56 protein-coding genes (2 of these 56 only partly in view) are annotated in these 56,336 nt (G+C 75.3%); 42 read left to right on the top strand and 14 right to left on the bottom strand.

What is annotated here, in order from left to right:
• The 3 genes in view from EV188_RS12875 to EV188_RS12865 are tightly spaced (at most 18 nt apart) and all read left to right on the top strand, a layout consistent with a single transcriptional unit that may run on beyond the window.
• Nucleotides 1–365, top strand: the 3' portion of a protein-coding gene (locus tag EV188_RS12875) for a hypothetical protein (protein WP_133826663.1). Its footprint begins 517 nt before the window's first position; only the last 365 of its 882 coding nucleotides appear in the window; its start codon lies beyond the left edge, outside the window; the stop codon is at nucleotides 363–365.
• On the top strand, nucleotides 362–1,357 hold the full coding sequence (locus EV188_RS32975) for a hypothetical protein (protein WP_133826662.1): 996 nt from the start codon (nucleotides 362–364) through the stop codon (nucleotides 1,355–1,357). Before EV188_RS12875 ends, EV188_RS32975 begins: the two co-directional genes overlap by 4 nt.
• A gap of 18 nt (nucleotides 1,358–1,375) precedes the next feature.
• On the top strand, nucleotides 1,376–1,867 hold the full coding sequence (locus EV188_RS12865; RefSeq protein ID WP_133826661.1) for a nitroreductase/quinone reductase family protein: 492 nt from the start codon (nucleotides 1,376–1,378) through the stop codon (nucleotides 1,865–1,867).
• Nucleotides 1,868–1,871: 4 nt separating this feature from the next.
• On the opposite strand, the gene EV188_RS12860 is transcribed toward EV188_RS12865, so the two are convergent.
• Nucleotides 1,872–3,917 carry an HNH endonuclease signature motif containing protein gene (locus EV188_RS12860; protein WP_133826660.1) on the bottom strand — a complete coding sequence of 682 codons (2,046 nt, stop codon included), beginning with the start codon at nucleotides 3,915–3,917 and terminating at the stop codon, nucleotides 1,872–1,874.
• Nucleotides 3,918–4,023: 106 nt separating this feature from the next.
• Nucleotides 4,024–5,262: an alpha-hydroxy acid oxidase gene (locus EV188_RS12855; protein ID WP_133826659.1), complete on the bottom strand. Its 1,239-nt coding sequence runs from the start codon at nucleotides 5,260–5,262 to the stop codon at nucleotides 4,024–4,026.
• A gap of 182 nt (nucleotides 5,263–5,444) precedes the next feature.
• Here EV188_RS12855 and EV188_RS12850 point away from each other — a divergent pair, with 182 nt between their 5' ends.
• From EV188_RS12850 to EV188_RS12745, 22 genes are all read left to right on the top strand, one after another.
• Nucleotides 5,445–6,050 (top strand): hypothetical protein, encoded by a 606-nt coding sequence (locus tag EV188_RS12850; protein WP_133826658.1) that lies wholly within the window; start codon nucleotides 5,445–5,447, stop codon nucleotides 6,048–6,050.
• 211 nt (nucleotides 6,051–6,261) lie between these two features.
• Nucleotides 6,262–7,179 (top strand): methyltransferase domain-containing protein, encoded by a 918-nt coding sequence (locus EV188_RS12845; protein ID WP_133826657.1) that lies wholly within the window; start codon nucleotides 6,262–6,264, stop codon nucleotides 7,177–7,179.
• 116 nt (nucleotides 7,180–7,295) lie between these two features.
• Nucleotides 7,296–9,050, top strand: a complete 1,755-nt coding sequence (locus EV188_RS12840) for a PHA/PHB synthase family protein (protein WP_133826656.1) — start codon at nucleotides 7,296–7,298, stop codon at nucleotides 9,048–9,050.
• 211 nt (nucleotides 9,051–9,261) lie between these two features.
• Nucleotides 9,262–9,450: a hypothetical protein gene (locus tag EV188_RS12835; protein ID WP_133826655.1), complete on the top strand. Its 189-nt coding sequence runs from the start codon at nucleotides 9,262–9,264 to the stop codon at nucleotides 9,448–9,450.
• 114 nt (nucleotides 9,451–9,564) lie between these two features.
• Nucleotides 9,565–9,906, top strand: coding sequence for a hypothetical protein (locus tag EV188_RS12830; RefSeq protein WP_133826654.1), 342 nt, complete (start codon nucleotides 9,565–9,567; stop codon nucleotides 9,904–9,906).
• A gap of 7 nt (nucleotides 9,907–9,913) precedes the next feature.
• A complete protein-coding gene (locus EV188_RS12825; RefSeq protein WP_133826653.1) occupies nucleotides 9,914–10,321 on the top strand; it encodes a helix-turn-helix domain-containing protein in 408 nt (135 codons plus the stop codon).
• Nucleotides 10,318–11,172, top strand: a complete 855-nt coding sequence (locus EV188_RS12820) for an alpha/beta fold hydrolase (RefSeq protein WP_243741657.1) — start codon at nucleotides 10,318–10,320, stop codon at nucleotides 11,170–11,172. The genes EV188_RS12825 and EV188_RS12820 overlap by 4 nt, the downstream gene beginning before the upstream one ends.
• A 19-nt stretch (nucleotides 11,173–11,191) precedes the next feature.
• Nucleotides 11,192–12,829 carry a class I adenylate-forming enzyme family protein gene (locus EV188_RS12815; protein WP_133826652.1) on the top strand — a complete coding sequence of 546 codons (1,638 nt, stop codon included), beginning with the start codon at nucleotides 11,192–11,194 and terminating at the stop codon, nucleotides 12,827–12,829.
• A gap of 9 nt (nucleotides 12,830–12,838) precedes the next feature.
• Nucleotides 12,839–13,294 (top strand): hypothetical protein, encoded by a 456-nt coding sequence (locus EV188_RS12810; protein WP_133826651.1) that lies wholly within the window; start codon nucleotides 12,839–12,841, stop codon nucleotides 13,292–13,294.
• Nucleotide 13,295: 1 nt separating this feature from the next.
• A complete protein-coding gene (locus tag EV188_RS12805) occupies nucleotides 13,296–14,156 on the top strand; it encodes an Fpg/Nei family DNA glycosylase (protein WP_133826650.1) in 861 nt (286 codons plus the stop codon).
• A gap of 5 nt (nucleotides 14,157–14,161) precedes the next feature.
• The gene (locus EV188_RS12800) at nucleotides 14,162–15,364 is read left to right on the top strand and encodes a histidine kinase (protein WP_208114166.1); all 1,203 of its coding nucleotides are present in this window, start codon (nucleotides 14,162–14,164) and stop codon (nucleotides 15,362–15,364) included.
• 52 nt (nucleotides 15,365–15,416) lie between these two features.
• Nucleotides 15,417–16,301 (top strand): S49 family peptidase, encoded by an 885-nt coding sequence (locus EV188_RS12795; protein ID WP_133826649.1) that lies wholly within the window; start codon nucleotides 15,417–15,419, stop codon nucleotides 16,299–16,301.
• Nucleotides 16,302–16,369: 68 nt separating this feature from the next.
• Nucleotides 16,370–17,863 carry a hypothetical protein gene (locus EV188_RS12790; protein WP_133826648.1) on the top strand — a complete coding sequence of 498 codons (1,494 nt, stop codon included), beginning with the start codon at nucleotides 16,370–16,372 and terminating at the stop codon, nucleotides 17,861–17,863.
• A complete protein-coding gene (locus tag EV188_RS12785) occupies nucleotides 17,860–18,609 on the top strand; it encodes an ESX secretion-associated protein EspG (protein WP_133826647.1) in 750 nt (249 codons plus the stop codon). The genes EV188_RS12790 and EV188_RS12785 overlap by 4 nt, the downstream gene beginning before the upstream one ends.
• The gene (locus tag EV188_RS12780; protein ID WP_133826646.1) at nucleotides 18,606–18,953 is read left to right on the top strand and encodes a WXG100 family type VII secretion target; all 348 of its coding nucleotides are present in this window, start codon (nucleotides 18,606–18,608) and stop codon (nucleotides 18,951–18,953) included. The genes EV188_RS12785 and EV188_RS12780 overlap by 4 nt, the downstream gene beginning before the upstream one ends.
• A 199-nt stretch (nucleotides 18,954–19,152) precedes the next feature.
• On the top strand, nucleotides 19,153–20,010 hold the full coding sequence (locus EV188_RS12775) for a LytR/AlgR family response regulator transcription factor (RefSeq protein ID WP_133826645.1): 858 nt from the start codon (nucleotides 19,153–19,155) through the stop codon (nucleotides 20,008–20,010).
• Nucleotides 20,007–21,254 carry a DUF485 domain-containing protein gene (locus EV188_RS32240; RefSeq protein ID WP_208114165.1) on the top strand — a complete coding sequence of 416 codons (1,248 nt, stop codon included), beginning with the start codon at nucleotides 20,007–20,009 and terminating at the stop codon, nucleotides 21,252–21,254. Before EV188_RS12775 ends, EV188_RS32240 begins: the two co-directional genes overlap by 4 nt.
• 7 nt (nucleotides 21,255–21,261) lie before the next feature.
• A complete protein-coding gene (locus tag EV188_RS12765; protein ID WP_133826644.1) occupies nucleotides 21,262–23,001 on the top strand; it encodes a sodium/solute symporter in 1,740 nt (579 codons plus the stop codon).
• Nucleotides 23,002–23,227: 226 nt separating this feature from the next.
• Nucleotides 23,228–23,599 (top strand): DUF485 domain-containing protein, encoded by a 372-nt coding sequence (locus EV188_RS12760; protein ID WP_243741656.1) that lies wholly within the window; start codon nucleotides 23,228–23,230, stop codon nucleotides 23,597–23,599.
• Nucleotides 23,596–25,200 carry a solute symporter family protein gene (locus EV188_RS12755; protein ID WP_133826643.1) on the top strand — a complete coding sequence of 535 codons (1,605 nt, stop codon included), beginning with the start codon at nucleotides 23,596–23,598 and terminating at the stop codon, nucleotides 25,198–25,200. The genes EV188_RS12760 and EV188_RS12755 overlap by 4 nt, the downstream gene beginning before the upstream one ends.
• 96 nt (nucleotides 25,201–25,296) lie before the next feature.
• Entirely contained in the window at nucleotides 25,297–25,626 is a 330-nt protein-coding gene (locus EV188_RS12750; protein WP_133826642.1) for a rhodanese-like domain-containing protein, read from the top strand.
• A 17-nt stretch (nucleotides 25,627–25,643) separates the two neighbouring features.
• Nucleotides 25,644–26,681, top strand: coding sequence for a DUF4328 domain-containing protein (locus EV188_RS12745; RefSeq protein WP_133826641.1), 1,038 nt, complete (start codon nucleotides 25,644–25,646; stop codon nucleotides 26,679–26,681).
• Here the strand turns inward: EV188_RS12745 and EV188_RS12740 are convergent.
• Both EV188_RS12740 and EV188_RS12735 read right to left on the bottom strand, forming a co-directional pair.
• Nucleotides 26,610–27,164, bottom strand: a complete 555-nt coding sequence (locus EV188_RS12740; RefSeq protein ID WP_133826640.1) for a ferritin — start codon at nucleotides 27,162–27,164, stop codon at nucleotides 26,610–26,612. The two genes, EV188_RS12745 and EV188_RS12740, sit on opposite strands and share 72 nt — an antisense overlap.
• Nucleotides 27,165–27,182: 18 nt before the next feature.
• Nucleotides 27,183–28,550, bottom strand: a complete 1,368-nt coding sequence (locus tag EV188_RS12735; RefSeq protein WP_243741655.1) for a ferric reductase-like transmembrane domain-containing protein — start codon at nucleotides 28,548–28,550, stop codon at nucleotides 27,183–27,185.
• A gap of 391 nt (nucleotides 28,551–28,941) precedes the next feature.
• Between EV188_RS12735 and EV188_RS12730 the strand changes: the two genes are divergently transcribed.
• The gene (locus tag EV188_RS12730) at nucleotides 28,942–29,688 is read left to right on the top strand and encodes a class I SAM-dependent methyltransferase (protein ID WP_133827087.1); all 747 of its coding nucleotides are present in this window, start codon (nucleotides 28,942–28,944) and stop codon (nucleotides 29,686–29,688) included.
• 144 nt (nucleotides 29,689–29,832) lie between these two features.
• Here the strand turns inward: EV188_RS12730 and EV188_RS12725 are convergent, their stop codons facing one another.
• Nucleotides 29,833–30,771 (bottom strand): Rieske (2Fe-2S) protein, encoded by a 939-nt coding sequence (locus EV188_RS12725; protein ID WP_133827086.1) that lies wholly within the window; start codon nucleotides 30,769–30,771, stop codon nucleotides 29,833–29,835.
• Between the two features lie 165 nt (nucleotides 30,772–30,936).
• The gene (locus EV188_RS12720; protein ID WP_133826639.1) at nucleotides 30,937–32,160 is read right to left on the bottom strand and encodes an arginine deiminase; all 1,224 of its coding nucleotides are present in this window, start codon (nucleotides 32,158–32,160) and stop codon (nucleotides 30,937–30,939) included.
• Between the two features lie 90 nt (nucleotides 32,161–32,250).
• Here EV188_RS12720 and EV188_RS12715 point away from each other — a divergent pair, with 90 nt between their 5' ends.
• Entirely contained in the window at nucleotides 32,251–33,162 is a 912-nt protein-coding gene (locus tag EV188_RS12715; protein WP_133826638.1) for an SDR family NAD(P)-dependent oxidoreductase, read from the top strand.
• Here EV188_RS12715 and EV188_RS12710 read toward each other — a convergent pair.
• Nucleotides 33,159–33,974 (bottom strand): CPBP family intramembrane glutamic endopeptidase, encoded by an 816-nt coding sequence (locus EV188_RS12710; RefSeq protein ID WP_208114164.1) that lies wholly within the window; start codon nucleotides 33,972–33,974, stop codon nucleotides 33,159–33,161. The two genes, EV188_RS12715 and EV188_RS12710, sit on opposite strands and share 4 nt — an antisense overlap.
• An 82-nt stretch (nucleotides 33,975–34,056) precedes the next feature.
• Here EV188_RS12710 and EV188_RS12705 point away from each other — a divergent pair, with 82 nt between their 5' ends.
• Genes EV188_RS12705 through EV188_RS12695 form a run of 3 tightly spaced genes read left to right on the top strand, consistent with a single transcriptional unit; the run spans nucleotide 34,057 to nucleotide 36,050 of the window.
• On the top strand, nucleotides 34,057–35,247 hold the full coding sequence (locus EV188_RS12705) for an FAD-dependent monooxygenase (RefSeq protein WP_133826636.1): 1,191 nt from the start codon (nucleotides 34,057–34,059) through the stop codon (nucleotides 35,245–35,247).
• 24 nt (nucleotides 35,248–35,271) lie between these two features.
• A complete protein-coding gene (locus EV188_RS12700; protein ID WP_133826635.1) occupies nucleotides 35,272–35,703 on the top strand; it encodes a hypothetical protein in 432 nt (143 codons plus the stop codon).
• Entirely contained in the window at nucleotides 35,700–36,050 is a 351-nt protein-coding gene (locus EV188_RS12695) for a DUF3817 domain-containing protein (protein WP_133826634.1), read from the top strand. Before EV188_RS12700 ends, EV188_RS12695 begins: the two co-directional genes overlap by 4 nt.
• On the opposite strand, the gene EV188_RS12690 is transcribed toward EV188_RS12695, so the two are convergent.
• Nucleotides 36,022–36,855 carry a DUF2470 domain-containing protein gene (locus EV188_RS12690; protein WP_133826633.1) on the bottom strand — a complete coding sequence of 278 codons (834 nt, stop codon included), beginning with the start codon at nucleotides 36,853–36,855 and terminating at the stop codon, nucleotides 36,022–36,024. The two genes, EV188_RS12695 and EV188_RS12690, sit on opposite strands and share 29 nt — an antisense overlap.
• Before the next feature lie 134 nt (nucleotides 36,856–36,989).
• Here EV188_RS12690 and EV188_RS12685 point away from each other — a divergent pair, with 134 nt between their 5' ends.
• Genes EV188_RS12685 through EV188_RS12675 form a run of 3 tightly spaced genes read left to right on the top strand, consistent with a single transcriptional unit; the run spans nucleotide 36,990 to nucleotide 39,586 of the window.
• On the top strand, nucleotides 36,990–37,892 hold the full coding sequence (locus EV188_RS12685) for a hypothetical protein (RefSeq protein WP_133826632.1): 903 nt from the start codon (nucleotides 36,990–36,992) through the stop codon (nucleotides 37,890–37,892).
• A 33-nt stretch (nucleotides 37,893–37,925) separates the two neighbouring features.
• On the top strand, nucleotides 37,926–38,933 hold the full coding sequence (gene pheA, locus EV188_RS12680; RefSeq protein ID WP_133826631.1) for a prephenate dehydratase: 1,008 nt from the start codon (nucleotides 37,926–37,928) through the stop codon (nucleotides 38,931–38,933).
• A complete protein-coding gene (locus tag EV188_RS12675; protein ID WP_133826630.1) occupies nucleotides 38,930–39,586 on the top strand; it encodes a histidine phosphatase family protein in 657 nt (218 codons plus the stop codon). The genes pheA and EV188_RS12675 overlap by 4 nt, the downstream gene beginning before the upstream one ends.
• Before the next feature lie 51 nt (nucleotides 39,587–39,637).
• Here EV188_RS12675 and EV188_RS12670 read toward each other — a convergent pair whose 3' ends face one another.
• Both EV188_RS12670 and EV188_RS12665 read right to left on the bottom strand, forming a co-directional pair.
• On the bottom strand, nucleotides 39,638–39,982 hold the full coding sequence (locus EV188_RS12670) for a metallopeptidase family protein (protein ID WP_243741654.1): 345 nt from the start codon (nucleotides 39,980–39,982) through the stop codon (nucleotides 39,638–39,640).
• An 18-nt stretch (nucleotides 39,983–40,000) separates the two neighbouring features.
• Nucleotides 40,001–41,245: a septum formation family protein gene (locus EV188_RS12665; protein WP_133826629.1), complete on the bottom strand. Its 1,245-nt coding sequence runs from the start codon at nucleotides 41,243–41,245 to the stop codon at nucleotides 40,001–40,003.
• Nucleotides 41,246–41,362: 117 nt separating this feature from the next.
• On the opposite strand from EV188_RS12665, the gene EV188_RS12660 reads away from it, so the two are divergent.
• From EV188_RS12660 to EV188_RS12640, 5 genes are all read left to right on the top strand, one after another.
• Nucleotides 41,363–42,262 (top strand): hypothetical protein, encoded by a 900-nt coding sequence (locus EV188_RS12660; protein ID WP_243741653.1) that lies wholly within the window; start codon nucleotides 41,363–41,365, stop codon nucleotides 42,260–42,262.
• Between the two features lie 96 nt (nucleotides 42,263–42,358).
• A complete protein-coding gene (locus EV188_RS12655; protein ID WP_133826628.1) occupies nucleotides 42,359–43,519 on the top strand; it encodes a glutathionylspermidine synthase family protein in 1,161 nt (386 codons plus the stop codon).
• 59 nt (nucleotides 43,520–43,578) lie between these two features.
• Nucleotides 43,579–46,695, top strand: coding sequence for an arabinosyltransferase domain-containing protein (locus EV188_RS12650; protein ID WP_133826627.1), 3,117 nt, complete (start codon nucleotides 43,579–43,581; stop codon nucleotides 46,693–46,695).
• 77 nt (nucleotides 46,696–46,772) lie between these two features.
• The gene (locus EV188_RS12645; RefSeq protein ID WP_133827083.1) at nucleotides 46,773–47,183 is read left to right on the top strand and encodes a DUF350 domain-containing protein; all 411 of its coding nucleotides are present in this window, start codon (nucleotides 46,773–46,775) and stop codon (nucleotides 47,181–47,183) included.
• A gap of 108 nt (nucleotides 47,184–47,291) precedes the next feature.
• A complete protein-coding gene (locus tag EV188_RS12640; protein WP_133826626.1) occupies nucleotides 47,292–50,405 on the top strand; it encodes an arabinosyltransferase domain-containing protein in 3,114 nt (1,037 codons plus the stop codon).
• Here the strand turns inward: EV188_RS12640 and EV188_RS12635 are convergent.
• Entirely contained in the window at nucleotides 50,402–51,007 is a 606-nt protein-coding gene (locus EV188_RS12635; protein ID WP_208114163.1) for an endonuclease, read from the bottom strand. The two genes, EV188_RS12640 and EV188_RS12635, sit on opposite strands and share 4 nt — an antisense overlap.
• 82 nt (nucleotides 51,008–51,089) lie before the next feature.
• Here EV188_RS12635 and EV188_RS12630 point away from each other — a divergent pair, with 82 nt between their 5' ends.
• The 4 genes from EV188_RS12630 (at nucleotide 51,090) to EV188_RS12615 (ending at nucleotide 54,099) form a co-directional block, all read left to right on the top strand.
• The gene (locus EV188_RS12630) at nucleotides 51,090–51,902 is read left to right on the top strand and encodes an HAD family hydrolase (protein ID WP_208114162.1); all 813 of its coding nucleotides are present in this window, start codon (nucleotides 51,090–51,092) and stop codon (nucleotides 51,900–51,902) included.
• 138 nt (nucleotides 51,903–52,040) lie between these two features.
• Nucleotides 52,041–52,613 carry a phosphatase PAP2 family protein gene (locus EV188_RS12625; protein ID WP_243741652.1) on the top strand — a complete coding sequence of 191 codons (573 nt, stop codon included), beginning with the start codon at nucleotides 52,041–52,043 and terminating at the stop codon, nucleotides 52,611–52,613.
• Nucleotides 52,610–53,647, top strand: coding sequence for a decaprenyl-phosphate phosphoribosyltransferase (locus tag EV188_RS12620; protein ID WP_133826623.1), 1,038 nt, complete (start codon nucleotides 52,610–52,612; stop codon nucleotides 53,645–53,647). The genes EV188_RS12625 and EV188_RS12620 overlap by 4 nt, the downstream gene beginning before the upstream one ends.
• A gap of 14 nt (nucleotides 53,648–53,661) precedes the next feature.
• Entirely contained in the window at nucleotides 53,662–54,099 is a 438-nt protein-coding gene (locus EV188_RS12615) for a GtrA family protein (protein WP_133826622.1), read from the top strand.
• 3 nt (nucleotides 54,100–54,102) lie between these two features.
• Here the strand turns inward: EV188_RS12615 and EV188_RS12610 are convergent, their stop codons facing one another.
• The 3 genes in view from EV188_RS12610 to EV188_RS12600 are tightly spaced (each overlapping or abutting the next) and all read right to left on the bottom strand, a layout consistent with a single transcriptional unit that may run on beyond the window.
• Complete coding sequence (locus tag EV188_RS12610) at nucleotides 54,103–54,573, bottom strand: FHA domain-containing protein (protein ID WP_133826621.1); 471 nt, start codon at nucleotides 54,571–54,573, stop codon at nucleotides 54,103–54,105.
• Nucleotides 54,570–55,799: a PP2C family protein-serine/threonine phosphatase gene (locus EV188_RS12605; RefSeq protein ID WP_243741710.1), complete on the bottom strand. Its 1,230-nt coding sequence runs from the start codon at nucleotides 55,797–55,799 to the stop codon at nucleotides 54,570–54,572. Before EV188_RS12605 ends, EV188_RS12610 begins: the two co-directional genes overlap by 4 nt.
• Nucleotides 55,799–56,336 carry the 3' portion of a protein kinase domain-containing protein gene (locus tag EV188_RS12600; RefSeq protein WP_166659860.1) on the bottom strand. It continues 578 nt past the right edge of the window, so the window shows 538 of its 1,116 coding nt (coding positions 579–1,116); its start codon lies off the right edge, out of view; it ends in the stop codon at nucleotides 55,799–55,801. The genes EV188_RS12605 and EV188_RS12600 overlap by 1 nt, the downstream gene beginning before the upstream one ends.

The raw sequence follows: 56,336 nt of genomic DNA, 5'->3' as shown, positions 1-56,336 counted from the left end.
ACGGGCGCGGCGACGGTCGTGGTGACGGGCGGGGCCCCGACGGCACCACCGAGCGCATCGCCGGTGGACGGGACGACGCCCGGCAGGGCCATCCCCACGCCGGGACGGAACGGATCGAGCCGTCGCCGGCGGGCGCACCCGGGCAGGGCATGCCGCCCGGAGGCGCGCCCCCGCAGGGTGCGCCTCCCCGGGGAGCGCCGCCCCAGGGCGCCCCTGCGCAGGGCGCGCCTCCGCAGGGACCACCTCCTCCGCAGGGGGCGCCCCCGCAGGGACCGCCTCCCGCCGCACCGGCCGGCCCGGGCCGGCCCCCGTCGACGCCTCCCGCGTCCGGCGGACCCGACGGACACCAGGAGCACAGGCGATGAGCCACCCCGAGCACGGTCAGCCCGCAGGTCACCCCGCCGACGCCGCGGGCTCGGACCGTCCCGGCGGGTACGACGAGGACCCGCGCCAGAACGCCGGCGCGCCGGCCTCCGCGCAGCAGTGGGACCAGCCGGCGCCCGGCGGCCAGTACGGCGGCGCGGGGCAGGACCCGTACGGGCAGCAGCCCGGAGCCGGCCAGTACGGCGGCCAGCAGGCAGAGCCGTACAGCGCCCAGCCCGGCGGTCAGTACGGCGGCCAGCAGGCGGATCCCTACGGAGCCCAGCCCGGCGGGCAGTACGGCGGCCAGCAGGCGGATCCGTACGGAGCCCAGCCCGGCGGGCAGTACGGCGGCCAGCAGGCGGATCCGTACGGAGCCCAGCCCGGCGGGCAGTACGGCGGTCAGCAGGGAGACCCGTACGGGAGCCGGCCGGGAGACCCGTACGGCGGTCAGCCGGGCGGCCAGCACGGCGCCGGGTACGCCGAGTCGCACGCCGCCTCCGCTCCGCCGCAGCAGTACGACGCGGGACCGGGGCAGAGCGCGCCGGCGTCCGGGATGGGCGGGCAGCCCGGGGCGTACCCGGGCCCGCCCGACCACGCCGCCGGTGCGCCCGGCGAGCCGTCGGGGGACCGGAACGGAGGGCTCCCCGGCGATCAGCACGCGGGACAGCACACCGGCCCCGCCGGCGACTCGTCCCGCGACGCGGGGGACGCGCGGCAGCCCGCCGAGCAGGGCACCATCTTCGATCCCGACCATGCGGCGCGCTGGCGCTCGCAGTGGGAAGAGGTGCGGATGGCGTTCGTCGACCGCCCGCGGGACGCGGTCGCGCAGGCCGACGGGCTGGTCGGCGAGGTGCTCGAGGAGCTCTCGCGCACGTTCGCGCAGCAGCGCAGCGCGCTCGACCCGAACGCGCTCGGCGGCGACCCGTCCACCGAGGAGATGCGCCGCGCCGTGCAGCGCTACCGGGAGTTCTTCGACCGGCTGCTCACGCTGTAGCCCCGTAGGGTCCGGCCGATGGTCTCCACGATCGACTTCGGCCGGGTGATGGACCGTCTCGCCCCGGTCGTCGGTGCGGTGACACGGGCGCACATCGCGCTCTACCGCCGCACCGGCGGCCGGGTCGGGCACACCGGCCCGGGCCTGCCGACCATGCTGCTGCTCGACCACGTCGGTGCGCGCAGCGGGACGCCGCGAACCACCCCGCTGCTCTACTTCGCCCACCCCGCTAACCCGGACGACGTCGTGGTCGTCGCCTCCTACGGCGGACACCCGCGCCACCCGGCGTGGTTCCACAACCTGCGCGCGCACCCGGACACCACCGCGCAGGTGCGTGACGAGGTGCGCCCGGTCCACGCGCGCGTGGCGGGCGACGCCGAGCGGGAGCGCCTGTGGCCCGCGGCGATCGCGACCTACCGGCCCTACGCCGGCTACCAGCGCCGCGCCGACGAGGTCGGGCGCACGATCCCGTTCGTGGTGCTCACGCGACGGCGCCAGCACCCTGCGTGACTCGTCAGAAGGGTGGGGGACCGTCGGGGTCGAGGGCTGCCGGCGGTCTCGGGGGCGGGTCGTTCCTCGTCGCTCTGGTGCCGCCGAGCTCGGCGGCGAACCGTCGACGCCAGTCGTCCTCGTCGTCCGGGCGGTGGTCGGGCCATCCGTCGTCGGGCAGGGGTCTCGGTGCGCGGGCGGGTCGCGGTCCGGGCAGGGGCCGGAGGATCGTCGGAGCCCGGGTGGTGTGGGTGATGCCGGCGCGGGTGCGGATGACGAACCAGCCGGGCAGGGGTTGGCGGACGGTCCAGCCGGCGTGGTGCTTGGCGCGGTGGTCGTGGGTGCACCAGGCGCCGAGGTTCCAGGTGACGGTGGGCCCGCCGTGGGCGTGGTCGCGGGTGTGGTCGATCTCGGCGCGGTGGGCGGCGCGGCGGCACCACGGCACGACGCAGTGCCTGTCGCGGGCGCGGGTCCAGCGGTCGGCTTCGGCGCCGGGGCGGCGGCGCCGCCACTGATCGGGGCCGCTGTCGGCGTCGGGTGGACGACCGAGGTCGCCGGTGTGGGCGCGGTCGGCGACCCGGGCCTGGAGCTCGCGCAGCAGCAGTGCCCATCTGGGGTGGTCGTCGGGGTTCAGGGCGGCGAGCAGTGTCGTCGGAACCTGGAGTTCGACGATCGCGCCGGTCCGGGTCGCGCCCGGTGCTCGCCCCCGAGCGAGGGGGCCGGCTGGTCGTGCTCGGGCGAGCAGGACGTGCTGGAGATGCCCGTCGGCGTCGACGAGGACGATGCGCCATTCGCCGTGGTGGCGGGCCGCGATCAGGTCGCGGGCCACGGCTGCGGTCACGGCGCCGTAGCCGGGAACGGTGCCGGGGTGCTGGTCGAGTCCGAGCGCGGTGGTGAGTCGCAGCCGGACCTCCGTGGTGCCGTGGCGCAGCCGCCCGTCCCGGGGTTCCGGCTCGCCGACCGGGTCCGGCCTGCCAGCCGGGTCGGGGAGGTCGGGCAGGTCGAGGGCGCCCTGCGCGCCGGGTGAGCGCGGCGCCGGCATCTCCGGGTCGCCGGCCGGGAGGCCTGCGCCGTCCGGCCCGTCCGCGCCGGGCCCGCCGCCGGGTCCGGTGTCGTCGGGTCCGGTGTCGTCGGGTCCGCTGTCGTGAGGACCGCCGTCGGGTCCGCTGTCGTCGGGTCCGCTGTCGTCAGGACCGCCGTCGGGTCCGGTGTCGTCAGGACCGCTGTCGGGGTCGTCGTCGGTGGGGGTGGCGGTGGCGTGGTACTCGGCGGTGAGCCGTGCCACGACCTCGTCGTCGGTCATCCCGGCGGTCGATCCGTTGAGCAGTCGCATCCCGACCTGCAGGCGCAGCTGGTTGATCGGGGTCAGCACCCCCGCCGTACGCAGCCGCGCCGCCAGCGCCTCCGCCCGCGCCATCGAGGCGATGCCCTCCGGAGCAGGGGCGTCGGCGAAGGTCAGGGTCGCGGTCCCCGAGGCGTTCGCGACCAGCTCCACCCGCCCGCGGCCCTCGGCGCGCCGGCGACGGCGCTCGGCCCACTCCGGGTCCAGGTCCAGCGCGACCTCACCGACCCGCTCGCGCAGCGCCATCACCGGCAACCCCGCCGCCTCGGACAGCACCACCTCGACGGCCTCGCGAGCGTGATCGGTCGACAGGTCGCGCACGCCCTCGCTGATCGCGCGGACCTTCGGCTCGTCGAGCCGGCCCGACCACAACGCCGCCCCGAGCGCGGGCAACCGGGAGAACAGGTCGTCGGCCAGATCCAGGCGCCGCGACGCGGCCGTGCGCGAGCAGCCCAGCACCCCGGCGACCTCGTCACCGGAGAACTCATCCGAGCTCGCCAACCGCCCGGTGTGCCCGTCCTGCGCCGTCCCCAGCTCCCGCAGCCCGGCCAGCAGCAACGCCTCGGCCCGGTTGTGCAGCGCCCACCGCGCCCGCACGTACGCGGCGAGGTCCTCCCCGGTCAGCGACGTCGGATCGACCTGGTCGAGCCTCGCCGCCAACGCCGTGTCCGGTGCCCGACCCGCCACCGCGGCCGCCAGGCCGATCCGCGGGTCGAGGTCGATGCTCACAGGGACGACGCTAGGACCCACCCCCGACAGTGCCGCCCGGAAAACCCCGGCTCAGCGCCCGACACGAGATCACGAACAGGTCACGATTCCCTGCTCGAGGGCTGTCTCAGAGCCGCACGTGGTCCGGGGTCAGGTCCTTGACCGACGAGACCCCGAGCAGCGCCATCGTCCGGCGGATCTCGGCGGTGAGGATCGTCGCGAGGCGCTCCACCCCGAGCTCGCCCCCGGCCATGAGCGCGTAGAGGTAGGCGCGCCCGACGAGGCAGCCCGAGGCGCCGAGCGCGACGGCGGCGACGATGTCGGCGCCCGACATGATCCCGGTGTCGAGCAGGATCTCGGCCTCGCCGCCGACCTCGGCCACCACCGACGGCAGCGTCTCGAGGGGCACGGGCGCGCGGTCGAGCTGGCGCCCGCCGTGGTTCGAGACGATGACCGCGTCGGCGCCGGCGTCGACCACCCGCCGCGCGTCCTCGGCGGTCTGGACGCCCTTCACCACGAGCGGTCCGTTCCACGTGGATCGGAGCCAGGCGAGGTCGTCGAGGTTCAGCGCCGGGTCGAACATCGTGTCGATGAGCTCGGCGACCGTGCCCTCCCACGACGTCAGGGCCGCGAACTCCAGGGGGTCCGTGGTGAGCACGTTCAGCCACCAGTGCGGGTGGCGCGCCATGTCGGCCAGGGTCCGCGCGGTGAGGGCCGGCGGGATGGTCAGCCCGTTGTAGGCGTCGCGCAGGCGGGCCCCGCCGACCGGCGTGTCGACGGTCAGCATGATCGCCTCGTTGCCGGCCTCCGCCGCCCGGCGCACGACCTCCTCGCTCGCGGCCCGGTCGCGCCAGAGGTAGAGCTGGAACCAGCGCCGGGTGTCCGGGGCGGCCGCGGCGAGGTCCGCGGGCGAGGTGGTCCCCATCGTCGAGAGGGTGTGCGGCACCCCGAGGCGACCGGCCACGCGGGCCACGGCCACCTCGCCCTCGTGGTGCATCATCCGCGTGAAGCCCGTCGGCGCGAACGCGAACGGGTACGCCGAGGGCCCGCCCAGCAGGGTCGTCGAGGTGTCGATGTGCGAGACGTCGCGCAGCACCGAGGGCCGGAACTCGAGCGACGCGAAGGTGTCGCGGGCACGCCGCAGCGACAGCTCGGCCTCGGCGGCGCCGTCGGTGTAGTCGAAGACCGCCCGCGGGGTGCGACGGCGGGCGATCGCGCGCAGGTCGGCGACGGTGTGGGCGCGGGCGAGCCGCCGGCGGGTCCCGTCCAGCTCGGGACGCGCGACCCGCAGCAGCGGGCGCAGCTCCGACGGGCGCGGCAGCCGACGCGCCGTGCGTCCTGGGGGCGGTTTCGGCGGGGTCGTCATCGCCCGGTTCCTCCTCGTCGCGGCCTGCTCGGGACGACAGGGCCGTTGCTCACCGAACGGGGCCGGACGCGGAACGTCAAGGGACGCCCGGCAGGGGAGGGTGTGGTCCACCCGTGGCGAGGTCCGGTGCGGTACAACCGTCCCGAGGCGCCGGCATCGGCGGTCGGCGAGAGGACGAGGTCGTGAGCTACCCGCAGCGTTCGTGGGACGACGGCGACGTCGAGGTCCTGCCCAAGCGGCTCTGGGCCGGTGGGGTGGCGACGGCGGTGGTCGCCGCGGGCATCGCCATCGTCGGCGTGCTGATCATCTCGAACGTCTTCGACCTGGGCATCCAGACCACGCAGCGCAGCGGCGCGCTGGTCGACAACGCCATGACGATCATCCCCGTCTGCGCGGTCATCGCCGCGCTCGCCGGGACGGCGCTGCTGCACCTGCTGCTCCTCACGACGCCCCGCCCCGCGACGTTCTTCTCCGCGATCGTGCTGCTGGTCCTCGTGGTCCTGCTGCTGCAGGTGTTCCTGGCCGCGGGCGGCGTGGTCGACCACATCGCCACGGCGATCCTCTACGCGGCGATCGGGCTCGCGATCATCTCGATGCTCTCGGGGGTCTCGCGCACGGCGGTCCGCCCGGCGTCGCAGGGCGGCTGGGGCGGGCGCCAGTACGACGGCCGCTACGACCAGCGCTACGGCACCTACGAGCGCCCGTACAACGACCCGTACGCCCAGCAGGACGAGCGCACGACGCGCTACGACCCCCGCGGCCCGCAGGGTGGCGGCGGCCGCTGGTGACCCCCGGGGCGTGACCGTCGTGACGTTCCGTGTGTGATCGGACACGCGCCCTGCGTGACGTTGGTTCTATTGACGCCCGCTTTCCTTGACCCCTCTTCCGGGGGCTGACGACGATCGATCCCGCGTGATGCTCCACGCGGGCGGTTACTGCTGCCCGCGTCCAGCTTCCGTCGCCCTCCCCCGTGGAGGACGACACCGGGAGGAGAAGTCGATGGCACCCACGGCGGTCAACGGCACCGGCAACGGCACCAGCCGCGAGCACGAGGTCCTCCACCGGGCAGGCGGCACGCAGCGCAGCGGAGCTGCCGCGCCGGAGGCCGCAACAGCACCGGCGGGCGGATCGGCTCCCTCGTCGCAGCACCCCGTCGACCTCCAGCGGGCCCGCGAGGCCATCCGCCTGGCGCTGCCCGAGCCGGGCAGCAAGTTCAGCCAGGACGACGAGTTCTGCGTCGTGGCCCAGCCCGACGGGACCTGGGGCGAGTACCGCTTCCACGACTACGACCGCATCTTCGGCGTCCCCGGGCTCTACGAGAAGATCTTCTACGACGTGCTGGGCTGCGACTCGCCGCGGTTCATGGTCGGCCTGCTGAGCGAGGCGCTCGCGGCGGCCGGCGAGCAGGCCTCGGCGCTGCGCGTGCTCGACCTGGGCGCCGGCAACGGGATCATGGCCGAGGAGCTCGCCGCGGTCGGCGTCGAGCACTCCGTCGGCGTCGACATCCTCACCGAGGCCCGCGACGCCGCCCTGCGCGACCGGCCCGGCCTCTACGCCGACTACCAGGTCGCCGACCTCACGAGGCTCTCCGCCGCGCAGCGCGAGACGCTGGCCGGGCACGAGCTCAACGCGCTGACCGTGGTCGCCGCGCTGGGCTTCGGCGACATCCCGCCGGCGGCGTTCCGCACCGCCTACGACCTCGTCGCGCCCGGCGGCTGGGTCGTCCTGACGATCAAGGACGCCTTCCTCGACGCCACCGACACCTCCGGGTTCGGCGGCATGATCGGCGAGTCGATCCGCTCGGGCGCCCTCGAGGTGGTGCGCCGCGAGCGCTTCCAGCACCGGCTCGCCACCGACAGCAGCCCGCTGCTCTACGAGGGGATCGTCGCGCGGAAGCGCGGTCAGCTGGCGGGCTGAGACGCCTGCCTCTGACTCGCCGGTAACCGTGTGACCCAGGTCCCAGCGGGGCACACTTCCCGTCGGGGCGTGCCGGCGCGGCACGTCTGGAGTCGACGTGGAGGTAGGTCGCCGACATGACCGTGGAGCAGCACCGGAGCCAGCCGCCGACCGTCCCGACGGGTCCGGGCGTGGACCTCGCCCGCGCGCTCGAGTCGGTCGTGCCGGCCGAGGTGCTCGCCGAGGTCGACCCGGCCCTGTGGGGCCGGACGGTCGTGCAGGTCGCGCAGGGCCTCGCGACGCACCCCGCCGACGTGGGCCGGGTCGTCGCGGGGCACGCCGCGCTGGCCGCCCGCATCGGCACGGCCACCGTGGCCCGGGTCTTCGGCTCGTCGGCGGACGGTCCGGTGCCGATCGAGAAGGACGGCCGGTTCAAGGACCCGACGTGGGAGGAGAACCCGGCCTACTGGGGGCTGCGCCAGCAGTACCTCGCGCTGGTGGCGACGCTGCACGACCTCGTGGACGCCGCGGGCCTCGACGAGTCCTCGCACGAGCGGGCGCTGCTGCTCGCCGACGTCCTGAGCAGCGTGCTCTCGCCGACGAACCTGCTGCCCGGCAACCCGTCGGCGCTCAAGCGCGCGTTCGAGACGGGCGGGTCGAGCGTGGTGTCCGGGTTCCGCCAGATGCTCGACGACCTCGCGACCAACCAGGGCCGCCCGCAGCAGGTCGACCGCACCAGCCTGCGCGTCGGCCAGGAGCTCGCCGCGACGCCGGGCAAGGTCGTCTACCGCAACCGCCTCATGGAGCTCATCCAGTTCGAGGCGCAGACCGACGAGGTCCACGAGATCCCGATCCTCGTGAGCCCGCCGTGGATCAACAAGTACTACGTCATGGACCTCGCGCCGGGCCGCAGCTTCCTCGAGTGGGCCGTGCAGCACGGGCACACGGTGTTCGTCATCAGCTACCGCGACCCGGACGAGTCGATGGCCGACACCGGCCTCGACGACTACCTGGAGCTCGGTGACCTCGCCGCGCTCGACGTGGTCCAGGAGATCACGGGCGCCGAGACGGTCAACCTCGTCGGGCTCTGCCTGGGCGGGCTGATGGCCACGATCGCGACGGCGATGCTCACCGCGCGCGGCGAGGGCGAGCGCATCAACTCGCTGACCCTGCAGAACACGCTGCTCGACTACAGCGACCCCGGGCCGGTCGCGAGCTTCGTCGACCCGGAGATCGTCGAGCGCCTCGAGCGGAAGATGGCGAAGACCGGCTACCTGCCGTCGGAGTCGATGGCGGGGACGTTCGACCTGCTGCGCGCCAACGACCTGATCTTCAACTACGTCGGGCCGAACTGGCTCGAGGGGAAGGCGCCGCCGGCGTTCGACATCCTCGCCTGGAACGCGGACTCGACGCGGATGCCGGCGAAGATGCACGCCTTCTACCTGCGGCACTTCTACCTGCAGAACGAGCTCGCGCGCGGCGAGCTGGAGCTCCTCGGCGAGCACCTCTCGCTCAAGGCGATCACCAACGACACCTTCATCGTCGGCGCCGTGAACGACCACATCGCGCCGTGGAAGACGTCCTTCACCTCCACCGGCCTGCTCGGCGGCGACGTCACGTTCACGCTCTCGAACGGCGGGCACATCGCCGGTGTGGTCAACCCGCCCGGCAAGAAGGCCAAGCACTGGATCGGCACCGTCGGCGGCTCCTCCGCCCCGGACGCCGAGACCTGGCTGCAGCGGGCCAGCGAGGTGCAGGGCTCGTGGTGGGAGCCGTGGCGCGACTGGATCGGCGAGCGCGCCGGCGGCATGCGCACCCCGCCGTCGGTGGGCTCGGAGGCACACCCGCCGCTCGGGGACGCACCGGGCTCGTACGTCCTCGGGACGGGGTGAGCCACGCCGGGTGGTGAACGGTGGGCAGGTGGGTGATCCCTCTGCCCTCGGGTGTTTCCCCAGGAGAACGCTGGGTAACGGCGTGCGGCCATCGGTCGATGCACGGTTGACGAGCGCGGCTGCGCTCGTCACCGTGTTGCACGGAGCGCATCTCCACTGCGCCTCCTGCAACCGACCGCCCGCTGCCTTCACCACCCGAGGGTGTTGCCCGATGAACCGTTCCGCCTCCGTCGCTCTCCGTCGCAAGGTCGACGACGCCGTCGGTCCCGCCTACGACCCGGTGTTCCTGCGCCTGGACCTGCTGCTGGCCAGCCGTGAGGGTCGGTGCCCGTGCGACGCGTGCGCCTCGCGGGTCGCCGACCGTCTCGACCGTCTGGTGGCCTGTCTCCCCGAGGAGTGACGGCGGGAGTGACCGGACGGCGACGCCGTGTGACCGGCGCCATCGACACCCCGCGCCGTCCGGCGTGTGCTTGGTAAACTGAGCGCCGTCACCGACGACGCGGAGGAACCACGCATGGCCACCCCCACCGCCGACCCGAGCATCGACCAGGTCCGGGAGCGGGCCGTCGACATGCTCACCCAGGTCCAGGAGGCCGGGCTCCGCTTCGCGGGCTCGGTCGCCGAGAGCTGGACCGCGGCGCTGCAGAACGTTCCCGGCGCCGGTGCCGTCACCGGCAAGGGCGCCGCAGCGGGCGTGCCGGGCCTGCCGCGCACGCCGTTCGAGGCCGTCGACCGGTTCTACGACACCGGCGTGCAGATCCTCGAGGCGCAGCGCTCCGTCGCCCACCAGGTGCTCGAGGCCGTCGCGCCGGCGCTCCCGACGTCGGTCCGCGCGACGTCCACGCCGCGCCGATAGAGGATTCGTGGTCGTCCCGGGCGGGGCGTGGGAGGACCACCGCCGCGCCCTGGGCGGGTTCATCCGCAGCCAGCGCAAGCTCGCGCGCCTGTCGCTGCGGCAGCTGTCCGCCCTGAGCAACATCTCGAATCCGTACCTGAGCCAGATCGAGCGAGGGCTGCACGAGCCGTCGGTCCGTGTGCTGCACGCGATCGCGGAGGCCCTCGACATCTCGGCCGAGACCCTGCTGCTGCAGGCCGGCCTGGTGCGTGAGCACGCCGGGGACGCCCCGGCGGAGGCCGCGGGGTCGGGCGATGGGTCCACAGAACGGGCCATCCGCGCCGACCCCCGGCTCTCCGACGCGCAGAAGGAGGCGTTGATCTCCGTGTACCGGAGCTACACCGCGGGCTCGCCCGCCCCGGGAGGGGCGCGGTGAGCGCCCTGCCCGTCCCCGTCCCCGATCCGGCCGACGATCCGGCCCCCGCGCCTCCCGGCCGTCCGGAGTGGGTCGGCGACGTCGTCGTCGCGGGGTACCGGCTGCACGTCGCGCACCGGCCCGGCGCGCCCGGTCGCACCCCGCTCGTGCTGGTCAACGGCATCGGCGCGAGCGTCGAGTTCCTCGACCCGCTGGTCGCGGCGCTCGACCCGGACCGCCCGGTCGTGCGCTTCGACGTGCCGGGCATCGGCGGGTCCCCGCTGCCGTGGGTGCCGCTGCCGATGGCCGGGCTCGCCGGTCTGCTCTCGGGGCTGCTCGACGAGCTCGGGTACGCTCGCGCCGACGTGCTCGGCCTGTCGTGGGGCGGCGGCATCGCCCAGCAGTTCGCGCTCCAGCACCCGGACCGCACGGGCCGGCTGGCCCTCGTCAGCACCGGGATGGGCGCGTGGATGGTGCCGGCGCGGCTCACCGTGCTCGCGAAGATGCTCACCCCGCGGCGCTACAACGACCGGCGCTACCGGCACGACGCCGGTGCGGAGATCTACGTGGGCGAGGACCAGGCCGCGGTCGACGAGGTGTTCGGGCGCGCCCGGCCCGTCGCGTTCCGGGGCTACCTCTACCAGCTCATGGCCCTGATGACCTGGACCAGCCTGCCGGTGCTGCCGTTCATCTCGGCGCCGACGCTGGTGCTCGCGGGGCGTCGCGACCCCGTGATCCCGATCGTCAACGCCCACATCATGGGCGGGCTCATCCCGCGCGCCACGGTGCACCTGCACCAGGGCGGCCACGTCGGGATCCTGACGCGCCCGGACGAGCTGGGGCCGGTGCTCGAGGACTTCCTGGACGGCTGAGGCGATCTAGGGTCCCCGCATGACCGACTGGCGGACCTGGGTCCCCGAGCGACTGACCTACCCCGAGGTGCCCGTCGGGGCCCTGCTCGACGGTGCCGCCCGCCGCTACGGCGACCGCGTCGCGTTCTCCCACCACGACCGCACGCTGACCTTCACCGGGCTGTGGCGCGCGGCGTGCGGCCTCGCCCACCACCTGCACGCCCGGGGCGTCGTGCCCGGCGACGTCGTCGGCGTGCACCTGCCGAACGTGCTGTCGTACCCGGTCGCCTACTACGGGATCCTGCTCGCCGGGGCGACGTTCACGCCGGTGAGCCCGCAGCTGCCCGCCGAGGGGGTCGCCGGACAGCTGCTGGACGCGGGCGCGGTCGCGGTGATCGGGATGCGCGACACCGGGTCGGGCGTCCCGCTGATCCCCACCGACGGCGTCACCGTCGCCGACGGCGCGGAGGCCGACGAGGCGCCGGTGGTCGACCTCGACCCCACGGTCGCGCGCGCCCACCTCGCCTACACCGGCGGCACGACCGGCAGCCCCAAGGGCGTGGTGCTCACGCACGCCAACGTCGTCACCAACGTCCTGCAGTACGCGTGCCACGGCAGCGGGTCGCGGCCCGCGCCCGGCGTCGCGGGCGACGTGGGCCTCGAGCAGGTCGGGCCGGCCCAGGAGTGGCCGACCCGCCTCGGCGAGGGGACCGGCATCGCCGTCGCCCCGTGGTTCCACGCGATGGGGACGATCGGCGGGATCGGCGTCGCCGTGGTGTCCGGCGCGACGAGCATCGTCCACGAGCGCTTCGACCCGGCCCGGCTGCTCGCCGACGTCGAGACCCACCGCGCGACGACGGTCTCGGGCGCGCCGCCGCTGTTCCACGCCCTGCTCGCCCACCCCGAGGCCGCGGGCCGCGACCTCACCTCGGTGCGGACGGTGACCTCGGGGGCGGCGCCGATGCCGGTCGCGCTGGCGCAGCGCATCGCCGAGCGGATGCCCGAGGCCGTCATCGTCGAGGGCTACGGGATGACCGAGGCGACGATGGGGCTCACGCTCGGCGCCACCGCGCGCTCGGCGCACCGCCGGATCGGCACGGTCGGCGTCCCGGTGCCCGACACCGAGATCGTCGTCGGCCCGGCCCCGGGCGAGCCCGCCGGCGTCGGGGAGGCGGGCGAGGTGTGGGCGCGCGGCCCGCAGGTGATGGTCGGCTACCTCGACCGCCCGGAGGCCACCGCCGAGACGCTCGTGGACGGGTGGCTGCGCACCGGCGACATCGGGGTGCTCGGCGAGGACGGCCAGCTCGAGATCGTCGACCGCGCGAAGGACATGCTGCTCTACAAGGGCTACAACGTGTACCCGCGCGAGCTCGAGGAGCTGCTGGTGGCGCGCCCGGAGGTCGCGGCGGCGGCGGTCGTCGGGCGGCCGGACGTCGCGGTCGGCGAGGAACCGGTGGCGGTCGTCGTCCTCGCCCCCGGCCAGGAGCCCACCGCCGAGCTCGGCGCGCTGCTCGCGGGCGCGGTCGACGAGGGTGTGGCGCCCTACAAGCGCCTGCGCGCGGTCCACGTCGTCGACACGCTGCCCGTCTCCGCGGCGGTCAAGGTGCTCAAGCGCGAGCTGCGCGACGGGCTGGACGGTGCGCTCGGGGAGCCGGTCTGGCGCCGTGAGCAGGGCTAGAGTGGGCCCATGGCCCGGATCCGCATCGTGCGCGCCGCCGACGGACGGCAGTGGATGGTGCGCCAGAAGCTCGAGTGGATCGACCCCGCCACGGGTGAGGACTTCGAGCACGACATGCAGGGCGGCCGGCTCGCGGCCATCGGCATCGTCTCGATCATGGGCCTGCTCTGGGTCGCGCTGCTGGCGTGGTGGTTCACGGGCAGCCAGGGTGTCGTCGTCCCGATCTGGGTCTGGCTGATCCTGCTGGCGATCTTCCTGTTCTTCCCCGGCCGGTGGGTGCTGCGGCGCCCGCGCACGCTCGTCGCCGAGACCCCGGGCGGGTCCGACGGGTCGGCGCCCGAGCGCTGGGTGGGCTGGGTGCGGGGCACCGCGGCCGCGCGCGAGGAGATGATGCAGACGGTGCGCAGCCTCGAGACCCGCGCGACGCCCGCGTACGCCGACAGTCCGCTGCAGCCGGTGAGCTGACATGCCCGAGCTCCCCGAGGTCGAGGCCCTCGCCGAGCACCTGCGCACGCACGCGCTCGCCCGGCCCGTCGCGCGCGTCGACGTCGCGAGCATGACCGTGCTCAAGACCTTCGACCCGCCGGTGTCGGCGCTCGTCGGGCGGCTGGTCACCGGGGCGTCGCGGCACGGGAAGTTCCTGGACGTCGAGCTCGACGGCCTGCACCTCGTCGTGCACCTGTCGCGGGCCGGCTGGCTGCGCTGGCACGACCAGGCCTCGGCCACCCCGCCCAAGCCCGGCAAGGGCCCGCTCGAGTTCCGCGTGCACCTCGAGACCGTGGGCGGCCCGGGGTTCGACCTCACCGAGGCCGGCACCCAGAAGCGCCTCGCGGTCTACCTCGTCGACGACCCGCAGCAGGTCCCGGGCGTCGCCAAGCTCGGGCCCGACGCGCTGGCGATCTCCCGGGCCGAGTTCGGCGAGCTGCTCGCCGGGCGCTCCGAGCGCCTGAAGACGCTGCTCGCCGACCAGCAGGTCCTCGCCGGCATCGGCAACGCCTACTCCGACGAGATCCTGCACGTCGCGAAGCTGTCGCCGTTCGCGTCGGCGGGCAAGCTCGACGCCGAGGCGGTCGACCGGCTGCACGCCGCGATGGTCGGCGTGCTGAGCGAGGCCGTCGAGCGCGCGGTGGGCCAGGACGCCGCCCGTCTCAAGGGGGAGAAGCGCTCCGGGATGCGCGTGCACGCCCGCACCGGCCTGCCGTGCCCGGTCTGCGGCGACACCGTCCGGGAGGTCTCGTACGCCGAACGGTCGTTCCAGTACTGCCCCACCTGCCAGACACAGGGTCGCGCGTTGGCGGACCGCCGCCTGTCGCGTCTGGTCAAATAGGTGCCGTGCCCAGCTGGTTGACCGATCCGCGCGTGGTCGCCGCCGTCGGCGTGGCGATCGCGCTGGTGATCGCGGTCCTGGTCTACCGGCGGGTGAAGCGCCGCAACCAGTTCGCCTCCCCGCTCGAGCGCGCCACGTTCTCCACGCTCCACACGGTGTCGCTGGCGGCGCCGGCGCTGCGCGAGGGGCTCTCCGAGGGTTCGGCGCAGTTCGCGGTGCCCTACCTGCGCACGCTGCTCGACACCGAGGCCCTGTCGATGACCGGTTCGGACTGCGTCCCGCTGGCGTGGGACGGCGAGGCCGAGCACCACAGCCTCGACGTGCGCCAGTACGCCGAGAAGGTCATGCGCACCGGGCGCCAGCAGGTCGCCAGCCGCAAGGACATCGAGTGCGGTTCCCAGGACTGCCCGGTGCGCGGCATCGTCGTCGTGCCGCTCGAGGTGGACGGCAACGTCGCGGGCACGCTGGCCGCGGTCAGCGCCGACACCCCGGGCCCCGTGCTGCTGCGCGCGTCGGCCGAGGTCGCCCGGTACGTGTCCAGCCAGCTCGAGCTCGCCGACCTCGACGAGTCCCGCGCCCGGCTCAACCGCGCCGAGGTCCGGGCCCTGCGGGCGCAGATCTCGCCGCACTTCATCTACAACGCGCTGAACACCGTCGCCTCGTTCATCCGCACCGACCCGGAGCGGGCCCGCGAGCTGCTGATGGAGTTCGCCGACTTCACGCGCTACTCGTTCCGGCAGGCCGGCGAGTACACGACGCTCGCCGACGAGCTCAAGAACATCGACCGCTACCTCGCCCTCGAGCACGCCCGCTTCGGCAACCGGCTGCACGTGAAGGTGCAGGTCGCGCCCGAGGTGCTCTCGGTCGTGCTGCCGTTCCTGGCGCTGCAGCCGCTGGTCGAGAACGCCGTGCGCCACGGGCTGTCCGGCAAGCCCGGCGGCGGCACGGTCTCGCTGACCGCGGAGGACTCGGGCGCCGAGTGCACGATCATCGTCGAGGACGACGGCGTCGGCATGGACCCCAAGGCGCTCACCGAGGAGAACCGCGACGCCCACCTCTCGGGCGCCCACGTCGGCCTCGGCAACGTCGACGACCGGATGCGCTCGGCGTTCGGCCCCGACTACGGCCTCGTCGTCGAGACCGAGCGCGGCGCCGGCACGAAGATCATCCTGCGCGTCCCCAAGTTCCGGGCCGGCGTTCGCGTCTAGCGGACACCCGGTTGATCTCGGCATCACCGGGACGGCGGCTAGCGTGGAGGCCATGAGCTTGCGTTTCGGCCCGGCCCTGTCCTCGGTCCTGCCCGGTCCCCTCGCGGCGGCGACGGGCCAGCGCACGGTGAGCGTGGTCCGCCTGCAGGGCGTCATCGCGGCGACCAGCGGCCCGGTGCCGCGGGCGGTCATCAACATCACCACGGTCGAGGACGCCCTGCGCCGCGCCTTCACCGCCGACCGCGTCGAGGCCGTCGCGCTGATGATCAACTCGCCGGGCGGGTCGCCGACCCAGTCCGCGCTGGTCGCCGACCGCATCCGCGGGCTCGCCGAGGAGCACGAGGTCCCCGTGCTGGCGTTCTGCGAGGACGTCGCGGCCTCCGGCGGGTACTGGCTGGCCTGCGCCGCCGACGAGATCTACGCGCACCCGACGTCGCTCGTCGGCTCGATCGGCGTGGTCTCGGGCGGCTTCGGGCTCACCGGGCTGATCGAGCGCTACGGGATCGAGCGCCGGCTGCACACCGCGGGCCAGAACAAGGCGCGCCTCGACCCGTTCCAGCCCGAGAAGTCCGAGGACGTCGAGTGGCTGCTCGGGATGCAGGGCGAGCTGCACGAGATGTTCATCGAGTGGGTGCGCGCGCGGCGCGGGGCCGCCCTGGTCGAGTCCGAGGACCTGTTCACCGGCGAGGTCTGGACGGGGCGCAAGGCCCGGGAGCGCGGCCTGATCGACGACCTGGGCACGGCCCGCGAGGTGCTCGGCCGCCGCTTCCCGGACGCCGACCCGGTGACCGTCGAGCCCCGCCGCCCGCTGCTCGCGCGCCTCGGCCTCGGCGGCATCGCGGCGCCGTTCACCCCGCCGGCCGCGATGACCGATCCGGTCGGCTCGGCGCTCGACTGGGTCGAGCACCGTGCGCTGTGGAGCCGCTTCGGGCTCTGACGGTCCCCACATCCGCCCGGTCGGACCTACGCTCGGCGGGTCAGGGCGTTCCCGGGAGGTGGTGGACCGTGCCGGTCCCCGGCGTCCCGTGGGGCGGTCGCGACACCTCGGTCATCAGCCACGAGCTGATCCACCGCTGGATCCACGACGGCGCCGACCCCGCCGCGCTCGACTCCGCGCGCCTGCGCCACGCCGCACGGGGCGAGGAGCTCCGGGCCGCCGCGCAGCGCCTCGAGCGCGCCCACGGGCAGCTGGGCGCCTCCTGGCGGGGTCGGGACGCCGAGGCCGCCGCCTCGCACGTGCGCACGCTCGTCGCCCGCATGAGCCGCCTCGGGGACGCCGTCACGGGGCAGGCCGGCAGCCTCCAGGGCGTACGCGACGCCCTCGCGCGCGTCCAGTCGCTCGTCGGGCCCCCGCGCGCGCCGGCCCTGCCGGTGCTGGGCACCTCGCCCGCGACGCCCGGCCTCGCCGGCGCGCTGGCCACCGGCGGCCCGGCCGACGGCTTCGGGACCTTCCAGGCGGCGCAGGCCGAGGAGCGCGCCGCCCAGGGCGCCTACCGCGCCTACCTCGACCAGACCGGGCTGGCCGCCCGCGGCGCCCCGTCGGCGGTCGACGGCCTCGCCGGGCGCACCTCGGTGGGCGCTGCCCCCGAGGTGGGCGGTACGGCACGCGGCGCGATGGCCGGGCCCGGCGGGGTGCCGGGCGGCGGGGGTGCCGGCGCGGGGACGCCACCGGGCCGCGGTGGGGTGCTCGCGCGGGCCGCGGCGCCCGCCGGATCCCCGGGTGCGGCGGCGGCCGCGGGCGCGCCGGGCCGGGCGCCGGGTGCGTCCCCGGGCGGCGCGGCCGCTCCCGGGGCGGCGCGAGCCGTCCCGCCGGAAGCAGCGCGCCCCGGCACGGTCGGCCGGTTCGTCTCGCGCCTGCTCGGCGGTCCTCCGGGGCCGGGCGGGCCCGGTGTGCCGCTAGGCGGTGTGCCGCGGCCCGGGGCGCCGGGCGGGCCCCCGCGCGGCGGTCCGGGCACGGCGGGACCGGGGGGCACGCCAGGGCCCGCCCCCGGGTCGGCGCCGAGGTCGCCGGCACCCGCCCACCCGGTGGCGCCGACGGCCGCCGACCGTCTCGCGGGCGGCGCCGCCCGTCCGCCCGAGCGCCGCCGGGACGACGGCGACGAGCGCCGGGACCGCCGGACCCCGGACCGTGCCCCGGAGGCCGCGCAGGACGCCATCGGGGACGCCCCAGGGGACGCTGCCGGGGACGCCCCGGCGACCGGACGTGCGGGCCCCACCGGGCCGGCGCTCGCGGGCCCGTCGGTCGGTGTCGGTGCGCCGCCGACCTCCGACGCTCCCGGCCCGGTGCACCAGGGCCCGAGCCCTGCCTCGTCCAGCCACGACGTCCCGATGATCCCGCCGACGGCCGCCGCGACGACCTCGGAGCCCACGGGCGGGCCGGGCGGCGTGCGCCACCCCGAGTACCTCGTGGACGCCGACCCGTGGCGCGACCCGTCCGACGACCCCGACGCGCGCCGTCTCGTCACCCCGCCGGTCATCGGGGAGCAGGACAGCCGGTGAGCGGTGTCGTTCTCGACCGTCACGAACTGCTGTGGGTGCTCGAGCAGTGCGGCGCCGGGTGGCCCTACCCGCTGCGCCCGGTGCACTGGTCCGCCGAGACCGACGCCGAGGCCCGGCGCCACCGCACGGCCACCGAGCAGGCCCTGCGCGCCCGCGGCCTGCTCGAGCCCGCGCCCGCCCGGATGCTCCTCGACGCCGGGCAGGCCGTCGCCGGCTGGGCGGTCGCCGTCGACCTCGTCCGCCGGGACGCGAGCGCCCCCCTCGCCGCGGTGGCGGTCACCGACGGCCGCACGGCGGCGCTGCTCGAGTCCCCCGAGCACGCGCAGGCGCCGGTGCGGGTTGCGCCGTGCGCCCCCGACGGGCTCGCCGAGGCGGTGTTCTCGCTGGTCCCGCCCGTGCCGCCCGGCCAGGGGCCGCCGGTGCCCGTGCCGGCGGGCACGGCGCCGGCGGACCTGCCGACCACCCAGCGGTCGGCGCGGGCCCGCGACGTCGCCGAGGACCTCCTCGCCTCCGTCACCGCCGTCTCGCAGGCCGGCGTCGCCGACCGCCGCGACGGTGTGCCCCGTCGCGTCGCCGCGCCCCTGTGCTGGCTCGACGGGCCCCGCGGCCGCCACGTCCTGCGCCCGCCGCAGCCCCCGCGCCCGTCGCTGCTGGTTCCCGCAACCGGCGGACAACTGCTGGCCGACGTCCGTACCGTGCTGACCGACGCAGCCGTGCCGCGTCCGTCCGGAAGGAGCACCGCATGAGCACGCCCGGCGAGGGTGGTGGCGGTGGCGAGGCCTCGATGCGCCCGGACGAGACCCGGGCGTTCGCGGGCAGGGTCGACGCCCTCGAGCAGGGGGTCACCGAGGCGCAGGCGGCGCTCGACGGGCTGGCGGCCGAGTCGCTCGCGGTGGGCACCGGCGAGGACAACGCGGCGATCGCCGCCTGGTACCGGGATCTGGTGACGTCCGACACGGTGCCGGCCGCCCGGACCCTCGCCGCGGAGCTCGCCGAGCTGCGCCGCGCGGTGCGCGAGAGCGCCACCGCGTGGGAGCAGGCCGACGCCGACGCCGCGGGCGGGTTCCGCGCCGATCCCGGGACGGCGTAGCGGGCTCGGAGGGCGAGTCGATCTCCGTGGACGTCGATCGGCCGGCCCAATCGGCACCCCCCGAACGGGTGGTCCGGACGCGGCACACCCGCGAAGAACACCGGCTCGCTGGGGCGACGCGCCGGACCACGGCAGGGTGGCGAGCCGATCGGGTCCTATCGTGGACGCGGGAACCTCGGCTGGGCAGGATGGCGTGGCAGTGAACACGAGTGAGAACGACGGCCTGGTGGTCCTCGCCGTCGATGACGAAGAACCGGCGCTCATGGAGCTCGCCTACCTGCTCGAGCAGGATCAACGGGTGGGCACCGTGCTGCGGGCATCCGACTCGATCTCGGCGCTGCGGATCCTCACCGGTGGCGACCGGGTCGATCTCGGCGGCTTCTCGGGCGGCACCCCGCCGGCGGGCCTGCCGGCCCCCGCCAAGCAGTCCGACGTGGACGTGCTCTTCCTCGACATCCGCATGCCGGGTCTCGACGGGCTGGAGCTCGCGAACGTGCTGTCCCGCTACGTCATCCCGCCGTCGGTCGTGTTCGTCACCGCGCACGACGACCGCGCGGTCGAGGCGTTCGACGTCGGCGCGGTCGACTACCTGCTCAAGCCGCTGCGCCCCGAGCGGCTGTACGCGTCGCTGTCGCGGATCCTGTCCTCGCGCGGCACCACCGTGCCGGTCGAGCCCGCCACCGACGAGGAGAGCGACGACGAGGTGATCCCCGTCGAGCTCGCCGGCACCACCAAGCTGGTGCAGCGCTCGACGGTGCGCTGGGTGGAGGCGCAGGGCGACTACGCGCGCCTGCACACCACCGAGGGCAGCCACCTCGTGCGCATACCGCTCTCGGTGCTCGAGGAGCGCTGGTCGGACGCCGGGTTCGTGCGCATCCACCGCTCGTACCTCGTCGCGCTGCCGCTCATCACCGAGCTGCGCCTCGCGGGCTCCGGGTACGTCGTGCGGCTGGGCACCGGCGGCGACGTCGCCGAGCTGCCCGTGAGCCGCCGCCACACCCGCGAGCTCAAGGACCGGCTCGTCCGCTCGACGAAGCAGGCCTGGGGCCGACGATGACCTCCCCCGGCGGTCCGGCGCGGGCCACGGCGCCCGTGCCGGGGGCCGCCGGGACGGAGCGGGCCCTCGACGACGCGCTGCCCCCGCGGCGCCCGTCGGTGGGGGAGGGGCTGCGGTCCGTCCCCGACCCCCAGAGCGCCGACGAGCCCGAGGACGGCGACGACGCCGAGGACGGCGACGTGGATCCCCGCGGCGAGGGTCCCCACGACGGGGGCCCTCCCGACGAGGTCGCCGGCCCGCCCGAGGTCGCCGGCCCGCCCGAGGTCGCCGGCCCGCCCGAGGCCGCCGCGCCCGAGGCCCCGGACGGCGCGTCCGCGCCCGACGACGCGGCCGCCGACGGGTGGCCCGGCCAGGGCCCCGACACCGGCACCGTCCGGCGCTCCCGGCCGTCCCGCTCGCCCCGCGTGGGCGTCGGCGTGCCGACCCCGCCGAGCCCCATGAACGCCGCCACCGGCCCGACCCCCGGGCTCATGACGGGCCCGAACCCGGTCGAGACGGCCGAGCAGCCGCGCCGCCCCGTGCCCCCGACGTTCCCGTCCCCGGGGCAGCCGCCGCCCGGCGTGGCCCGCCGGCACGGCCGCCACGCGCGCCCCGAGCGCCCGGGCGCGGTCCACACCCCGCCCTCGGGCTACACGCCCCGGCACGCGGCGCCGGACGCCGAGACCGAGCAGTTCGCGGCGACCCCGGTCACCGGGCCCGGCGGCATCGGCCCGATGCCGCTCTCCCCGGACGCCGACGCACCCGCCGCGGAGGCCGCCGCCCCCGCGGAGGCCGCCGACCGCGTGGCGGTCACGGCCGACACCCCGACGGCCGCGGCGACGACCAGCACCTCGCTGCACACCAGCCCCGGCCTGGTCATGCCGCCGATGCCCGACGACGACGGCGGCTCCGACCGCGTCCGCGTCGTGCTGGCCGAGCGCCGCGTGCCGACGCGGGCGGTGCGCACGGTCGCCGAGATCGAGCAGCAGACCGAGACCGGCGAGCTGCTGCTGCGCAACCTCCTGCGCGCGCAGCTCGCGCTGGGCGTGCGGCTCGGGCTGGTCGCGGTGTTCGTGCTCGGCGCGCTGCCGGTGCTCTTCCTCGTGCTCCCGCGCTTCGGGTCGGTCGAGATCGCGAGCGGCGTGACGCTGCCGTGGCTGGTGCTCGGCCTGCTGCCCTACCCGTTCATGCTGGCCCTGGCCTGGCTCTACGTGCGCACCGCCGAGCGCAACGAGCTCGACTTCGCCGACAACGTCGAGGACTGAGGCGGACGTGGACACCGCGGGCATCGTCGCGCTCGCCGCCGTCGTGGTCGTCGGCGTCGTCACCATCGTCATCGGGTCGCTCGGCGTCCGCGTCGCGCGCACCACCGACGACTTCCTCGCCGCCTCGCGCACCGTCGGTACCCGCGCCAACGCCGCCGCCATCTCCGGCCAGTACCTCTCGGCCGCGTCGTTCCTCGGCGTGGCCGGCATCGTCCTCAAGGACGGCGTCGACGGGCTCTGGTACCCCGTGGGGTTCACCGCCGGCTATCTCGCGCTGCTGTTCTTCGTCGCCGCGCCGCTGCGCCGCTCGGGGGCCTACACGGTGCCCGACTTCGCCGAGGTCCGGCTCGACTCGTCGCTGCTGCGCACGGTCACGACGTGGTTCGTGGTGCTCATCGGCTGGCTCTACCTGCTGCCGCAGCTGCAGGCCGCCGGGCTGGCGCTCACGGTGCTGACCCGCGCGCCGCTCTGGGTCGGCGTCGTCGCCGTCGGGCTCGTCGTCACCGCGAGCGTGACCTTCGGCGGCATGCGCTCGATGACCTTCGTCCAGGCGTTCCAGTACTGGCTCAAGCTCACCGCGCTCGCCGTGCCGGCCCTCGTGCTGATCGGCGTCTTCACCCTCGGCCCGTCCCGCGACGACGTGCCCCCGCCCCCCGCGTTCTCCGAGGCCACCACCGTCGAGGTCAGCACGCCGGTGACGCTGCAGGTCGGCGCCCCCGTGGACATCGGGGTGCAGGGCAAGGTCGACGGCGCGACCGTCAACGGGCCGGTGTCGTGGGCTCCGGGCCTGCACACCGTCGACGCCGGGACCACGCTGCGCTTCCCGCCGGGGGCCTCGGTGCCGGTGGTGACCGACGCCGACCCGGACGGCGCGTCGTGGTCGTCGCCGCTGACCGGGTTCGGCGAGGACGGGCACTCGCTGCTCGCCACGTACTCGCTGATCCTGGCGCTGCTGCTGGGCACCATGGGGCTGCCGCACGTGCTCGTGCGCTTCTACACGAACCCCGACGGGCGGGCGGCGCGGCGGACCACGGTCGTCGTGCTCGCCATGCTGGGCGGTTTCTACCTGCTCCCGGTGGTGCTCGGCGTGCTCTCGCGGCTCTACGTGCCGCAGCTCCTCGTCACCGGGCAGACCGACGCGGCGGTCCTCCTGCTGCCCACGGCGGCGCTGCCGGGGTGGGCCGGGATCGCCCTCGCGGCCCTCGTCGCGGCCGGCGCGTTCGCCGCGTTCCTCTCCACCTCGTCGGGATTGTTGCTCTCCGTCGCCGGCGTGCTGTCGACGGACCTCCTGCCCCGCCGTCTGGGTGACTTCCGGATCGCCGCGCACGTGGCCGGGGCGGTCCCGATCGTGGCCGCGCTGGGCGCCACGCGGCTGGATTTCTCGCTGACGGTCTCGCTCGCGTTCGCCCTCGCCGCGTCGACCTTCTGCCCCTTGCTCGTGCTCGGCATCTGGTGGAAGGGCCTCACCGACCGGGGGGCCGTGATCGGGATGCTGATCGGCGGCGGGCTGGCCGTCGCGGCCGTCGGGTCGACCCTCGCGGGCGTCGCCCCGGAGGGCTGGGCCGGCGTGCTCCTCGCACGTCCGGCCATCGTCACCGTGCCCCTGACGTTCGCGGTGATGGTGCTGGTCAGCCGTGCGACGCCGCACCGCGTCCCCGCGAACACCGGGCGCACCCTGCTGCGCCTGCACGCCCCCGAGCGCCTCGGCCTCGGGGACGCCCGGCGTGGCGCGCGCCCTTCTGCGTGAATTCGCTGTCGCCTCCCGTAACCTCCCGGCGACGCTGAGTGAACGAATGCCACAGCCTGTGACGTTCGGGAACGATTCGGACGAACAGGAGGAACCGCATGGCTTCGCGTTCCGCACAGCGGAGTGAGATCGCGGTGAGTAGTCACTCAAATGGGCTAATCGGTGTGACCGACAGCGGTTTACAGTTCGGCCCGATCGTGACGACGAGGGACAAGGCGGAGATCTCGTGAGTGCCACCGATGAAACGCCGGGCGGGTCGGGTGCGGCCTCGGCCGACACGGACGCCACGCCGTCCGCCTACCAGGAAGTGCAGCGCTCGCCCGAGTTCGCGTCGCTGCGCAAGCGCTGGCGCGGCTTCATCTTCACGATGAGCGCGGTCTTCCTGGCCTGGTTCCTGGTGTACGTGCTGCTCTCCGACTTCGCCCACGGCGTGGTCGACACCCGCCTCGGCAGCACCAACTTCACCGTCGGGCTGCTGCTCGGGCTGCTGCAGTTCGTGTCCACCTTCGCGATCGCGACGATCTACGTCCGCTTCGCGAACCGGAACCTCGACGACGACGCCGAAGCGCTGCGCCGGCGTGTGGAGGAGAAGCTGTGAACACGCAGATCGGCAGCCCGGCGCTCAACCTGGGCATCTTCGCGCTGTTCGTCGTGGTGACCCTGCTGATCGTCTACCGGGTCAGCCGCGCCTCGAACACCGCGTCGGACTACTACGCCGCCGGCAGCTCGTTCACCGGGCCGCAGAACGGCATCGCGATCTCCGGCGACTACCTCTCCGCGGCCTCGTTCCTCGGCATCGCGGGCGCCATCGCCGTCAACGGCTACGACGGCTTCGTCTACTCGATCGGCTTCCTCGTCGCCTGGCTGACCGCGCTGCTGCTCGTCGCCGAGCTCCTGCGCAACGTCGGCCGCTTCACCATGGGCGACGTCCTGAGCTTCCGGATGCGCCAGCGCCCGATCCGCGCCGCCGCGGCCGTGTCGACGCTACTGGTGTCGTTCTTCTACCTGCTGGCCCAGATGGCCGGCGCCGGCGGCCTCATCTCGCTGCTGCTCGGGGTCAAGAACGTCCCGGGCACGCCGTTCGACGGCCAGTCGCTCGTCATCGCCGTCGTCGGCATCCTGATGGTCGTCTACGTGCTCTACGGCGGCATGCGCGGCACCACGTGGGTCCAGATCATCAAGGCCGCGCTGCTCGTGGTCGGCGCCGCCGTCATCACCGTCTGGGTGCTGGGCCTGTCCGGCTTCAACCTGTCGGCCCTGCTCGGCCAGGCCGTCGAGAACACCGGCAAGCCGCTGCTCGACGCCGGCAACCAGTACGGCAAGTCGATCACGACGAAGATCGACTTCCTGTCGCTGTCGATCGCCCTGGTGCTCGGCACCGCGGGCCTGCCGCACATCCTGATGCGCTTCTACACCGTGCCGACCGCCAAGGAGGCGCGCCGCTCGGTGCAGTGGGCGATCTGGATCATCGGCATCTTCTACCTGTTCACGCTGGTGATCGGGTACGGCGCCGCGGCGCTGCTGCCGCGGGGCACGCTGACCGCGGCCAACCAGAACGACGCTGCCCCGCTGCTCGCCTTCCAGATCGGCGGCACCCTGCTGCTCGGCATCATCGCCGCGATCGCCTTCGCGACGATCCTCGCCGTCGTGGCCGGGCTGACGATCACGGCCGCCGCCTCGTTCGCGCACGACATCTACGCGAACGTCATCAAGAACGGGAAGCCCGAGCCGGGCATGGAGGTCAAGGTCGCGCGCCGGACCGCCCTCGTGGTCGGTGTCGTCGCGATCGTCGGCGGCATCCTCGCCAACGGCCAGAACGTGGCGTTCCTCGTCGCGCTGGCGTTCGCGGTGGCCGCGTCGGCGAACCTGCCGACCCTGCTGTACTCGCTGTTCTGGAAGAAGTTCAACACCACCGGCGCGCTGTGGAGCATCTACGGCGGTCTGACGATCTGCATCGTGCTGATCATCTTCTCGCCGGTGGTGTCGGGGAGCGCGACGTCGATCTTCGGCGAGTCCGTCGACTTCGCCCTCTTCCCGCTGCAGAACCCGGGCATCGTGTCGATCCCGCTGTCGTTCATCCTCGGCATCGTCGGCACCTTCGTCGGCTCCCGCGAGCCGGTGAACGAGGCCAAGTTCGCCGAGATGGAGGTCCGGTCGATGACGGGTGCGGGGTCGTCCCGCACGGCGGTCGACCACTAGGTCCCACGGCCCCCGGAGCCCGTCTCCCCCGCATCGGGGGAGGCGGGCTCCGTCGTGTGTGGGCTGCACTGCGGTCTTCACGGTCGTCGTGATGGGATGGAGCCCGTGAGCCTTCCCTCGGTCGGACCCGGCGACATCCCGCCCGGCTCCACGCTGCTCGACGTGCGCGAGGACGACGAGTGGGTCGCCGGCCACGCGCCGGACGCGGTGCACCTGCCGATGTCGCAGATCACCGCCCGGCTCGACGAGATCCCCGAGGGCCCGATCGCCGTCGTCTGCAAGGTCGGCGGCCGGTCGGCGCAGGTGACGGCGTTCCTGGCCCAGCGCGGGCACGAGGTCGTCAACGTCACCGGCGGCATGCTCGCGTGGGAGGCGGAGGGACGGCCGATGACCGCCGAGGGCGCCGGCCCCGCGGCGGTGATCTGAGGGAGGGGCGGGTCGACGTGATCTGTCCGCGGTGCGGGCGGCCCCAGCCGCCACCGGACTCGCCGGGCGCGCCCCGCCCGGGCGCGACCCGGTACTGCGTGCACTGCGGACGGGTCCTCGCCGGGGTGCGCTGGGTGGCGCTGCCGCCCGACGCCCTGCGACCGCGCGAGCCGCGTCGACCCCGGCGCCCCTACGCCGGGCCCCCGCGCTACGCCGCGACGCCCCGCTGGAGCCTGCGGACGTGGATGCCGGCCCCGGAGCCGGGGCCGGACGGCGCGCTGCCCGTGCCGCCGCCGCGCGAGCCCGAGGAGGTCCTGCGCCGCACCGCCGAGCTGCTCGTCCGGGTCGCGACGGCCACCCTGGCGCTCTCCGGGCTCGGCGCGCTGGCCGAGGCGTGGCGCTACGGCCTGCTGGTGGCGAGCCGCAGCTCGGCGCTGTCGTCGGGCCCGCTGGCCTTCTCCGACGCGCTCGTCACCCTCGTCGGGCTGCTGGCGCCGGTGGCGGCGCTGGCGACCGGCGTGCTGTTCCTGCGCTGGCTGCACCTCGGCCGCGAGATCGCCGCGGCGTACTCGGGGACGCGGCCCGCGCGCCGGATGTGGGCGGTCGTCGTCGGCAGCGTCCTGCCCGGCCCGAACCTCACCGTGCCCGGCGCGGCGCTCACCGAGCTCGAGCACACCGCCTCGGCGCTGCCCGCCGACGCCCGCCCGTGGCCGTCGGCGCCGGTGCGGCGCTGGTGGGTCGCGTGGGACGCGAGCGTGGTGCTCGGCGTCGCGGCCGTGCTGCGCGGTCTCGGGGAGAGCACCCAGGCCCTCGCCGACTCGGTGCTCCTGCACGCGATCGCGGACGTCGCCGCGGCCGTCGCGGCCTGGGCGACCGTGCGCGTCGTCGCCCACCTCACCGAGCTGCTCGCGCCGCAGCTGCGTCCGGCGGGACGCGAGGCGGTGGTGGGGGTGGGGTCTCCCGCCGAGGAGCCGGGCGGGGACTCAGCCGCCGCCGAGGACCGCGTTGCCGCCGGCGGCGGGCGGAGCGGTGGGGTCGGTACCGAGGTCGGGTGACATCTCGCGGGCGACGAAGTCCTCGACGTGGAAGAGGTTGTCGCCGGCGCGGCGCACGATGCGCAGGAGCGTGGTCATGGAGGCGACCTCCTCGACCTGCTCCTTGAGGTACCACTGCATGAACTGCTCGCCGAGGTAGTCGCCCTCGTCGCGCGCGGTGCGGGCCAGCGTCGCGATCTGCTCGGTGACCGTGCGCTCCTGGTTCAGCACGAGCTCGACGACCTGCTCGACCGACGTGAACTCGCCGCGCACCTCGTCGATGCCCGGGATGCTCACGGGCAGGTCGTTGTCGAGGAGGAACTGCACGAGGCCCATCGCGTGGTTGCGCTCCTCGAGCGCCTGCGCGTAGAAGTGCGCCGCGAGCTGGGGCAGGTCCTCGTCGTCGCAGTAGACGGCGACGGCCGTGTACTGCTGCGACGCGGTGAACTCGTTGCGGATCTGGGCCCGCATCAGCTCGTGGAATTTGGACGGCGGGGCGGACATGGGCCCGATTCTAGGCGGTCACGTGCGGGCCGATCGCCGTCCGTGACGGCTGCCATGACGCTGCGACGGCACGGCCTCCGGCTCGGCGACGGGGATGGCTCCCGACCAGCCGAACTGCTCGGTGTGGATGCGGGTGTCGGGTACCCCGAGCTGCTCCAGCGCGGCGAGCGACCCGGCGAGCACCGAGGGGGAGCCGCACACGAAGTAGTCGAGGGCCCGCAGCGCGCCGGGCTCGCCGGGCAGCACCTCGGCGAGGAGCTCGGCGTCGATGCGGCGGCCGTCGGTGCGGGTGACGCGCAGGTCGAGGCGCCGCGCGAGGGCGGTGAGCTCGTCGGCGAACAGGGGCTCGGTGCCGCGCTCGGCGAGGACGAGGCGGTGGGTGCGGGGGTCGCCGCGGTCGGCGAGCGTGCGCAGCATGCTCATCATCGGCGTGATCCCGACCCCGCCGGCGAGCAGCACGAGGCCCCGCGCGTCGGGCGCGGCCTCGTCGGTGAACGAGCCGTGCGGGCCGTCGAGCCAGACCTTGCTGCCGGTGCGCAGCGTCGAGAGCAGGCCGGAGAAGTCGCCCTGGTCGCGGACCGTCAGCTCCAGCCGGCCGGTCACCCGCGCGCTCGAGGCGATCGTGAAGGGGTGCTCCTCGGTGCCGACCACGGCGCGCTTGAGCCGCAGCCACACGAACTGCCCGGGCGCGAAGCGCAGCCCGCCGCGGCGCAGGTGCACCGGGGCGAGCACGAGCGTGCTGACCGTCGGGCTCTCGCGCCGCACCCCGTAGACGACGTAGGCGCCCTGGCGGGAGAACAGCGGCCGCCACACCCAGCGGTGCGCGAGCACCCCGAGCAGCGCCAGGGCCAGCACCGAGAGCACGATCCGCATCACCGGGTCGGTGACGAGGTTGCCCAGCCAGAACACGTGCAGCCCGGCGAGGACCAGCGCGGCGGCGGCGAGCAGGACGTGCAGGCGCGCCCAGATCTCGTAGCGGGCGCCAGGTCGCCGTCCCCGGACCGCGACCAGCCCGACCAGCAGCAGCGCCGTGACCGACGACCACCCGGCCTTCGCCGCCGAGGTGGTCTGGAAGGGGTTCAGCAGCTGCGGGTGGTTGGCGAGTGCGACGGTCAGGTGCAGGACGACCAGCACGATCGCGAGGGTGCCGAGCCAGCGGTGCAGGCCCAGGACCTTCTCGACGCCGAACGCCCGGGTCAGCGAGCGAACCCGCGACGGCACGACGACGACCACGATCAGCAGGCTCAGCGCGAGCAGCCCGAGGCCGACCGAGAGCATGCCGACCACCGACGTCCCGCCCGCCCGCGAGGCCATGAGGACCACCGGGACCACCACGAGAGCGGCGAGCACCGCGATCCAGAGCACACGAGTCAGCTTTGCCGGCACGGCGCGGAACGGTAGGCAGTGTGGATCAGCGTCCCCGGCGCGTCTGAGAGTCCTGTGAGCCGCGCCGCGACGACGGGCGCTCGCCGCGCGCCCAGGCGCCGGAGGTACCCCCGATCGGGCGAACCTGTGCTCCGTCTGCGGCTCGGCCCTCTCAGGTTCATCCGGGGTGTGCGGCGGGTGGTACCAGGGGCTTGACGAGGCACGGGGTGTCTCAGCGTGGCCGCCACGCTGACGTTGAACGTCAGGAAATCCCCCATCTCGCGCCGGGTCACGGGTTGCCGGGCAGGATGCGGACGTGATCACGCGACCGAGCCCGAGCCGTCTGCGCACCCCGGCGACGATCGCGGCCGCGGTCGGGCTCGCGGCGCTGGTGCCTCCCGCCTGGCGCTCGCTGCGCGCCCGCCGGTCCGCCGGGTTCGACCGGGAGAGCGCCGCGGCGGGGGTGTCGGCGCAGTTCGACCAGGACGCCGCGTCCTACGACCGCCTCGTCGGCGCCAACCCCGGCTACTACGACCACCTGCGCCTGTCGGCCCGTCGCCTCGAGCTGCCGAACGGCGGCGCGGGCGCGGCGCTGCTCGACGTCGGCTGCGGCACCGGGCTGTCGACGGCGGCGCTGCTCGAGACGTACCCCGGAGCGCGGATCATCGCCGTCGACGCGTCCGCCGAGATGCTCGCGAAGGCGCAGGAGAAGCCGTGGCCCGACACCGTGCGGTTCGTGCACGCGCGGGCCGAGGACCTGGACGAGGTGCTGACGGCCGAGGGGCTCGACGGCCCGTTCGACGGGCTGCTCGCCGCGTACCTCGTGCGCAACCTGCCCGACCGCGACGCCGGCGTCGCCGTGCTCGTCGACCACCTCGCGCCGGGCGCGCCGATCGCCGTGCACGAGTACTCGGTCGCCGACTCCGCCTACGCCAGGGCCGTGTGGACCGCCGTGTGCTGGGCCGTGATCATCCCGCTCGGCCGGCGCGTCACGGGCGACGCGTCGCTGTACCGCTACCTCTGGCGCAGCGTGCTCGCGTTCGACGGCCTCGCGCGCCTCGAGCAGCGGCTGCGCGACGCCGGTCTGCGCGAGGTGCACACGCGCCCCGTCGACGGCTGGCAGCGCGGCATCGTGCACACGGTGCTCGGGCGACGCTGACCCGAGCTGGCGGATTTCCTGACGTTCAGTGCGAGCGTGGCCGCCACGCTGACACGCTCGGCGTGTCGCGCGAGCGAGGATGTGGCGATCCTGGCTCCAGACGCCGGCGATGCCGCATCGCTCGCACTGCGTCGGCCCCCCGCGCTACCCCCGACGGCGGGCGGCGCGGACGGCGTAGGTGCGTTCGGCGTACTCGATGTCGTCGGTCCACAGGCGTTTCGCCGCCCACTCCATCGCCGGGCGCACGAGGGCCTGGACGCGGCGGGCGTGGGCGAAGCCGGGGCGCGGGGAGTGGGCGATCGTGGCCTCGACGACCGCGGTGCGGGGGCGGCCGTCGGGGTGCGGGGCCAGCGGGGTCGCGTGGGTCTCGACGACGCTGCCCTCGCCCTCGCCCTCGGTGATGTGCATGACGATCGTGCGCGGCTCCGGGCACGTGAAGCGGGCGCGCACCGGGATGCCCCAGTTCTTCGACAGGCGGAAGGCCACGCGCAGGTCGAAGTGGTCGTCCTCCTCGGACGCGTCGCGACCGGGTGCCCGCTCCACCCGCAGGTCGGCGAACGAGTGCGGGTGGAACCACGCCCCGTGCCAGGGGTCGAGGCGGTTGGCGATGACGTCGGCGGGCTCGCAGGTGCCGACCATCGAGGCGACCGCCACCAGGCTCTCGTCCACCGGCGGCCGCGCGGGCAGGATCGGTGCCTCGGTCGGCTCCTCGCGCCCCACGGCGTCCAGGCGCACCCACGCCAGCGCGCCGTCGTCGTGCGCGGGCAGGGTGCGCCAGCCGGCGCGGCCCGACGGCCCGAGGGAGAGGCCGTGCCAGCGGCAGATCAGCTCGCAGCCCTGCTGGACAGCCGTCGACATGTCCGCGCCGAGGTGCGGGCACGCGCCCGGCCCCGCGTGCAGCTCCCCGGACGGCGAGCGCCACAGCACCAGCTCGACGCCGGCCACCGAGGTGCCGAACGGGGTGCCGGTGCGGATGTCGCGGCTCGCGCCGACGACGTACCAGTTGCCCGACGGACGGGCGGTCGCGCGCGAGAGCGCCGCGTCGATGACGCCGACCTTCGCCTCGCGCCACGTGGGCTCCATGGCCGCCCACTCCTGGCCGGACAGCCGCCGCAGCGGGTGAACCGGCGTGCGCCGTTCCGCCTTCTTCAGCACGAACCGGACGCTAGGCCGGGTGCAGCAACAACGCAGTGAGGGGACGCGGGCTGTGGCCGGACGCACGTCGTGCTGCGCCGAACGAGCACCCCGTCACCCCACGGGGGCACGCTCCCACGGGCACGACAGACACCGCGGGCCACCACGCCCCGACCCGAGCTCGAACCCCGCGATCGTCAGCACCTCGATCCCGGCGGCCTCCAGGCGCGCGTTGGTCGTCGTGTTCCGCTCGTAGGCGACGACCCGCCCGGGCGCGAGGGCGAGGGTGTTGTTGCCGTCGTCCCACTGCTCGCGCTCGGCGGCCACCGACTCGAGCCCGGTGTCCACGGCCCGCAGGGTGTCGATCCCCATGGCCCGGGCTGCCGCGGGCCGGAACGGCTCGGGACCGGTGATGCGCAGGTGCTGGGACGCGAAGCCTGCCGGAGCCGGACCCGTCGGTGCCGTGCCGTCGGGGCGCACCGTCCACGCCTCGAGCCCCTCGAGCACGCCCGGGTAGATGACCATCGTGTCGACGTCGACCATCGTCGCCACGGTGTCGAGGTGCATGGTCGCCCGGCGCTGGGCGATCGGGACGGCGAGGACGGTGTGCGCGAGGCCGTCGGCGAACATCGCCCGCGCGAACGACTCGGCGCCCGCCGGGCTCGTCCGCTCCCCGACCCCGATCGCGAGCACCCCGGGCGCCAGCAGCAGCACGTCGCCGCCCTCGACCGCCGACGGGTCGCGCGGCGCGGTCGGGGCCACCGCGCCGAGCTCGGGGTGGTGGCGCTGGGCCAGCGCGACCAGCGACGCCTCCCGCCGCCGCGCCGGCATCCCCATCGACGACGCCACGATCCGCGGGCCCACGCGGACCGACGAGTCGCGCGTGAACATGAGGTTGGGCAGCGGGTCGACGGCGAAGTCGAGCGGCCCCGCCATCGCGCGGACCAGCGAGTCGCCGGTGACGGCGAGCTCGGCGAACGTCCGCCCGCCGACCAGCGCGTCCGCCAGCGCGTCGTCCCCCAGGGAGGCCAGCTCCCCGCGCACCGACTCGGCCAGCTCGCGCCCGAGGACGCGCTCGTCCACCGCGTCGGCGATGCCCGTGTCCCGCGCGGCCGGGGCGGCGGCGAGCGACTCGCGCAGCACGTCGCCCAGCAGCAGCACCCGCACGCCCTGCGCGCGCAGCAGGTCGGCGAAGGCGTCGTGCTCGAGCTGGGCGCGCTCGACCCACGGGATGCCGTCGAAGAGCAGCCGGTCGGCGTTCCGCGGGGTCAGGCGGTCGAGCTCCGGGCCGGGCCGGTGCAGGACGACGGTGCGCAGCGGGCCGACCTCGGTGTCCACGTGCGGGAGACGAAGCGCAGCGGAGCTCGACCCTGATGACGGCACGTCCACGGTCGGCGACCCTAGGGCGACGGCTCTACTGTGCGCGCCATGGGACTGCTCGAGGACAAGGTGGTCGTGGTGACCGGTGCCGGGCGCGGCATCGGTCGTGGTGAAGCGCTGGAGTGCGCGCGGCAGGGCGGAGCCGTGGTCGTCGCGGAGTTCGACGGCGACGCCGGCGAGGAGGTCGCCAAGGAGATCGTCGCCGGCGGTGGACGCGCGGTGTCGGTGCCCGGTGACGTCGCCGACGCCGACGTCGCCGACGCGCTGGTCACGGCGGCCGTGGAGAACTTCGGCGCGCTCGACGCCGTCATCAACAACGCCGGCATCCTGCGCGACCGCACGCTGGTGAAGATGTCGGACGCGGAGTGGGACGACGTCATCCGCGTCCACCTGCGCGGCCACTTCGCCCCGACGCGGGCGGCGTGCCGCTACTGGCGGGAGAGCTCGCGGCCCGGGCACCTCGTCCACACGGCCTCGACCTCGGGGATCCTCGGCAACTTCGGCCAGTCGAACTACGGCGCGGCGAAGGCGGGCATCGCGGCGTTCTCGACGATCACCGCGATGGAGATGGCCCGCTACAACATCACCTCGAACGCGATCGCGCCCTCGGCGCTGACCCGCATGACCGAGTCGCTGCTGCCCCCGGACGTGCGCGAGGCGCGGCAGGCGATGCTCGACCGCGGCGACTTCGACTTCTTCGACCCCGAGAACGTCGCGCCGTTCGTCACCTACCTGGCCTCGGACGCCAGCGCGCACATCAGCGGCAAGGTGTTCGGCGTCCAGGGCGACTCGATCGAGCTCTACCAGCCGTTCACGTCGGTCGCCGAGATCCGCGGCGACGGGCACCGCTGGGACCCCGAGGCCATCCCGGAGCGCATGGCCGAGCTGTTCGACGCCGCCGGGATCGACCCGGCGCCGGAGAACATGATGGCGCGCTCGCGCCACAAGATCATCAGCTAGGCGGGCAGGAAGGGCAGCACACCGCGCAGGAGCGCCGAGCCGACGAACGCGACGACGTCGAGCAGGGCGTGGGCCCCGACGAGGGGCCAGAGCCTGCCGGTGCGCTGCCACACCCGCCCGAACACCAGGCCCATCAGCAGGTTGCCGAGGCCCCCGCCGAAGCCCTGGTAGAGGTGGTACGAGCCGCGCAGGACCGCCGAGATCGCGAGCGCGCGGTTCTCGGAGACGCCGAGCCGGCGCAGCCCGTGCAGCAGGTAGCCGACGACGAGGACCTCCTCGGCCCAGGCGTTGGCGGCCGCGGAGACGACCAGCACGGGCACGGTCCACCAGTGGTCGTCGAGCAGCGACGGGATCACGGTGGTGTTCAGGCCCAGGGCGCGGGCGACGAGGTAGAGCCCGAGGCCCGGGATGCCGATCAGCGCGGTGAGCCCGAGCGCGCCCAGCGCGTCGCGGCCCGGCCGGCGGCCGTCGAGCCCGATGTCGCGCGGCCCCGACCCGGCGCGCACCAGCAGGTGGAGCCCGAGCGCACCCCACGCGACCAGCGCGAACGACCCCGCGAGCTGGGCGGCGAGGTCGGCCCACGGGTTGCGCGCGAGGGCCTCGTCGATCGCGGTCGTGCGCTGGTCGAGCCGCACCGGCGAGGACAGCGCGTCGAGCAGCGAGATCAGGCTGCGCACGCCGGACAGCCCGAGCGTGACGGCGAAGACCACGATCAGCTCGGTGTGCAGCAGTCGCCGGTCGCGCCCGCCGAGCGGGGCGACGTCCACCGGGGCCGGACGGATCCAGCTCCGCCACCCCGCCTGCGCCGTCACGGCGCCCAACGTAGAGGCGGGCGATCACGGGGGCCGGACGGGACGAGGTGGCGCGGGGTCGCGACGGGGGTAGCCAGCGTCCGTGAGTCGTCACGCGCTGATCTCCGGCGCCAGCATCGCCGGTCCCGCCCTCGCCCACCAGCTCGCCGAGCGGGGCTGGCGCACCACCGTCGTCGAGCGCGCGTCCCGCCTGCGCGACGAGGGCCAGAACATCGACGTGCGGGGCGCCGGGCGCGAGGTGCTGCGCCGCATGGACCTCGAGGACGCCGCCCTGGCGGCCGGGACCGGCGAGGTGGGCCTGCGCTTCGTCGACGACGACGGCGCCGCGGTCGCCGAGTTCCCGGCCGGGGAGGGCGACACCGCCGGCGGGACCGCCGAGATGGAGATCCTGCGCGGCGAGCTGTCGCGCCTCGTCTACGAGCGCACCCGCGAGCGGACCGACTACCGCTTCGGCGAGCAGATCGCCGACGTCACCGACCACGGCGACGGCGTCACGGCCCGTCTCACCGGGGGCGAGGAGATCGACGCCGACCTCCTCGTGGTCGCCGAGGGCACGCGCTCGCGCACCCGCGAGCTGGTGCTTCCCGGCGCCGAGGTCACCGAGCTCGGCCTCCAGGTCGCCTACCTGACGATCCCGCGCACCGAGGACGACGACCGCTGGTGGCGCTGGCACAGCGCCCCGGGCTCGCGGAGCACCAGCCTGCGCCCCGACAACCGCGGCACCACGCGGGCGATGCTCGCCTTCCTGTCCGACGTCCGCGGGCTCGGCGAGCTCGACCGCGACGCCCAGCTGACCGTGCTCCGCCGCACCTACGCCGACGTCGGCTGGCAGGCTCCGCGCGTCCTCGCGGCGCTCGACCACGCCTCGCTGTACTTCGACGACGTCGCCCAGATCCGCCTCCCGCGCTGGAGCACCGGGCGCGCCGTGGTGCTCGGCGACGCGGCCTGGGCCACCGGCCCGTTCGGGACCGGCACGACGCTGGCGCTCGTCGGGGCGTACATCCTGGCCGGGGAGCTGGGTGGTGACGGGGACGTGCACGCCGCGCTCGCCCGCTACGAGGAGCGCATGCGGCCCTTCGTCGCGCAGGCCCAGGACGTCAAGCCGGCCGCCCTGCGCGCGATGAACCCGCGCTCGGGGGCGGGTCTGGCGGTGCAGCGGAAGGTGCTGGGCCTCGCCGGGTCGCTGTCGTCGGTGTTCGGTGGGCTGGTCGAGAAGTTCGCGAGCCCGCCGGCGGAGGGGATCGAGCTGCCCGACTACCACTCCGCCGCTTGACGGCGCGTCGGTAACCTCGGAGACGTGCTGCGCCTGCTCGTCACCCCCCGCTGGATCGGGTGGACGCTGCTCGCGCTGCTGGCGGTCGCCGTGTGCGCCGGGATGGCCTGGTGGCAGGTCGTGCGCGCCGAGTCGCCCGGCGGGTCGCTGCTGAACGCGGGCTACGCGTTCCAGTGGCCGCTGTTCGGGCTGTTCTTCGCCGCGCTGTGGTGGCGCATGCTGCGCGCCGAGGCGAACGCGCTCACCGAGGTGCAGGCCGAGAGCCTCCGCCGCGCCGAGCCCACGCCCGTGCGCGCCGCCCCCGCCGACTCGCCGTTCGGCCCGCGCCCGGTCGGTGTCGGCGCGGGGGCGATGGACGGTGTGCCGTCGCCGGAGCGCGCCCGCTGGAACGCGATGTACGCCGAGCTGGCGGCGGCCGACACGACACCCCCGAACGAGGAGACCGATCCCCGGTGACCACGAGCGAGACCGGACGAACCCAGGAGGCACCGCCCACCCCCGAGGTCGTCGCCGCGCTCAAGCGCTACCGCGTCGGCGCGTGGGTCGTCGGTGTCGGCCTGCTCGTGCTGGTGCTGGTCGGGATGCCGCTGAAGTACCTGGGCGGCGACGGCACCGTGGTCGCGATCGTCGGGCCGATCCACGGCTTCCTCTACATGGGCTACCTGCTGCTCACCGCGGACCTCGCCTACCGCGACCGCTGGGCGGTCGGGAAGGCGGTCCTGGTGGCGCTGGCGGGGACGATCCCGTTCGTGTCGTTCGTGGCCGAGCGGAAGATCACGCGCCCGCTGCGGGACGCGACGTAGGCCGCAGGCCGGGCACCTGGCCGTCGCCGTCGCCGCAGCCGATGAGGGTGCGGACGGCCTCGCCGAGCTGACCGGGGCACGACAGCGGCGCCGCGAACGGCAGGCGCACGTCGTGGTCGTCACCCTCGGTCTCGACCCGCAGTCGCAGACCGAACCGGTCGACGCCGAGCGGTGAGATCCGGTGACCGGGGCGGCGCAGGTGCCGCGGGAGCCGCGGGACGAGCGCGGAGAGCGTGCCGGCGTGGGCGGCCGCGAGGTGGGCGAGCCACGGGTCGCCCGTGGCCGCGACGGGGTCGGGGGGCGCGGCGGCCATCGCGGTCGGCGCGAGCGCCTCGGTGCCCTCCGCGTCGGAGAGCACGACCATCGCCGGCTCGAGGCGCAGCAGCGTCTCGCCGTGGCCGACGTCGAGGAGCCGCTCGTCGGGGAGCTCGGCGGCGATCCGCAGCGCGGCGCGCCGGGCCACCCGCATCGGCAGCACGCGCAGCCGCCCGCTGACCCAGAGCAGCCCGCGCACCGGGCGCCGCACGGTGACCGGCGCGACGTCGGCGAGCTCGAGCATCACGGGCAGCAGCGCCTCGCCGCGCTCGCGCGCCCGCAGCACCAACGGGTGGTCCTCGGGGAACTGGAGCGTCGCGGCGCCCGTCGACGGCACGTGGTGCAGCGTCGGGGTGTTGCGCAGCCCCTCGTCCCCCTCCTCGCCGAGGGCCTCACCGATCACCGCCGCGTGGCGGGCCCGGCCCGCGAGGGTCCGCGCGCGCTCGGCGGGCGGCGGGACGGGCGGGGCGGGCGGTCGGCTCCTGGCCATCGGACTCCCTCGGTGCGGACGAACTAAGGGGAGCCTAATCAAACTTCTGCGTCCGGCGCGAGACCCTGCGTGGGCGGGAGTGGATCCCCGGACCGGTGGGCGGCGCCGGGCGGGCGGCCCGCTACCGTGCGGACGTGTCCACCGTCCCCGAGGCCGGCGGGGCACCGGTCGACGGTGTGCCTGCCCTGCTCCGAGCGATCGTCGACGACGCCGCGCTCGTGGCCGAGGGCGCGCGGCCGGACATGGCGACCGTCGTCGACGAGCACCTCGCCGCCCGCGCCGCCGACGCCGGCGGCCTGCTGGGCTCGCTGGTCGTCCCCGTCTCGCGGCTCTCCGAGCTGGTGTCGGTGCTGGTCAAGCGCCGTCCCTCGGCGCCCGTGCCGATCGCGCTGGCCGTCGACACCGGCCTCGGCGGCGTACCCAAGGCGCTGTCGCTGACCTCGTCGCGGGCCGCCCTGCTCGACCCGCGCACGGTCGAGATGCCGGCCCCGCACGACGTCGACACGGTCTGGCTCGAGCGCGTGACCGAGTTCGTGCCGGAGGACCTCGTCGCGGTCGTCGAGCCGCGCCGCCCCGACGCGGACGGCTCCGAGGACTGGCTCGACGGCGTGCGCCGTGTCGTCGACCACGGCTGCCGGCCCAAGCTGCGCTGCGGCGGCGGGCGGGCGGGCGCGTTCCCCGGCGTGCAGGACGTCGCGGGCTTCCTCGCGCTGGCCGTCGGCGCCGGGCGCTCGTTCACCGCGAGCATCGGCCTGCAGTCGGCGGTCCGGCACACCGACCCCGACACCGGCTTCACCCACCACGGCTGGCTGAACCTGCTCGTGGCCACCGTCCGGGCCCTCGCGCCGGGCACCGACAGCCCGGTCGAGGAGCGCATCGGCGAGGCGCTGCTGGTCACCGACGGCGACGCGCTCGCCGGCGAGCTCGGCGCCGTCGGTCCCGAGGCCGCGGTGCGGGTGCGGTCGCTGTTCTCCTCGTTCGGCTCGACGGCGGTCGCCGCGCCGGGCCCGGAGCTCGCGCGCCTCGGGCTGCTCTGAACCCGTCACGGGCCTTCCGTACGCTCGGGTGACGTGACAGGACAGCGCGCGGGAGACGGAGCGCAGCGGAGCTCGACCCGTCGGATCGCGTTCCTCGGGCCGCACGGCACCTTCTGCGAACAGGCCCTGCGCACCCTGTCGCCCGCCGTGCTCGGCGACGCCCTCGGCGACCCGGAGCCGGCGCTGCTCCCGTTCGCGAGCACCACCGCGGCCCTCGACGCCGTCCGTGCGGGGGACGCCGAGGCGGCCTGCGTGCCGGTCGAGAACTCCGTCGAGGGCGGCGTGCCGGCCACGATGGACGGCCTGGTGGAGACGCCGCCGCTGGTCATCGTGCGCGAGATCCTGCTGGCCGTGCGCTTCTCGGTGCTGGTGCGGCCGGGCACCGAGTTCGGGGACGTCCGCAGCGTCGCGTCCCACCCGCACGGCGAGGCCCAGACCCGCCGCTGGATCGCCGAGCACCTGCCGGCCGCGGAGGTGCGCCTGACCACGTCGACGGCGGCCGCCGCCGCGCAGGTGGCCGCGGGCGAGGTCGACGCCGCGGTCTGCGCGCCGGTCGCCGCGGCGCACCACGGCCTGGTCGAGCTCGCGTCCGGGGTGCACGACACCGGGGACGCGGTGACGCGGTTCGTGCTGGTCCGCCCGCCCGGCGCGCCCGGGCTGCCCGCCCCGACCGGCGTCGACCGCACCTCGATCGCCGCGACCACGGTCAACGTCCCCGGTGCGCTGCTCGCGGTGCTCACCGAGATCGCCGTGCGGGGCGTCGACCTCACGCGCATCGAGTCGCGCCCGCTCAAGGACCGGCGCGGCGAGTACTGGTTCTTCCTCGACGGCACCGGCCACGTCGCCGAGCCCGCCATGGGCGAGGCGCTGGCCGCGTTGCGCCGGCGCTGCACCGACGTGCGCTTCCTCGGCTCCTACCCGCGCGCGAGCGTCGCGGGGGAGGAGGGGACCGGCGCCGGACCCGGCCCCGGGCAGACCGTCAAGGACTACACCGAGTCGACGTCCTGGCTCGCCGCCCTGCGCGACGGGAGCGGCGCGTGAGCGACCTGCGGCTCGTCCTCGCCCGTCACGGGCAGACCCCCTCGAACGTCGCGCACGTCCTGGACACCGTGCTGCCCGGGCCCCCGCTCACCGACCTCGGCCGCGCCCAGGCCCACGCGCTGGGACGCGAGCTCGCCGAGGGCGCGGAGGGCCGCGTGGCCGCGATCTACCACTCGCCGGCGCGGCGCGCGGTGGAGACGGCCGCGCTGGTCGCCGAGCACCTCGACCTGGAGCCGATCGAGGTCACCGGGGTGCACGAGGTGCAGGTCGGCGAGCTCGAGGGCCGCAACGACGAGCCCGCGGTCACCGAGTTCCGGGGCGTCGTCGACCGGTGGCTCGACGGTGACCTCGACGCCCGCCACCGCGGCGGCGAGAGCGGGCGGGACCTGCTCAACCGGTACGTGCCGGTCGTCGCCGACCTGCGGGAGCGCCACCCCGAGGGCGGCACGATCGTGCTGGTCTCGCACGGCGCGGCCCTGCGGCTCGCGGCCCAGGAGCTGGTCGAGGGCGTCGGCACCCCGCCGCGCGACGAGGAGCACGTCGGCAACTGCGGGCGCGTCGTCCTGCGCCCGCGCGGCAGCGGGTGGGAGCTCGTCGCCTGGCGCAGCGCCGTCCCCGGCGGCCTGCCCGCCACCGACGACCCCACGGGCTGACCCCTACGTGCGTGATCTTCTGAGCTATAGCTCAGAAGATCACGCACGTATCTAGCCCCAGCCGAGCCGGTGCAGGGTCGCCTCGTCGATGCCGAAGTGGTGCGCGATCTCGTGCACGACGGTGACCGCGACCTCCTCGCGCAGCTCGTCCTCGTCGGCGCAGACGTCCGCGAGCGCGAGGCGGTAGAGCGTGATCCGGTCGGGCAGGACGCCGCCGTAGTCGCTGTAGCGCTCGGTCAGCGCCACGCCCTCGTAGATCCCGAGCAGGTCGGGCTCCTCGCCGTGGCGGTCCTCGACGAGCACGACCACGTTGTCCATCGCCCGCGTCAGGGCCTCCGGGAGCTCGTCGAGCGCGTCGGAGACGAGCTCCTCGAAGCGCTCGGGGCCGACCTCCACGCGAGTGCCGCCAACCAGCTAGCCGCCGCCCAGACCGGGCACCGGCAGCGACGGGACCTGGATGCCGGGCTGCTGACCGGCGCCGGGCTGGGACGCGCTCCCGCCGGCCGCGCCGCCCTCGGGGGCCGCCGGGGCCGCGGTGGTGGTCGACGTGCTCTGGGCCGGCGCGCCGGGGCGCAGGTTCGGCACCGATGCGGGCGCCTCGCCGCCGATGGTGACGCCGTCGGCGGCCTTGCCGGTCAGCGGCGCGAAGCCGGAGCTGTCGGCGAGCAGCGAGCCGAGGTTGCAGCTCACGCGCCGCGTGCTCGCGTTCCAGGACTCCTCGGCGAGGTTGGTCCAGTACACGGTGAGCTTGGAGTCGGTGAGCTTCTGCGCCGAGCCGACGTACTGCTCGGCGATCCGCTGGCAGGTCGGCTGCAGGTAGTTGTCCTGCTCGTCGACCGACGGGAAGCCGTCGCGGAACTGGGTGCCCAGGTCGACGGTGCCCGCGACCTCGGCGGCGTGGGTCTCGCCGCACGCCGTCGGGTCGGAGACCTCCTTGCCCGCGAGGCCGAGGCAGGTGCCGGCGTCGTAGACGACGGCCTGGTCGGCGTCGAGGACGCGCCCGGTCGACGAGAACAGCGCGCCGGTGCGCCCCGGCGCCTGCAGCCCGCAGCGCACGGTGCGGTCGCCGGCGTCCCACGCGGCCTGGGTGGGCTTGAGCGCGCCCGCCTTGTAGCGGCCGGCCGGGTCGAGCTTGCCCTGCAGGTAGTTCCGCGCCTGCGGGGTGCACTGGTCGGTGACGAGCTGCTGCCAGGCCGGATCCGCCGGGAACGGCGCGCCGGGCGGCTGCGCGGCGTTCACCGCACCGACGCTCTCGAACAGGTGGGACTGGCCGCAGTCGACCTCGCGGACGTCGCCGGCGTCGTCGCGGCTCCACGTCAGGCAGCTGCCCGGCTGGGTGGTCAGCGGCGGCGGGCCCTCGTCGTCGTCGGAGGAGGACGGGGCGCCCGCGGGCCCGGACGACGAGCCGGCGAGGCCGAGGACGTCGGGGCCCGACCCGGTGGCCGCGAGCGCGGTGGCGGCGATCAGCATGATCAGCGCCCCGGCCAGCACGCCGATGACGCCGCGGCGGGCGGCCCGGCGTCGGGGGTCGGCGGCGTCGTCGGCACCGAGGACGCGGTCGAGCCAGCGGTCCATGCCGCGGGCGTCACCATCAGCGTTGTACTCGCCGTCGGGGCCACCGTCACCGGACGGCCCGGACTGGCGTTCCCGGAGCTGCATCGCCCTGTCATCATGCCGCTCCGGGATTCCCCGAGCCGGGTGACCCCGGGTCGGGCAGGATCGGTGGTGACCGGTACGCGCCGGACGGTGCCGGTGGACGGGTTGGCGGAGGGGACCATGACAGGCCGAGACGACGAGCGGGACCAGCCGTCGGAGCGACGGACCGACAAGGTCGACGTCAACGCGTTCTCCGAGGAGGCGCGCCCCACCGAGAAGGTCGACACGTCGGCCGTGTCCGGCGGGCGGCACCGCGGCGCCGACGCGGAGGACGACGGGAACGACCTCGCGACCCCGCCGTCGGGCGTCCCGGCCGCCGGCGCCGGCTCGGGCAGCGGCGCGCTCGCCGCGGTGGGCGCGGATGCGGGATCCGGCTCCGGTGCCGCCGACGAGGGCGAGCAGCGCCGCGGCCGCGTCCGCTACCAGGACCCGGCCACCACCAAGCCCCGCGAGCCCACGGTCGCCGAGCAGCGGGCCCGCCGCGAGGCCCAGCGCCGCGAGCGCGCCCAGCGCGACGCCGCCGCGGCCGCCGAGGAGCGCAAGAAGAAGATCCGCAAGCGGGTGCTGGTCGGCGGCGGTGTCGCGGTCGGCGTCGTGGCCCTCGTGGCGATCGTCTACGCGGCGAGCTCGCCGGACGAGGTCGAGGCGCAGTGCGTCGACCCGCAGGGCGTCGTCGTGCCCGACGAGAACTGCGGCGGCACCCAGCAGGGCGGCTACTACAACAGCAGCGGCGTCTTCGTCCCGATCTTCATCGGCGGCTTCGGCAACCAGTACCACTACAACTACGGGACCCGGTCCCCCGTGGGGACGGTCGCCTCGGGCGGGACCACCTCGCCGCCGGCCAGCGGGACCAGCGTGCGCAGCGGCACCTCGGGCAGCTCGCTGGGGTCGACCTCGAGCAGCGGCACCGTCAGCCGCGGCGGCCTCGGCGTCGGCGGCAGCTCGAGCGGCTCCAGCGGGTCGAGCAGCGGGTCGAGCGGGTCGAGCAGCGGCTCCTCGGGCAGCTCCTCCGGCTCGTAGGCGCGGGAACGGCAAGGCAGCGCGACGGAGGAGCGCTGTCGGGCCGTCTCCTCGTCGCCGGAGAAGACTCAGCGTCCGTACGGCAGGATCACCGGCGTGCAGCGCGCGACCGGAAGTCCCCGCCCCGGCTGGCAGAGCAAGATCGAGGAGCAGGGGCTGGTGTTCGGCACGCCCGCGGCGGGGCTGAACGGCGCCCGGCCGTACTGGGACGAGTCGGTGCACTACGTCCTCGACATGGCCGAGGTGCTCTCGCTCGAGGCCGACGTCGAGCTCCTGCACTCGATGTGCCTCGAGGCCGTCGACCACGTCGTGACCACCGAGCGGTTCCGCGACTTCGCGCTGCCGGAGTGGAGCTGGGAGGCGGTGGCCGCGTCGTGGCGCCGCGGCGACCCGCACCTCTACGGCCGCTTCGACCTGCGCTACGACGGCACCGGCCCGGCGAAGCTCATGGAGTACAACGCCGACACCCCGACCTCGCTGCTCGAGGCGTCGATCTGCCAGTGGTACTGGCTCAAGGACGTCCACCCGGACGACGACCAGTGGAACTCGCTGCACGAGAAGCTGGTCGAGCGCTGGGGCGAGATCGCCGCGAAGCTCCCGCGCAACGAGGTGCACTTCTGCTGGTCGCAGGCCGACCCGACCGGCGAGGACCACGTCACCACGGCCTACCTGCAGGAGTGCGCCGCGGAGGCCGGGCTCGACACCGTCGGGCTCGCGATCGAGCAGCTCGGCTGGGACTCGGCGCTCGACCGCTTCGTCGACCTCGAGGAGTCGCCGGTCGCCGTCGTCGACAAGCTCTACCCCTGGGAGTGGATCCTCGGCGACGACTTCGGCAAGCACGTCACCCGCAGCCTGCCCGAGACCACCTGGGTCGAGCCGCTGTGGAAGACGCTGCTGTCGAACAAGGCGCTGCTCGCCGTGCTCTGGGAGATGTACCCGGGGCACCCGAACCTGCTCCCGGCCTCGCTGCGCGACCCGGGGTTCCTCACCGAGTACGTCCGCAAGCCGCTGCTCGGCCGCGAGGGCGCGAACATCCAGATCGTCGCGCCGGGCTACGAGACCGAGACCGGCGGCGTCTACGGCGAGGAGGGCTACGTCTACCAGCTCTTCGACCCGCTGCCCGAGTTCGACGGCTACCGCCCCGCCCTCGGCGCGTGGATCGTCGGGGACACCTCCGCGGGCCTCGGCATCCGCGAGACCGCCGGGCTGATCACCGACAACGGCGCCGCGTTCGTGCCGCACCGCATCCCCGACTGAGCAGGCGCCCCGCGGGGGGCCGGTGAGAGGGCAGCCCGGACGACCTACGCTCCCCGCCGTTGTCCGCCCCGACCGAGACCCCGGCGCCCGCCGGGGCCCCGCCGCCGGGGGACACGACCGTCCCGAGCGGGCGCGCCGTCCTCGTCCTGGCCCTGCTGACGATCCTGCTGGGGATCGCCGTCCCGCTCGCCCCGGTCACCGCGCAGGACACCACCGTGACCTGGCCCGACCCGGCCGCGGGCGACACCGCGGCGCGCTCGACGACCCTCACGCTGAGCCCGCCGCGCCCGCGGTCGTTCGCCGCGACCGTGCCGTGCGCCGCGCTGCGGGCCGGGGGCGACGTCCTGCGCACCCTGCCCGCCGACGCCGGCGACGCGGGCCTGTCGGTGCGGTCGTCCGGGACGTCGCTGCGGGTCGACGTCTCCGGGCGCACGGTGCTCACCGGCGCCGTCCCACCCGGTGACTGCCGGCTCGACCTGGCGGTCGACGAGGGCGGCCTGCGCGCCACGCTGGACGGCCGCCCGCTCCCGCTGACCTGCGGGCCGTGCGCCGACGTCCTGCCCCCGCAGGTCAGCCGCCTGAGCACGAGCACCGACGGCACGCCCGCGTCGGCGGGCCTCGCCGTGTCGCTGCGCACCGACGACCGCTACGCGTCCACCCCGGGCGCGCTGAAGACGGTGCTGCTGGCGGGCCACCTCGTCGCCCTCGCCGCGCTGCTCGTGCTGCTGCACCGGCGCGGACGCCGCCGGCACCGCGCGCACGGCCGCCTCGGCGCCCGCGGCTGGAGCGACCGGCTGCGACGCCACGCCTCGTGGGCGGACGCCCTGGTCGTCGCGGTCTCGGTCGGCTGGCTCGTCGTCGGACCGCTGGACTTCGACGACAGCTGGTACCCGCTGATGGCCCGCGACGCCGGGGACGCGGGATACCTCGGCAACGCGGTCTACATGTTCAACGTCACCGAGAACCCCTTCGTGGCGTCGCAGTACGCCCAGCAGCTGTGGGGGGCAATCGGCGGCTTCGGTCTGGTCTGGCAGCGGGTCCTGCCGCTGCTCTACGGCCTCGCGACCTGGGCCCTGCTGCGGGCGTTCTTCGTCCTGCTCGCGCGCCGCACCGACGTCCGGCCCGCGCGGGTCCCGTGGGCGCTGCTGCTCGCGCACCTCGTGTGGTGGCTGCCGTTCGGCCTCACGCTGCGCCCGGAACCGCTGATCGTGCTGCTCTCGGTCGTCGTGCTGCTGCTCGTCGAGCTGGCCCGCGACCGGGAGGTCCCGCTCCTCTGGGTCGGCGCGGTGACGGCCGCGGCCCTGGCCGTCACGTGCTCGCCTACCGGGCTGGTCGCGGCGGCGCCGCTGCTCGTGGAGATCCCGCGGGCGGGTCCACGGATCCTCGCCGCGCCGCGCGCCCAGCAGGTCGGCGCGGTCCTCGTCGCCGTCGCGACGGCGAGCGTCGCGATCCCGGTGGCGTTCGCGGACGCCTCGCTGGGCGACGTCCTCGAGGCCTCGGCCGTGCACGCCTGGTACTACGACACCGTCCCCTGGTACGACGAGCTCGACCACTACGAGACCCTGCTCGGGCCCGGCGAGACGCCCTGGGGCCAGCGGGCGCCGGTGCTCATCACGCTCGCGACGGCCGCGCTGGTCGCCGCCGGCAGCGCCCGGCGCGGACCGGACGACGACGCGCTGCGCCGGGTCCTGCTGCACTCCGCCGCGACCACCGCGGTCGCCTTCGCGCTCGTCGCCGTCAGCCCGACCAAGTGGGTGCTGCACTTCCCGGCGGTCGCCGCGTCGGGGACCGTGCTGCTCGCCGTCGCCCTGCTGCGCGGGCCGATGCCGCGCCACGAGCGCGCCCTGGCGACCACCGGGGGCGTGGCCGTGCTGGTCGTCGCCGCGTCGGTCAGCTTCGCCGGGTGGAACGTGTGGCGCCCCTACAGCGACCGCGGCCAGCCCTTCGGCGACCACGCCGACCCCGACCCGACGCCGCTGAGCGAGAACCTGCTCGCCCCGCACCTCGGGCCGGTGTTCCTGCGCAACCCGCTCGTCTGGGTCGCGATCGCGCTGCTCGCGGCCGCGTGGGCGTCGTGGGCACGGCGCCGGTGGCCCGCGCGCGACCTGCTGCGCCCGGAGCCCGAGCGCGCCGTCCTCGCGGCCGCGTGCGTCGCGGTCGTCGTCGGGATGGTCGGCGTGATGCTGCTGGCGCCGCTGCGCCAGTACCCGGGGTGGACGGTCGCGCTCGGCAACGCCAAGGACCTCGCGCGCGGCGAGTGCGGCCTGGAGAGCAACGTGACCGTCCTGCGCCCGACGCCGGTGCCGCTCGGCGCGCCGACCGGGCCCGCCGCGACGTCCGGCGACACCGTCGACGACACCCGGGTCGCGCCACCCCGGCCGGTCCCGGGCCTGGGCCGCGTCTGGCACGACGACGCGCCCGGCTCGATCGGGCGCGGCGGGCTCGTGACCGGCTGGTACCCCGTCCCGCCGGGCACCGGCGCCTCCGACGTCCTGGTCCCCCTGCTGGCCGCGGGCGACCCCGACGAGTCGGTCTCGGTGGAGTTCGGCCGCGGGGCGGGCGGGCCCGCGACCACCGTCGCCGGCCGGACGCCGGTCGACGACCTGCCCAACACCGGCGGCCGCGCCTGGCAGGAGCGCCCCGTCTCGCTGGTGGACGCGCCGCCCGGTGTCGACGCCGTGCGGGTCGTCGTCGAGGGCGGGCCGGGCGTCGGCGAGGACCGGCTCGCGGTGGCCGAGCCGCGCCTCGCGCGCCCGGAGCCGCTCCAGGGCGTGATCGACGGGGCACCGGCGCTGGCGGACCAGAGCTCGTCGAGCCTGTGGCCCTGCGTCGACCAGGTCGCCGTGCACGACGGCATCGCGCCCGCGCCGGCGTTCCGCCTGTCGGTGGACGAGGACCTCACCGGCGCGACGATCAACTCCCAGGACTGGAACGCGCGCGGCGGCGTCTGGCGCCTCGACGACCTCGAGTCGACCTACGTCACGCTCGCCACCGCCGTGCGCCCCGGCGGCGTGCCCGCGAAGCCCTGGGGGCGGGTCGAGGCCGTGGTCCGCGACCTCCCCGACGGCCGCTACGGGGTGTCCACGGCCGAGCGCTCGCGGCCCGGCTGGGAGCGGGGCCCGACGCTCGCCCGGGAGGATTACTCGGACGTGGAGTACCAGGGCGCCGTCGGCTAGATCAGTGCCCTAGTCTGGCGCCCCGTTCGTCCGGATGGAGGGCTCCACAGGTGCTCGCTCCCGATTTCTGGCCCACCATGGGCGTGAACATCGGCCTCATCGCGGTGTACGCGGTGATCGGTGCCGTGCTGATGTACATCGGCTACTTCGCGATCGACCTCACGACCCCGGGCGACCTGCGCGGGCTGGTGCGCGAGGGCCGGCCCAACGCCGTGGTGGTCTCGGCGGCCGGGCTGGTGTCGATGGCGCTGATCATCGTCACCGCCATCTACGTGTCCGGCGGCGGCTTCCTGGCCGGCATCCTCAACACCTCGATCTACGGCCTGGTCGGGATCGTCGCCCAGGTCCTCGCGGTGCGCGGGCTCGAGGCGGTCGCCCGCCTCGACGTCGACGGCTGCCTGCACGACGACCGGTTCACCTGGGACTCGGCGGTCATCGCGGCCATGCACGTCGCCCTGGGTCTCGTGGTCGCCGTCGCGGTCATCTAGACACGCAGTGACCCCGGGCCTCTGACGGGGCCTTCACGACTTATTCTCCACCCCGGTGCGTACTCCCCGGTTCGACCTCTCCGTCACCTGCCTCCGCCGAGGCGACCGGTGACGACCCTCGTGCGCGCCGACGAGACCTCGCCCCGGGGCGACGATCCCGCGGAGGCCCCGCGGCTGGGCGCGAAGGCCGTCCTGGTGTGGGCGATGCTGACGATCCTGCTCGGGATCGCCGTCCCGCTCGCCCCGGTCACCGCGCAGGACACGACCGTGACCTGGCCGGACCCGGCGGCCGCCGCGGGCACGCCGCTGTCCACGCAGCTCGCGCTCAACCCGCCCCGCCCGCTCGGGTTCGCGGCGACCGTGCCGTGCTCCGCGCTGCGCGCCGGCGGCGACGTCCTGCGCACCCTGCCCGGCGACCCGCGCGGCGGCGGGCTGGTGCTGTCCTCGACCGGCGCGGCCGCGACCCTCACGGTCTCCGGACGCACGGTGGCCACCGGCCCGGTCCCGGCCGGCGACTGCCGCCTCGCGATCACCGCCGACGAGGCCGGCCTGCGGGTCACCCAGGACGGCGCGCCGCTGCCGCTCGCGTGCGGCGACTGCGCCGACGTCCTCCCGCCGATCATGGCCCAGCTCTCGACGAGCACCGACGGCACGCCGGCGTCGGCGGGCCTCGGGGTCACGGTGCGCACCGACGACCGCTACGCCTCCACCCCGGGCCCGCTGAAGACGACCCTGCTCGTCGCCCACCTGATCGCGCTCGCGGTGCTGCTCGTGCTCGTCTACCGGCAGGGGCGCTGGCGCGGGGTCCGGGGCGTGGTCTCCCCGCGGACGTGGCCCGCGCGGCTGCGTCGCCACCTGTCCTGGGCGGACGGGCTCGTCGTCGCGGTGTCGGCGGGCTGGGTGCTCGTCGCCCCGATGAACTTCGACGACAGCTGGTACCCGCTGATGGCGCGGGACGCCGGCGAGGCGGGCTACATCGGCAACGCCGTCTACATGTTCAACGTCACCGAGAACCCCTTCGTCGCCTCGCAGTACGCGATGCAGGCGTGGGGCGCGATCGGCGGCTTCGGGCTGGTCTGGCAGCGCTGCCTGCCGCTGCTGTTCGGCCTGCTGACGTGGACGCTCCTGCGGGCGTTCTTCGTCCTGATCTCCCGCCGCACCGCCGTGCGCCGGGCCTGGGTGCCGTGGGCGCTGCTGATCGCCCACCTGCTGTGGTGGCTGCCGTTCGGGCTGACGCTGCGCCCCGAGCCGCTGATCGTGCTGCTCTCGGTCGTCGTGATCCTGCTGGTCGAGGTCGCCCGGGACCGCGGTACGCCGATCCTCCACGTCGGCGCGGTCATGGCGGCGGCGCTCGCCCTGGCCTGCTCGCCGACGGGGCTCGTCGCGGTCGCCCCGCTGCTGGTGGAGATCCCGCGCGCCTGGCCACACATGATGGCCGCGCCGCGGCGCGCGCAGCTCGCCCTGGTGGTGGTGCTCGCCGCGGCGTCGTCGATCGCGATCCCGCTGGCGTTCGCCGACGCGTCGCTCGGCGACGTCATCGAGGCATCGGCGGTGCACGCGTACTACTACGACACCGTCCCCTGGTACGACGAGCTGGTCCACTACCAGACCCTGCTCGGGCCGGGCCGCACGCCGTGGGCACAGCGGGCCCCGATCCTCATCACGCTGGCGGTGACGCTGCTGGTGGCGGCGGGCAGCGGGCGCAGCGGGCCGGAGGACGACGCCCTGCGCCGCGTGCTGCTGCACGCCGCGGCCACCACCGCGCTCGCGTTCGTGCTCGTCGCGGCGAGCCCGACCAAGTGGGTGCTGCACTTCCCGGTGATCGCGGCCTCGGGCACCGTGCTCATCGCGCTCGCGCTGCTGCGCGGTCCGATGCCGCGCTACGACCGCTCGCTCGCCACCGTCGGCGGGGTCGCGGTGCTCGTCATCGCGACGTCGGTGAGCTACGCCGGCTGGAACTTGTGGCGGCCCTACACCGACCGCGGCCAGTTCTTCGGCGACCACGCCGACCCCTACCCGACGCCGCTGAGCCAGAACCTGCTCGCGCCGCACCTGGGTCCGGTCTTCCTGCGCAACCCGCTCGTCTGGATCGGGGTGGCGCTGCTCGCGGCGGCGTGGGCGGCGTGGTCGCTGCGGCGCTGGCCGGACCGCGACCTGCCCCGGCCCAAGCCCGACCGCGCGCTGCTCGCCGTCGCGTGCGGGAGCGTCGTGGTCGGCCTGATCGCGGTCATGGTGCTGGCCCCGGTGCGCCAGTACCCGGGCTGGACGGTGGCGCTCGGCAACGCCAAGGACGTGGTGCGCCAGGGCTGCGGGCTCGGCGACAACGTCAGCGTCCTCATGCCGACACCGACACCGCTGGGCGCGCCCGTCACCCCGGCGGTCACCACCGAGGACTTCGTCGACGACACCGCGGCGCCGACCCCGCAACCGGTCCCCGGCCTGGGACGGGTCTGGCACGACACCACCGACGACTCCAGCGGGCGCGGCACGGTGGTCACCGGCTGGTACCCGGTGCCCGCCGGGACCGGCGCCACCGACGTCGTCGTGCCGATGCTCGAGTCCGGCCCGCCCGACGAGCAGGTGTCGGTCGAGTTCGGCGACGGGCCCGCGGCGAACCCGCGGGTGCTCGGCCGGACCTCGATCGACTACCTCCCGCAGGCGGACGACCGGACCTGGCAGCAGCGCCCCGTGTCGCTGATCGACTCGCCGGGCGACCCGACGTTCGTCCGCGTGGTCGTCGACTCCACCGGGACGCGCGGCACCGACCGCCTCGCCGTGGCCCAGCCCTTCCTGGCCCGCCCGGAGCCCATCGGGCCGCTGCTCGAGGGGCAGCCCGTGCTCGTCGACCAGATGTCGGCCGTCATGTGGCCCTGCGTCGACCAGGTCGCCTCGCACGACGGCATCGCGCCGCCCTCGACGGTCCGCATCCACGCCGACGAGGACCTGACCTCGGCGTACTACGGGCTGCAGGACAACAAGTTCCGCGGCGGCGTGTGGCGCTTCGACACCGTCGGCGCCACCTACGTCCGCCTCGCGACCTCCGTCGCCCCGGGCCGCGAGCCGGCGAAGCCCTGGGGTCGCGTGGACATGGTCGTCCGCGACCTCCCGACCGGCCGCTACGGGCTCACGACCACCGAGCGCACGAAGTCCGGGTGGGAGCGCGGGCCGACGCTGGCGCGCGAGGAGTACGTGGGCGTGCAGTACCAGGGCGCGGTCGGTTAGCTCTCGGCGCGCACGTCGGTCCGCACGAGCGCGGCGGCGAGGCGGGCGACGTCGTCGCCCGCGACCTGCTCGGCGAGCTTCCCCGCGTCGCGCGGCAGGCCGAGCGCCGCGGCCGCGTCGAGGGCCTTCTCGTCGAGGTGGGGCCGGAACTCGGGCCAGACGGCCTGCACCTCGCGGACGAAGATGGACGCGCCGACCGGCCCGAGGCGCGGGACCTCGGTGAGGTACCCGCGCAGGGCGTCGACGTCGCCGTCGGCGGCCTCGCGCATCCCGCGCAGGTCGCCGTTCCAGCGGTCCGCGACGAGCTCGGCGCCCTGCTGCAGCGCGTCGGTGGTCTGGTCCTTGCTGAGGAACTTCGCCCGCTCCAGGGCGTCGTGCACCGCCGAGCGCTCCGCGTCCCGCATCTTCCCGGGGCTGCCGAACCCGGAGTCGACGAGCTCGCGGCAGGCCCGCGTGCCGAGCTGGGCCTGCACGCGGCTGGAGAGCAGGACGCTGAGCACGAGCAGGCGGTAGAGCGGTGCCGGCTCGTCCTTGAGCGTGATGCCGGCCTCGTCGGCGAACGTGCGGCCGGACTCCTCGAGCAGCGTGTCGATCGTGGTCATCGAGGCGGGTACCCGCAGGTGAGCGATATGGGTCGCCATGGCGACCCATATCGCTCACCTGGCCGGAGGCCATAGTGGAGGTGTGCAGAGCCCCCGCCTGGTCGCCACCGACGTCGACGGGACGCTGCTCGGCGACGGGGAGGACCCCTCGCCGCGCACGCGGGCCGTCATCCGGCGGATGGTCGACGCCGGCGTGCCCCTCGTGCTCGCCACCGGCCGCCCGCCGCGCTGGGTGCCCCGGGTCTGCGAGGCGCTCAGCGTGCACGCGCTGACCGTCGCCGCCAACGGCGCGGTGCTCTACGACGCCGCCACCGACCGGGTCCTCGCCGCCGAGACCCTCGACACCGACGCCCTCGCCGAGGTGACCGACGGGCTGCGCGAGGCCGTCCCGGGCTGCGGGATCGCGGTGGAGCGGGTCGGCGAGGGCGCCTTCGACCGCCGCGAGCACCAGTTCGTCTCCGAGTCGGCGTACGTGCACGCCTGGCCGCACCCCGACCACCGCCGCGTCGCGCCGGGCGACCTGCTGGGCGAGCCCGTGATCAAGGTGCTGGCCCGGCACCCCACGCTGACCAGCGCGGACATGGCCCGCGCGGCGATCGAGGCGGTCGGGCACCTCGTCGACGTCACGTACTCGGCGGGCGGCGGGCTGCTCGAGTGCTCGGTCCGCGGGGTCGACAAGGCCCACGGTCTGGAGCGCGCCGCGGCACACCACGGGGTGGACGCGTCCGAGGTCGTCGCGTTCGGTGACATGCCCAACGACCTGGCGATGCTGCGGTGGGCCGGCCACGGCGTCGCGGTCGCCAACGCCCACCCGGATGTGCTCCACGTCGCGGACGAGGTCACCGGGAGCAACCTCGACGACGGTGTCGCGTCCGTCCTGGAGAGGTGGTTCTGAGCTCCCCGCCGGGGAGATCCGTCGAACCACTGCCCCGCGTGGCGCGATGGACCACTGCAGGGGTCGTTGTCAAGGCCCGCGTAAGATTCCGCGCCGGAGCCCGATCAGGACATCCTCGCCGGCAGGAGGGACGACCACGTGCTCGATCGTGCCGAGGGACCCGACGTCACCGTCGGCCCGGCCCGGGGCGAGGTCGCGGTCCTGCGGACCGTCCAGCGCCGCATCGGCACCCCGCCGGTGGTCGACGCGGCCCGGGCGATGTCGTTCTTCGGGGAGCACGCCGCCGGGTGGATCGCCCTCGGCGCCCTCGGCGCGGCGCTCGACGTCCCGCGCCGGCGGCAGTGGGCCACGGCCGTCGGGGGCGTCGTCGCCGCCCACGGCGCCTCGATCGTCGTCAAGCGCGTGGTGCGCCGCCGCCGGCCCCACGACCCCCGGGTGGCCGTCCACGTGGGCACGCCCAGCCGCCTGAGCTTCCCGTCCTCGCACGCCTCGTCCACCACCGCCGCCGCCCTGCTCTACGCCGGGCTCGTCGGCGGTCCCGGGGTGGGGGCCGCGAGCGCACTCGTGCCCGGCATGGCGCTCTCGCGCCTGGTGCTGGGCGTCCACTACCCGACCGACGTGCTGGCGGGCACGGTGCTCGGTACGGCGTGCGCCCTGGGCGTGCGCCGTCTCGTGCGCCGGGGCTCGATCGGCCGCTGGAGGACCGCATGACACCCGTCACGCCGCCCAGCCCCGCCCGCGAGCAGGAGGGCACGGAGGGCACCGACACCACCACGGACGTCGGGAGCACCACCGACGCCACCCCGGAGCCCGCTCCGGTCACCACGAACCGGCCGCGCCCGGTCGCGGTGCCGCTCGGCCTGCTCAAGGCGATGCGCCCGCGCCAGTGGGTCAAGAACGTCCTGGTCCTGGCCGCGCCGTTCGCGGCCGGTCGGCTGCTCGACCTCTCGGTGCTGCCCGACGTCGCGCTCGCGTTCGTCGCGTTCTCGCTCGCCGCGTCCGGCGTCTACCTGATCAACGACACCAAGGACGTCGAGGCGGACCGCGCGCACCCGAAGAAGCGCTACCGCCCCATCGCCGCCGGCGTCGTGCCGCCGACCCTCGCGGTCGTCACCGGCATCGTGCTGTTCGCCGGGGCGATCGCGGTCAGCCTGGTCGCCGACCCGGACCTCGCGCTGGTCACCGGCATCTACATCGTGGTGCAGCTGGCGTACTGCCTGTGGCTCAAGCACGAGCCCGTCATCGACATCTGCATCGTCTCGTCCGGTTTCCTCATGCGGGCGATCGCCGGTGGTGCCGCGGCCGGGCTGTACCTCTCGCCGTGGTTCCTGCTGACGATGGCGTTCGGCTCGCTGTTCATGGCGTCGGGCAAGCGCTACGCCGAGATGCGGCTCTCCGAGCGCACCGGCGCGAAGATCCGCAAGTCGCTCGAGCGCTACTCGGCGTCCTACCTGCGCTTCGTGTGGTCGCTCTCGGCCACGATCGTGATCATGGCCTACGGGCTGTGGGCGTTCGGCATCGGCGTCACCGCCGTGCCCGGCCGGCTGCCCTCGGCGCCGTCGACCTGGGCGATCGTCTCGGTCGTGCCGTTCGTCATCGCCGTGCTGCGCTACGCGGTCGACGTCGACGGCGGCAACGGCGGCGAGCCCGAGGAGATCGTGCTCGGCGACCGTGTGCTGCAGGTGCTCGGCCTGGTCTGGGTCGTGCTCATGGGCCTCGCGGTCTACACGGCGATGGCGCACTAGTGACCTCCCGGCCGGTGCGCGAGCTCCTCGGAGGCCTCGTGCGCTACGGCCTGGTCGGGCTGGCCAACGCGGCCACCTACTACGGCACCTACCTGCTGGCGCACCCCCACGCCGGCTACCTGGTCGCGCACGTCGTCGGGCTGGGCACGGCGATGGTCGTGTCGTTCCTGCTGAACTGCCGGTTCACGTTCCGGGTGCGCCCGACGTGGACGCGGTTCCTGCTCTACCCGGCCTCGCAGGTCGTCAACATCCTGGCCACGACGGTCGGGGTCGTCGGTCTCGTGCACCTCGGGGTCGACGAGCGCCTGGCGCCCCTCGTGGCGGCCGCGCTCGCGCTGCCGGTGAGCTTCCTGGCGGCGCGGCTGGTGATCACCCGCGCGCTCGTCGGGCCGGCCGCGCCCGTCGTCTCCTGGGACGCGCCGACGGGTCCGATCCCGCTCGGCGGCCGCTGACACTCAGCGCCGCTCGACGGTCAGCGTGGTCCACGCGCCGACGTGGATCCGGTCGCCGGAGCGCAGCGCGACCGGGGTGTCCGGCGTCAGCGGGTCCTCGGCGTAGTTGAGGGTCGTGCCGTTGGTCGACCCCGCGTCGATGACGACCCACCGGTCGCGGGGCAGGGCCAGGAGCACGGCGTGCAGCTTCGAGACGCCCGGGTCGCGCTCGCCGAGGTCGATCTCGGGGCGGGCCGCGGGATCGCCGCCGCGCCCGACCCGGGTCTCCTCGGCGACGAGGCGGACCTCCCGGGGCTCGACGTCGGCGGGGAACTCGCCGGGCGAGGTCGTGTCGTCGGGACCGCGCCGGGCGAGGACGAGGTCGTGGTAGTCGCGGTCGGCCCACACGGTGACGACCCACGCACCGCCCGGGACCTCGGCGGGGGCGTCGGCAGGGACATCGGCAGGGGCATCGGCAGGGGGATCGTCGCTCACCGGTCGACCACACCCTCCCCGTCGAGCGGGATGGGCCCGGTGCGCTCGTCCGGGCCGCGCCCGTCCACCGTCACCGAGGGGCGGTCGGGCGCACCCGCCGGCGGCGCGATCGGGACGAGGGCGATCGTGGCGTTGTCGCTGCCGCCGTCGTCGAGCGCGGCGGCGAGCAGTGCGGCCGCGGCGGCGAGCGCCGGGTGGTCCGGGACGCCGTCGGGGTCGACGTTCTCCGCCGCCGAGGTCCCGCCCAGGGCGGGCCGCGCGAGCCGGGCGAGGATCTCGGGGTCGGGCAGGTGGTTCCACAGCCCGTCGCTGCACAGCAGCAGCACGCCGGGCACGCCGATCCGCACCCGGCGGGCGTGCGCCGGGCCGCTCGGGGCGTCACGGCCGAGCCAGCGGGTCAGGACGTGCGCCCGGCGATCGCGGGCGGCCTCCTCCCGCGACATGATCCCGGCGTTGGCGATCTCCTCGGCCCAGGAGTCGTCGGTGGAGAGCAGGCGCGACGAGCCGTCGTCCGCCAGCCAGTAGGCGCGGCTGTCCCCGATCCAGGACACGACGGCCTCGCCGCCGCGCACCACGGCCGCGACGTAGGTGCAGGCGGGGCTGTCGCCGCCGCCGAGCCCGAGGTCGGCGGCGGCCGTCGCGGCGGCGGCCGACGCGGCGGTGGCCAGTGCGTCCAGCTCGCCGGAGACGCCGGTGCCGGCACGGCCGCTGCCGGTCGGCGTCTCCGCCGTGGTCGCGGAGTCCGTGACCTCGCCGGACCCGGTGGCGACCGGGCCCGTGCCGTGCGTGGAGATCGCCGGGAAGCCGGTGGGCGGGGTGGCCGGCGCGGCCGCCGTCTCCAGCGCGGCACCCACGGCCGCGCCGACGGCGACGAGGGAGGCCTCGTCACCCCGGCGCGCGGACGCCACGCCGTCGCAGACCACGGCCACCCAGGTCTCGATCCGGTCCTCGCCGTCGCCCTCGACGCGCCGGCCGAGCTCGACGGCGTCCTCGTTGCGGCGCCGGCGCAGGCCCCGGTCGGTGATCGCGGCGGCGTCGCCCAGGACCAGCTCGACGTGGTCGCGCAGCACCGGACGCTGGATGCCGCAGGTCGGGCACGTGCCGTCCGGGGCGGGGGGCGCCTCCTCGCCGCACTGCGGGCACGGCGGCGGGGTGCCCTCGGCGAGCTCGGCGCGCAGGTCGGTGCGCTCGACCAGCGGCCCGCCGCCGGTCCCGGCCATCTCCATCACGGGATCGGTGCTCCTCGGGCGTCGCGGGGGTCGCCGGCGGCGCCGGCCGAACGGCCCCCGCCGCGTCGGGTGGGGCCATTGTCCGGGTGTGCCCCGACCAGGACGCCGACCCCCACGCCGGAGTCGCCCGGACGGGCGGTGTAGATCCCGGTGTCGCTCGCGGGATAGCGGGTCCGCACGCGCCGCGCCTCCCCGGCGAACGCCTCGACGCCGGGGTGCCGGCGGGCGGGGTCCGGGTCGGTGGCCCGGGCGAGCAGCGCCACCAGGTCCGGGTCGTCGCGCAGCACGGGCACGCCGGCGGGGTCGGGCAGGCGCAGGGCGTGGTTGCGCACGTGGTCGAAGTCGGCGAGCAGCACCGCGAGCGTGCGCCCGAGCGCGAAGACCTCGGAGGCCACCGACGGGCCGGGGCCGCCGGGGTGGATCTCGGGGGCGACGAAGCCGGTGGTGGCCCAGACGTCGCTCTCGCGGTCGCCGAGGCGCCGCACGCTGCCGAGGTCGAGGACCGTGATCCCGCCCGGACCGCGCAGCAGGTTG

The sequence above is a fragment of the Actinomycetospora succinea genome (assembly GCF_004363095.1).
GTDB lineage: Bacteria > Actinomycetota > Actinomycetes > Mycobacteriales > Pseudonocardiaceae > Actinomycetospora > Actinomycetospora succinea.
Note: the sequence above shows the minus strand (reverse complement) of the source record. Positions and strands in the feature narration are given on the sequence as shown.

Excerpts from the sequence above, each read along its gene's own strand:
- EV188_RS12690 (WP_133826633.1), bottom strand. The coding sequence starts at position 36,855 with ATGGCCAGGAGCCGACCGCCCGCCCCGCCCGTCCCGCCGCCCGCCGAG.
- EV188_RS12830 (WP_133826654.1), top strand. The coding sequence starts at position 9,565 with ATGGCCACCCCCACCGCCGACCCGAGCATCGACCAGGTCCGGGAGCGG.
- EV188_RS12660 (WP_243741653.1), top strand. The coding sequence starts at position 41,363 with ATGACAGGCCGAGACGACGAGCGGGACCAGCCGTCGGAGCGACGGACC.
- EV188_RS12635 (WP_208114163.1), bottom strand. The coding sequence starts at position 51,007 with ATGACCACGATCGACACGCTGCTCGAGGAGTCCGGCCGCACGTTCGCC.
- EV188_RS12725 (WP_133827086.1), bottom strand. The coding sequence starts at position 30,771 with ATGGAGCCCACGTGGCGCGAGGCGAAGGTCGGCGTCATCGACGCGGCG.
- EV188_RS12845 (WP_133826657.1), top strand. The coding sequence starts at position 6,262 with ATGGCACCCACGGCGGTCAACGGCACCGGCAACGGCACCAGCCGCGAG.
- EV188_RS12645 (WP_133827083.1), top strand. The coding sequence starts at position 46,773 with ATGGGCGTGAACATCGGCCTCATCGCGGTGTACGCGGTGATCGGTGCC.
- EV188_RS12665 (WP_133826629.1), bottom strand. The coding sequence starts at position 41,245 with ATGCAGCTCCGGGAACGCCAGTCCGGGCCGTCCGGTGACGGTGGCCCC.
- EV188_RS12815 (WP_133826652.1), top strand. The coding sequence starts at position 11,192 with ATGACCGACTGGCGGACCTGGGTCCCCGAGCGACTGACCTACCCCGAG.
- EV188_RS32975 (WP_133826662.1), top strand. The coding sequence starts at position 362 with ATGAGCCACCCCGAGCACGGTCAGCCCGCAGGTCACCCCGCCGACGCC.
- EV188_RS12715 (WP_133826638.1), top strand. The coding sequence starts at position 32,251 with ATGGGACTGCTCGAGGACAAGGTGGTCGTGGTGACCGGTGCCGGGCGC.
- EV188_RS12605 (WP_243741710.1), bottom strand. The coding sequence starts at position 55,799 with ATGGAGATGGCCGGGACCGGCGGCGGGCCGCTGGTCGAGCGCACCGAC.
- EV188_RS12840 (WP_133826656.1), top strand. The coding sequence starts at position 7,296 with ATGACCGTGGAGCAGCACCGGAGCCAGCCGCCGACCGTCCCGACGGGT.
- EV188_RS32240 (WP_208114165.1), top strand. The coding sequence starts at position 20,007 with ATGACCTCCCCCGGCGGTCCGGCGCGGGCCACGGCGCCCGTGCCGGGG.
- EV188_RS12780 (WP_133826646.1), top strand. The coding sequence starts at position 18,606 with ATGAGCACGCCCGGCGAGGGTGGTGGCGGTGGCGAGGCCTCGATGCGC.
- EV188_RS12855 (WP_133826659.1), bottom strand. The coding sequence starts at position 5,262 with ATGACGACCCCGCCGAAACCGCCCCCAGGACGCACGGCGCGTCGGCTG.
- EV188_RS12750 (WP_133826642.1), top strand. The coding sequence starts at position 25,297 with ATGGAGCCCGTGAGCCTTCCCTCGGTCGGACCCGGCGACATCCCGCCC.
- EV188_RS12620 (WP_133826623.1), top strand. The coding sequence starts at position 52,610 with ATGACACCCGTCACGCCGCCCAGCCCCGCCCGCGAGCAGGAGGGCACG.
- EV188_RS12805 (WP_133826650.1), top strand. The coding sequence starts at position 13,296 with ATGCCCGAGCTCCCCGAGGTCGAGGCCCTCGCCGAGCACCTGCGCACG.
- EV188_RS12835 (WP_133826655.1), top strand. The coding sequence starts at position 9,262 with ATGAACCGTTCCGCCTCCGTCGCTCTCCGTCGCAAGGTCGACGACGCC.
- EV188_RS12795 (WP_133826649.1), top strand. The coding sequence starts at position 15,417 with ATGAGCTTGCGTTTCGGCCCGGCCCTGTCCTCGGTCCTGCCCGGTCCC.
- EV188_RS12810 (WP_133826651.1), top strand. The coding sequence starts at position 12,839 with ATGGCCCGGATCCGCATCGTGCGCGCCGCCGACGGACGGCAGTGGATG.
- EV188_RS12865 (WP_133826661.1), top strand. The coding sequence starts at position 1,376 with ATGGTCTCCACGATCGACTTCGGCCGGGTGATGGACCGTCTCGCCCCG.
- EV188_RS12740 (WP_133826640.1), bottom strand. The coding sequence starts at position 27,164 with ATGTCCGCCCCGCCGTCCAAATTCCACGAGCTGATGCGGGCCCAGATC.